General features: G+C 67.3%; 48 protein-coding genes (2 of these 48 running past the window's edge). 33 read left to right on the top strand and 15 right to left on the bottom strand.

Annotated features, from left to right (window positions below; translation table 11 throughout):
- Positions 1 to 795: the 3' portion of an OpgC domain-containing protein gene (locus BBJ41_RS27505; RefSeq protein WP_069749361.1), read on the top strand. The gene continues 330 nt to the left of window position 1, outside the view; only the last 795 of its 1,125 coding nucleotides appear in the window; its start codon lies off the left edge, out of view; it ends in the stop codon at positions 793 to 795.
- A gap of 46 nt (positions 796 to 841) precedes the next feature.
- Here the strand turns inward: BBJ41_RS27505 and BBJ41_RS27500 are convergent, their stop codons facing one another.
- Positions 842 to 1,048 carry a hypothetical protein gene (locus tag BBJ41_RS27500; protein ID WP_069749360.1) on the bottom strand — a complete coding sequence of 69 codons (207 nt, stop codon included), beginning with the start codon at positions 1,046 to 1,048 and terminating at the stop codon, positions 842 to 844.
- Positions 1,049 to 1,165: 117 nt separating this feature from the next.
- Positions 1,166 to 2,689, bottom strand: coding sequence for a peptide MFS transporter (locus BBJ41_RS27495; RefSeq protein WP_069749359.1), 1,524 nt, complete (start codon positions 2,687 to 2,689; stop codon positions 1,166 to 1,168).
- Positions 2,690 to 3,246: 557 nt separating this feature from the next.
- Here BBJ41_RS27495 and BBJ41_RS27490 point away from each other — a divergent pair.
- From BBJ41_RS27490 to BBJ41_RS27460, 7 genes are all read left to right on the top strand, one after another.
- Positions 3,247 to 3,768, top strand: a complete 522-nt coding sequence (locus BBJ41_RS27490) for a cupin domain-containing protein (protein WP_236872150.1) — start codon at positions 3,247 to 3,249, stop codon at positions 3,766 to 3,768.
- A 179-nt stretch (positions 3,769 to 3,947) separates the two neighbouring features.
- Positions 3,948 to 5,561: a peptide ABC transporter substrate-binding protein gene (locus tag BBJ41_RS27485; protein WP_069749357.1), complete on the top strand. Its 1,614-nt coding sequence runs from the start codon at positions 3,948 to 3,950 to the stop codon at positions 5,559 to 5,561.
- A gap of 11 nt (positions 5,562 to 5,572) precedes the next feature.
- The gene (locus BBJ41_RS27480) at positions 5,573 to 6,511 is read left to right on the top strand and encodes an ABC transporter permease subunit (protein WP_069749356.1); all 939 of its coding nucleotides are present in this window, start codon (positions 5,573 to 5,575) and stop codon (positions 6,509 to 6,511) included.
- Positions 6,512 to 6,524: 13 nt separating this feature from the next.
- Positions 6,525 to 7,427 (top strand): ABC transporter permease, encoded by a 903-nt coding sequence (locus tag BBJ41_RS27475; protein WP_069749355.1) that lies wholly within the window; start codon positions 6,525 to 6,527, stop codon positions 7,425 to 7,427.
- A gap of 1 nt (position 7,428) precedes the next feature.
- On the top strand, positions 7,429 to 8,421 hold the full coding sequence (locus tag BBJ41_RS27470; RefSeq protein ID WP_069749354.1) for an ABC transporter ATP-binding protein: 993 nt from the start codon (positions 7,429 to 7,431) through the stop codon (positions 8,419 to 8,421).
- Positions 8,418 to 9,437, top strand: a complete 1,020-nt coding sequence (locus tag BBJ41_RS27465) for an ABC transporter ATP-binding protein (RefSeq protein ID WP_069749353.1) — start codon at positions 8,418 to 8,420, stop codon at positions 9,435 to 9,437. Before BBJ41_RS27470 ends, BBJ41_RS27465 begins: the two co-directional genes overlap by 4 nt.
- Before the next feature lie 164 nt (positions 9,438 to 9,601).
- Positions 9,602 to 11,074, top strand: coding sequence for an OprD family porin (locus tag BBJ41_RS27460; RefSeq protein WP_069749352.1), 1,473 nt, complete (start codon positions 9,602 to 9,604; stop codon positions 11,072 to 11,074).
- A gap of 50 nt (positions 11,075 to 11,124) precedes the next feature.
- On the opposite strand, the gene BBJ41_RS27455 is transcribed toward BBJ41_RS27460, so the two are convergent.
- From BBJ41_RS27455 to BBJ41_RS27445, 3 genes are all read right to left on the bottom strand, one after another.
- A complete protein-coding gene (locus tag BBJ41_RS27455; protein WP_069749351.1) occupies positions 11,125 to 12,120 on the bottom strand; it encodes a DedA family protein/thiosulfate sulfurtransferase GlpE in 996 nt (331 codons plus the stop codon).
- Positions 12,121 to 12,274: 154 nt separating this feature from the next.
- Positions 12,275 to 12,544 carry a hypothetical protein gene (locus tag BBJ41_RS27450; protein ID WP_040138862.1) on the bottom strand — a complete coding sequence of 90 codons (270 nt, stop codon included), beginning with the start codon at positions 12,542 to 12,544 and terminating at the stop codon, positions 12,275 to 12,277.
- Positions 12,545 to 12,825: 281 nt separating this feature from the next.
- Complete coding sequence (locus tag BBJ41_RS27445) at positions 12,826 to 15,153, bottom strand: phosphocholine-specific phospholipase C (protein ID WP_069749350.1); 2,328 nt, start codon at positions 15,151 to 15,153, stop codon at positions 12,826 to 12,828.
- Positions 15,154 to 15,740: 587 nt separating this feature from the next.
- Between BBJ41_RS27445 and BBJ41_RS27440 the strand changes: the two genes are divergently transcribed.
- A complete protein-coding gene (locus BBJ41_RS27440; protein ID WP_069749349.1) occupies positions 15,741 to 16,241 on the top strand; it encodes a GNAT family N-acetyltransferase in 501 nt (166 codons plus the stop codon).
- Positions 16,242 to 16,633: 392 nt separating this feature from the next.
- Complete coding sequence (locus BBJ41_RS27435) at positions 16,634 to 18,232, top strand: thioredoxin family protein (RefSeq protein ID WP_069749348.1); 1,599 nt, start codon at positions 16,634 to 16,636, stop codon at positions 18,230 to 18,232.
- A 39-nt stretch (positions 18,233 to 18,271) separates the two neighbouring features.
- Here BBJ41_RS27435 and BBJ41_RS27430 read toward each other — a convergent pair whose 3' ends face one another.
- Positions 18,272 to 18,523 carry a DUF4148 domain-containing protein gene (locus tag BBJ41_RS27430; RefSeq protein ID WP_069750400.1) on the bottom strand — a complete coding sequence of 84 codons (252 nt, stop codon included), beginning with the start codon at positions 18,521 to 18,523 and terminating at the stop codon, positions 18,272 to 18,274.
- Between the two features lie 383 nt (positions 18,524 to 18,906).
- On the bottom strand, positions 18,907 to 20,310 hold the full coding sequence (locus BBJ41_RS27425; RefSeq protein WP_069749347.1) for a GntP family permease: 1,404 nt from the start codon (positions 20,308 to 20,310) through the stop codon (positions 18,907 to 18,909).
- A gap of 316 nt (positions 20,311 to 20,626) precedes the next feature.
- Between BBJ41_RS27425 and BBJ41_RS27420 the strand changes: the two genes are divergently transcribed.
- The 4 genes from BBJ41_RS27420 (at position 20,627) to BBJ41_RS27405 (ending at position 23,418) form a co-directional block, all read left to right on the top strand.
- Positions 20,627 to 22,105, top strand: a complete 1,479-nt coding sequence (locus BBJ41_RS27420) for a sigma-54 interaction domain-containing protein (RefSeq protein ID WP_069749346.1) — start codon at positions 20,627 to 20,629, stop codon at positions 22,103 to 22,105.
- Between the two features lie 54 nt (positions 22,106 to 22,159).
- Positions 22,160 to 22,687 carry a BON domain-containing protein gene (locus BBJ41_RS27415; protein WP_069749345.1) on the top strand — a complete coding sequence of 176 codons (528 nt, stop codon included), beginning with the start codon at positions 22,160 to 22,162 and terminating at the stop codon, positions 22,685 to 22,687.
- A gap of 61 nt (positions 22,688 to 22,748) precedes the next feature.
- The gene (locus BBJ41_RS27410) at positions 22,749 to 23,018 is read left to right on the top strand and encodes a hypothetical protein (protein ID WP_083281992.1); all 270 of its coding nucleotides are present in this window, start codon (positions 22,749 to 22,751) and stop codon (positions 23,016 to 23,018) included.
- Positions 23,019 to 23,121: 103 nt separating this feature from the next.
- Positions 23,122 to 23,418 (top strand): H-NS histone family protein, encoded by a 297-nt coding sequence (locus tag BBJ41_RS27405; protein WP_069749344.1) that lies wholly within the window; start codon positions 23,122 to 23,124, stop codon positions 23,416 to 23,418.
- A 136-nt stretch (positions 23,419 to 23,554) separates the two neighbouring features.
- On the opposite strand, the gene BBJ41_RS40680 is transcribed toward BBJ41_RS27405, so the two are convergent.
- On the bottom strand, positions 23,555 to 23,902 hold the full coding sequence (locus BBJ41_RS40680) for a hypothetical protein (protein ID WP_156814876.1): 348 nt from the start codon (positions 23,900 to 23,902) through the stop codon (positions 23,555 to 23,557).
- 109 nt (positions 23,903 to 24,011) lie between these two features.
- Here BBJ41_RS40680 and BBJ41_RS27400 point away from each other — a divergent pair, with 109 nt between their 5' ends.
- On the top strand, positions 24,012 to 26,369 hold the full coding sequence (locus tag BBJ41_RS27400) for a GNAT family N-acetyltransferase (RefSeq protein ID WP_069749343.1): 2,358 nt from the start codon (positions 24,012 to 24,014) through the stop codon (positions 26,367 to 26,369).
- Positions 26,370 to 27,035: 666 nt separating this feature from the next.
- Here BBJ41_RS27400 and BBJ41_RS27395 read toward each other — a convergent pair.
- The gene (locus tag BBJ41_RS27395) at positions 27,036 to 27,587 is read right to left on the bottom strand and encodes a hypothetical protein (protein WP_069749342.1); all 552 of its coding nucleotides are present in this window, start codon (positions 27,585 to 27,587) and stop codon (positions 27,036 to 27,038) included.
- A 173-nt stretch (positions 27,588 to 27,760) separates the two neighbouring features.
- Positions 27,761 to 28,582 carry an IclR family transcriptional regulator gene (locus BBJ41_RS27390; protein WP_069749341.1) on the bottom strand — a complete coding sequence of 274 codons (822 nt, stop codon included), beginning with the start codon at positions 28,580 to 28,582 and terminating at the stop codon, positions 27,761 to 27,763.
- Positions 28,583 to 29,245: 663 nt separating this feature from the next.
- Between BBJ41_RS27390 and BBJ41_RS27380 the strand changes: the two genes are divergently transcribed.
- A complete protein-coding gene (locus BBJ41_RS27380; protein ID WP_069749340.1) occupies positions 29,246 to 30,094 on the top strand; it encodes an ureidoglycolate lyase in 849 nt (282 codons plus the stop codon).
- Between the two features lie 132 nt (positions 30,095 to 30,226).
- Here the strand turns inward: BBJ41_RS27380 and BBJ41_RS27375 are convergent, their stop codons facing one another.
- Complete coding sequence (locus tag BBJ41_RS27375) at positions 30,227 to 30,610, bottom strand: VOC family protein (protein ID WP_069749339.1); 384 nt, start codon at positions 30,608 to 30,610, stop codon at positions 30,227 to 30,229.
- 100 nt (positions 30,611 to 30,710) lie between these two features.
- On the opposite strand from BBJ41_RS27375, the gene BBJ41_RS27370 reads away from it, so the two are divergent.
- On the top strand, positions 30,711 to 31,355 hold the full coding sequence (locus BBJ41_RS27370; protein ID WP_069749338.1) for a CGNR zinc finger domain-containing protein: 645 nt from the start codon (positions 30,711 to 30,713) through the stop codon (positions 31,353 to 31,355).
- Positions 31,356 to 31,415: 60 nt separating this feature from the next.
- Here the strand turns inward: BBJ41_RS27370 and prpR are convergent, their stop codons facing one another.
- Complete coding sequence (gene prpR, locus BBJ41_RS27365) at positions 31,416 to 33,404, bottom strand: propionate catabolism operon regulatory protein PrpR (protein WP_069749337.1); 1,989 nt, start codon at positions 33,402 to 33,404, stop codon at positions 31,416 to 31,418.
- 170 nt (positions 33,405 to 33,574) lie between these two features.
- Here prpR and prpB point away from each other — a divergent pair, with 170 nt between their 5' ends.
- The 9 genes from prpB (at position 33,575) to BBJ41_RS27320 (ending at position 43,924) form a co-directional block, all read left to right on the top strand.
- Positions 33,575 to 34,468: a methylisocitrate lyase gene (gene prpB, locus BBJ41_RS27360; protein ID WP_069749336.1), complete on the top strand. Its 894-nt coding sequence runs from the start codon at positions 33,575 to 33,577 to the stop codon at positions 34,466 to 34,468.
- 305 nt (positions 34,469 to 34,773) lie between these two features.
- Positions 34,774 to 35,946, top strand: a complete 1,173-nt coding sequence (gene prpC / locus BBJ41_RS27355) for a bifunctional 2-methylcitrate synthase/citrate synthase (protein WP_069749335.1) — start codon at positions 34,774 to 34,776, stop codon at positions 35,944 to 35,946.
- Between the two features lie 81 nt (positions 35,947 to 36,027).
- Positions 36,028 to 38,622 (top strand): Fe/S-dependent 2-methylisocitrate dehydratase AcnD, encoded by a 2,595-nt coding sequence (acnD, locus tag BBJ41_RS27350; protein WP_069749334.1) that lies wholly within the window; start codon positions 36,028 to 36,030, stop codon positions 38,620 to 38,622.
- 24 nt (positions 38,623 to 38,646) lie between these two features.
- Complete coding sequence (gene prpF, locus BBJ41_RS27345; RefSeq protein ID WP_069749333.1) at positions 38,647 to 39,837, top strand: 2-methylaconitate cis-trans isomerase PrpF; 1,191 nt, start codon at positions 38,647 to 38,649, stop codon at positions 39,835 to 39,837.
- Between the two features lie 612 nt (positions 39,838 to 40,449).
- Complete coding sequence (locus BBJ41_RS39675; protein ID WP_083281991.1) at positions 40,450 to 40,899, top strand: response regulator transcription factor; 450 nt, start codon at positions 40,450 to 40,452, stop codon at positions 40,897 to 40,899.
- Positions 40,900 to 41,168: 269 nt separating this feature from the next.
- Entirely contained in the window at positions 41,169 to 41,972 is an 804-nt protein-coding gene (locus BBJ41_RS27335) for a hypothetical protein (protein ID WP_236872072.1), read from the top strand.
- 261 nt (positions 41,973 to 42,233) lie between these two features.
- Entirely contained in the window at positions 42,234 to 43,286 is a 1,053-nt protein-coding gene (locus BBJ41_RS27330) for a CaiB/BaiF CoA transferase family protein (RefSeq protein WP_069749330.1), read from the top strand.
- Between the two features lie 118 nt (positions 43,287 to 43,404).
- Complete coding sequence (locus BBJ41_RS27325; RefSeq protein ID WP_048023838.1) at positions 43,405 to 43,653, top strand: type II toxin-antitoxin system Phd/YefM family antitoxin; 249 nt, start codon at positions 43,405 to 43,407, stop codon at positions 43,651 to 43,653.
- Complete coding sequence (locus tag BBJ41_RS27320) at positions 43,643 to 43,924, top strand: type II toxin-antitoxin system RelE family toxin (protein ID WP_069749329.1); 282 nt, start codon at positions 43,643 to 43,645, stop codon at positions 43,922 to 43,924. The genes BBJ41_RS27325 and BBJ41_RS27320 overlap by 11 nt, the downstream gene beginning before the upstream one ends.
- 67 nt (positions 43,925 to 43,991) lie before the next feature.
- On the opposite strand, the gene BBJ41_RS27315 is transcribed toward BBJ41_RS27320, so the two are convergent.
- On the bottom strand, positions 43,992 to 44,435 hold the full coding sequence (locus BBJ41_RS27315; protein WP_069749328.1) for a PaaI family thioesterase: 444 nt from the start codon (positions 44,433 to 44,435) through the stop codon (positions 43,992 to 43,994).
- A gap of 304 nt (positions 44,436 to 44,739) precedes the next feature.
- Here BBJ41_RS27315 and BBJ41_RS27310 point away from each other — a divergent pair, with 304 nt between their 5' ends.
- Entirely contained in the window at positions 44,740 to 46,359 is a 1,620-nt protein-coding gene (locus tag BBJ41_RS27310) for a methyl-accepting chemotaxis protein (RefSeq protein ID WP_069749327.1), read from the top strand.
- On the opposite strand, the gene BBJ41_RS27305 is transcribed toward BBJ41_RS27310, so the two are convergent.
- The gene (locus BBJ41_RS27305) at positions 46,332 to 47,441 is read right to left on the bottom strand and encodes an AGE family epimerase/isomerase (RefSeq protein WP_069749326.1); all 1,110 of its coding nucleotides are present in this window, start codon (positions 47,439 to 47,441) and stop codon (positions 46,332 to 46,334) included. The genes BBJ41_RS27310 and BBJ41_RS27305 overlap by 28 nt on opposite strands.
- 115 nt (positions 47,442 to 47,556) lie before the next feature.
- Between BBJ41_RS27305 and BBJ41_RS27300 the strand changes: the two genes are divergently transcribed.
- From BBJ41_RS27300 to BBJ41_RS27290, 4 genes are all read left to right on the top strand, one after another.
- Entirely contained in the window at positions 47,557 to 48,255 is a 699-nt protein-coding gene (locus BBJ41_RS27300; RefSeq protein ID WP_069749325.1) for an MgtC/SapB family protein, read from the top strand.
- 101 nt (positions 48,256 to 48,356) lie between these two features.
- Positions 48,357 to 49,880: a flagellar hook-length control protein FliK gene (locus BBJ41_RS27295; protein ID WP_069749324.1), complete on the top strand. Its 1,524-nt coding sequence runs from the start codon at positions 48,357 to 48,359 to the stop codon at positions 49,878 to 49,880.
- Between the two features lie 175 nt (positions 49,881 to 50,055).
- Positions 50,056 to 50,211 (top strand): hypothetical protein, encoded by a 156-nt coding sequence (locus BBJ41_RS41285; RefSeq protein ID WP_006481665.1) that lies wholly within the window; start codon positions 50,056 to 50,058, stop codon positions 50,209 to 50,211.
- A gap of 151 nt (positions 50,212 to 50,362) precedes the next feature.
- Positions 50,363 to 50,842, top strand: a complete 480-nt coding sequence (locus tag BBJ41_RS27290) for a GNAT family N-acetyltransferase (RefSeq protein ID WP_069749323.1) — start codon at positions 50,363 to 50,365, stop codon at positions 50,840 to 50,842.
- A gap of 153 nt (positions 50,843 to 50,995) precedes the next feature.
- On the opposite strand, the gene BBJ41_RS27285 is transcribed toward BBJ41_RS27290, so the two are convergent.
- Positions 50,996 to 54,067, bottom strand: coding sequence for a heavy metal translocating P-type ATPase (locus BBJ41_RS27285; RefSeq protein WP_083281990.1), 3,072 nt, complete (start codon positions 54,065 to 54,067; stop codon positions 50,996 to 50,998).
- A gap of 468 nt (positions 54,068 to 54,535) precedes the next feature.
- Between BBJ41_RS27285 and BBJ41_RS27280 the strand changes: the two genes are divergently transcribed.
- Together BBJ41_RS27280 and BBJ41_RS27275 are read left to right on the top strand one after the other, a co-directional pair.
- Positions 54,536 to 55,972, top strand: coding sequence for a DUF1254 domain-containing protein (locus tag BBJ41_RS27280; RefSeq protein WP_069749322.1), 1,437 nt, complete (start codon positions 54,536 to 54,538; stop codon positions 55,970 to 55,972).
- A 151-nt stretch (positions 55,973 to 56,123) separates the two neighbouring features.
- Positions 56,124 to 57,536, top strand: partial view of a DUF748 domain-containing protein gene (locus BBJ41_RS27275; protein ID WP_069749321.1) — the beginning only. 2,361 nt of this gene lie beyond the right edge of the window; the window shows 1,413 of its 3,774 coding nt (coding positions 1–1,413); its start codon is at positions 56,124 to 56,126; its stop codon lies off the right edge, out of view.

Raw genomic sequence — 57,536 nt, 5'->3', positions numbered from 1 at the left:
GTGGTGCTCGACCACTACGGGATCGATGCGCCGAACCTCGCGCTCGACGACGTCAGCGTGATGCTCGCATCGCCGCTCACGGGCGCAGCCGAGCTGCTGACGTTCCAGCGCCAGCCGTATCTCGCGTCGGTGCTGCCGATGTACGTGCTGTTCGCGCTCGCGTCGCCGGTGCTCGTGCCGTTCGCGCGCCGCCATCCGTGGCTGCTCGTCGCGCTCGGCGTCGCGTCGTGGCTGGCGGCAGGCTGGCTCGGCCCCGAACTGCTGGACACCGACGGCTTCCGCTGGAGCTTCAACCCGTTCGCGTGGCAACTGATGTTCGTCGCCGGCGTGCTCGCGCGCTGCCAGCCGTTCTACCGGCGCATCGCCCTCGGGCGCTGGGGCGCCGCGGCGACTGGCATCGCGTGCGCGGTCGTGCTCGGCTGCGCGAGCTACAAGCTGTTCTCGGGGCTGCCGATGCCCGAAGGCGTGCTCAAGCGCGACCTCGCGCTGCCGCGCATCGTGAGCTTCGCGGCCGTTGCGTGGCTGATGGCCGATTGCGTGCGCTACGGCTGGATCGGGCGGATTGCGCAGGGCGTGCGGCCGGTCGTTGCGGTCGGCCAGCGCGGGCTGATCTGCTTCGTCGCGGGCGCGGCGATTTCGCTCGTCATCGATTCGCTGCTGCATCCGGTCGCGCACAGCGCCGATCTGCGGCACGTCGGCGTAGGCCTCGCAGCCGACGCCTGCGCGCTCGGGCTGATGATGGCCGTGGCCGGTTCGGGAACGTGGATCGCGCGGTGGCGCGGCGCGGCCGCGTGAGCGGTGCGGGAAGTGGCGCGTGCGGCACGGAGCGTGCCGCGCGGCGTCAGTGAGGTGAGCCGATACGGGAGCGGGGGACGGTCGTTGCGTCGTCGGATTCGGCTTCGTCGCGTTCGTCCGCTGCCGGATCGTCGTGTTCCGCGAGTACCGCGTCGGCTTCGGCTGCGGCCCGGGCGGCGCGCATTGCGGTACAGCGCTGCGCGTGCCGGATGTCCGAGAGGATTCTCAGGAGCCGCGTGGTCTTGCTTTTCATCGTATTCCCCTGCCTGTCGCGCGTCTCGAGTGAAGCGCTTCCTGCAACCAGTGTAGGACGCGATTGCGCGACCGACAGGAGAATGTGGCGTGCATGCCGCACGCCGAGGGATATTACTTACTGGGCCGCGGCGACGGCCTGCGCCTGCAGCGCTTCTTCCTCGCGGCGCTCTTCCGTGCAGCGCTGATGCTGGCGCGACAGGCGGTTCATCAGCGGCAGCAGCAGCAGCGCGAGCAGCATGCCGATCGCGGCGAGCCAGCCGAGCTTCTCGAACAGCGACAGGTAGAGCGGCAGCGATTCGGTGGCCGGCAGTTCGTGCGACGGCATCTGCGCGAAGTTCGCGACGACGCTGCCGAGATACTGCGACACGCCCGTCGCGACGAAATACGCGCCCATCATGAAGCCGCTCATGCGCGCCGGCACGTAGCGGGCGATCATCGCGAGGCCGAGGCCGCTCACCAGCAGTTCGCCGAGCGAGTAGAGGCCGTAGCCCCACACCATGAACCACGACGACACGCGGCCGTCCACCGCGTAGCGGCCGCTGATCGTGAACACCAGGTAGCCCGCGGCGACCGCGCCGAAGCCGAGCGCGTACTTCGCGGCGACTGGCAGGTCGCGGCCGCTTTTCGCGACGGCGTTGTAGACCCACACGAGCACCGGGCTCAGCATCATGATCCAGATCGGGTTCAGCGCCTGGAACTGCGCGGCGCTCCACGTGAACAGCGTCGTGCCGAACAGGATGAAGCGCGGATCGACGTTGCGCAGCGCGAACAGCGTCAGCGATGTCGACATCTGCACGTAGAAGATGAAGAACAGGATCACCTGGCCGATCAGCACGAGCGCCGCGATCAGGCCCGCGCGCTCCGAGCGCTCCGACTTCGCGATCATGTACGCGAAGATCGCGAGGATCGCGAACGCCGCCACCCACACGCTGGCGACCGCGAGCTGCTTGTGCTGCAGCACGTACAGCGTGATCAGCGCCAGCGCGACGCCGCCCGCGGCCACCGCGCCGAGGCGCTTCCAGCGGATCGGTTCGTCATCGGGCTTCGAGCCGACGTGCGCGAGCGTGCGATGCATCAGCATGAAGTTGAGGATCGCGAGCAGCATGCCGCCGCAGCAGACCGCGAACGCGGTGTGCCAGCCCCAGTGATCCTTGATCCACGGCGTCGCGAGCATCGACACGGTCGAGCCGATGTTGACCGCCATGTAATAGATCGTGAACGCGCTGTCGATGCGCGCATCGTCGCCTTCATAGATGCGGCGCACGAGGTTCGCCGCGTTGGCCTTGAACAGGCCGTTGCCGACGACGATCACGCCGAGTGACGCATACATGTACGTCAGGTGGTCGTTCGGCACCGCGAGCATCAGGTAGCCGGCGCACAGCACGGACGCGCCGATGATCATAGTGCGGCGGGCGCCGAGCACCTTGTCGCCGATCCAGCCGCCGATCGACGGCGCCGCATAGACGAGTGCGGTGAACGCACCCCAGGTCAGGTTCGCATGGCTGTCGGTGAAACCGAGCCGGTCGACCATGAAGAGGACCAGAAGCGCGGCCATACCGTAGTAGCCGAAACGCTCCCACATTTCGATGAGGAAGACCGTCGTGAACGATCGGGTTTGTGAAACAGGTGAATGCATCATCAATCTCGTTTGAAACGGACGGCACGGATCACGCGTCGTCTTGGGGGTCGAACTGGCGCCGGTGCGCAACGGGCCGGATAGGACATGCGCTGGCGATGGAACAGTCGGGCTGGTTAGCCCGAGCCGGGGTCGGACACCGCCTGGTGAGGCGGGGAGGGACCTCGACCGGCGCGCGAATGGTAACGTTCGCCGGTCCGGTGCGTCAGGTATGCGCCACCTAGGGAAACTCCCGATGTGGCAGCATCTTTCAGGAACATTCGTCTCATCATCTATTTGTAAGCTTTGATGCCGGCCCTCCGCAGATTCCCGGAGAGCCGCTTGCAGCTTGCCTGTGAAGCCGGCGAGTCTGGCAAGATAGCGCGTCGTTTCGCTCGCTTCGTGCCCTGTTTAGTGCACCGGGCTTTACACCGAAGACGTGCGAGAACCCGAAGACTAAGCTATATCGTTCTAACTTAGTTATTTTCCATCAAACATTTTTTGACGATCACTTTTCGGCCTGCTATGGTTCCCCCACTGAAAACTCGCGGGCTGCAGATGCCGCCGCACTGGGCAGCAAGATTCGCGCGTTGCGCCAACGACTCAAGCGCACGCTCGATGAAACTGCCACTGCCGCGGGGATTTCGAAGCCGTTTCTGTCTCAAGTCGAACGCGGGCTCGCGTCGCCGTCGCTGACGTCGCTGGCCGGTATTGCGCACGCGCTCGGTGTGACGGTGCAGTACTTCGTGGATACGCCGAGCGAGGAACGCTCGGTCTGCCGAGGCGAGCAGCTGCGCTTCTTCGGGTTTGCCGATTCGGCGAACCTGTTCGCGAGGCTGACGAACGTATCCGAAGGGCGTCAGCTCGAAGCGATCCTCGTGCGGATGCCGCCGGGGCAGAAACGGTCGGAGGTGACGACCCATGCAGGAGAGGAATTCCTGTATGTGATTGAAGGGGAAGTGTCGCTGACGCTGGAAGGCAAGACGTTCGTCCTGCAGGCCGGCGACAGTTCGCACTATCAGTCGACGGTCCCGCACAGCTGGGTCAACACCGCGAAGATCGAGTCGGTGGTGGTCTGGGTCGGTACACCGAGGCTGTTCTAACGCACAGGTATTCCTTCGTTTCGGAGACGGGATACCTGTCGAAAGAAACGTAAGGAATACTAAGATGCAATACGAGAACCACGGGCCTCCTCAATCGCTGCCCCCGTCAGCGTCTCACGCGTAAGCCGCGGCATTCGCCGCGCGACGCTCACCGAACACACTTTCTCAAGACTGCCACGATGAAATCCTTGCATGCCATGTCGGCCGTGCTGGCCGCGCTCGCCCTGACGACGCCCGCTGCCCACGCCGTTACCGTTCCTTCGAACGTCGCACTCGCTCCCCAACAGGACCTGACGCGACAGGTGCCCGCCGAAGTCGAGTCGCTCGACCCCGCGCACATCGAATCGTGGACCGGCAACACGATCGGCCTCGATCTGTTCGAAGGGCTGGCCCGCATCGATGCAGCCGGCCAGGTCGTGCCGGGCGTCGCGCTGTCGTGGGAACGCAAGACGCCGCAGACGTGGATCTTCAAGCTTCGCCACGACGCGAAGTGGAGCAATGGCCAGCCGGTGACGGCCGCCGATTTCGTCTATTCGTGGCAGCGCCTCGTCGATCCGAAGACGGGCTCGAAGTACACGATCCTCGTCGAGTTCGTGAAGAACTCGAAGGACATCATCGCGGGCAAGGCCGCGCCGTCGACGCTCGGCGTGCGCGCCGTCGATCCGTACACGCTCGAAGTGACGACCGACGTTCCCGTCGCGTTCTTCCCCGAGCTGACCGCCATGGCGCCGCTCGTGCCGGTGAACAAGGACGTCGTCGCGAAGTTCGGCGACGCGTGGACGCGCCCGGGCAACATCGTCAGCAACGGCGCGTACCAGCTCGTCGACTGGCAGCCGAACAACCGCATCGTCGCGTCGAAGGATCCGAAGTACTGGAACGCGCCGAAGGTCGTGATCAACAAGGTCACGTACCTGCCGATCGAAAGCGACGAAACCGCGATGCGCATGTACCAGGCCGGCCAGATCGACTACAGCTACTCGATCCCGTCGGGCATTTTCCAGCAGGTCAGCAAGCAGTTCGGCGGCGAACTGCGCCCGGGCCTGCAGCTCGCGACGTACTACTACTACCTGAACAACAGCGACGCGGCGCTGAAGGACAAGCGCGTGCGCCAGGCGCTGTCGATGGTGATCGATCGCGAGGTGCTCACGTCGAAGCTCACGCAGGCCGGCGAGAAGCCGATGTACGGGCTGATGCCGAACGGCACGAAGGGCGTGCAGCCGTTCACGCCGGAATGGGCGTCGTGGCCGATGGCCAAGCGCGTCGAGACCGCGAAGAACCTGCTGAAGCAGGCCGGCTACTCGGACGCGAAGCCGCTGTCGTTCACGCTCACGTACAACACCAACGACCTGCACAAGAAGGTCGCGCTGTTTACCGCATCGGAATGGCGCACGAAGCTGGGCATCAACACGAAGCTCGAGAACGTCGAGTTCAAGGTGCTGATGAAGGAGCGGCATGACGGCAAGGTACAGATCGCTCGCGACGGCTGGTTCGCCGACTACAACGACGCGATGACCTTCTTCGACCTGATCCGCTGCGGCAGCTCGCAGAACACCGTCGGCTACTGCAACAAGCAGGTCGACACGTTCGTCGACGACGGCAACCAGAAGCTCGACGACAAGGCGCGCGCCACGCTGCTCACGCAGGCGCACGACACGGCGATGAACGACACGCCGATGGTGCCGCTGTTCCAGTATTCGGCCGACCGTCTCGTGAAGCCCTATGTGGGCGGCTATTCGCTGAAGAACGTGATCGACATGCGTGCTTCGCAGGACATGTACCTGATCAAGCACTGAGCGGAGCGATCATGCTGGCTTACGCTTTGAGGCGCACGTTGTGGGCGGTGCCGACGATCCTCGCGGTCATCACCGTCTGCTACCTGCTGCTGCATTTCACGCCCGGCGGCCCGTTCGATACGGAGAAGCAGCTGTCCGCGGCGACGCTCGCGAACCTGAACGCGAAGTACCACCTCGACGAGCCGCTGTGGAAGCAGTACCTGCTGTATCTCGGTTCGCTGCTGCACGGTGATCTCGGCCCGTCGTTCCGCTACGTCGACTGGTCCGTGAACGATCTCGTGAAGAAGGCGCTGCCCGTGAGCCTTGGTGTGGGCGGCGTGTCGATCCCGGTCTCTATCGTGCTCGGCGTGCTGCTCGGCACCGTCGCGGCCGTGCGCCGCGACAGCGCGATCGACCGCTTCGTGATGCTGCTCGGCAACTTCGGCAACGTCGTGCCGCCGTTCGTGCTCGGCCCCGTGCTCGTGTGGATCTTCGCGATCCTGCTGAAGACGTCGGCCGGCAATGGCTGGCTGCCGGCGGGCGGCTGGGGCGACGGCGGCTGGCAGTACCGGCTGCTGCCGATCGTGCTGCTGACCTTCATCAACGTGTCGCTGCTCGCACGCGTGATGCGCGGCTCGATGATCGAGACGCTGTCGAGCAACTTCATCCGCACTGCGCGCGCGAAGGGCCTGCCGGGCTCGACGATCGTGCTGCGCCACGCGCTGAAGCCCGCGCTGATGCCGGTCGTGTCGCTGTTCGGCACGGTCTGCATCACGTCGATCACGGCGGCCGTCGTCACCGAATCGGTGTTCGCGCTGCCGGGCCTCGGGCAGCTCGTCGTGAACGGTGCGATCAACCGCGACTACACGCTGGTGCTCGGCCTCGTCGTACTGACGACCGTCTGCGCGGTGCTGTTCAACCTGCTGGTCGACCTCGCATACGCGTGGCTCGATCCGCGCATCCGTTACTGAGCGAGGCACTGCGATGACCCCGACTACTCCCGTCGTCGGCCTGCCCGTGCAGACCGACTCGCCGCCGCGTTCGCGCTCGCCTCTTGCGCTCGCGTTCGCGCGCTTCCTTCACAACCGTGCGGCGCTGTTCAGCCTCGTGCTGCTCGCGCTGATCACGCTCGCGTGTTTCGTCGGCCCGTGGCTGCTCGCGGCCGATCCCGCCGCGAGCGACTGGGGCTCGATCAGCCTGCCGCCGACCTGGGCGAACCAGCACTGGTTCGGCACCGACGAGCTCGGCCGCGACCTGCTCGTGCGCACGCTGATCGGCGGCCGCGTGTCGATCGAGGTCGGCCTGCTCGGCACGCTCGTGTCGGGCCTGTTCGGCGTCGCGTGGGGCGCGACCGCGGGCTTCGCGGGCGGCCGTGTCGACTCCGTGATGATGCGCATCGTCGACATGATGTACGCGATCCCGTACCTGCTGATCGCGATCCTGATGATGACCCTGTTCGGCCGCTCGTTCATGCTCGTCGTGCTGACCATCAGCGCGTTCTCGTGGATCGACATGGCGCGGGTCGTACGCGGCCAGACGCTGTCGCTGCGCAACCGCGAGTTCGTCGATGCGGCGCGCGCGATCGGCGTGTCGCCGGCGTCGATCGTGCTGCGCCACATCGTGCCGAACCTGCTCGGCGTGGTCGTTGTGTATGCAACGGTGTCGGTGCCGAACATCGTGCTGACCGAATCGGTGCTGTCGTTCCTCGGGCTCGGCGTGCAGGAACCGATGACGAGCTGGGGCGTGCTGATCCAGGACGGCGCGCAGAAACTGGAATCGATGCCGTGGCTGCTGCTGGCCCCGGCCGTCATGCTGTGCGTGACGCTCTATTGCGTGAACTTCGTTGGCGACGGCCTGCGTGACGCGCTCGACCCGAAGGATCGCTGAAATGGCAGCACTACTCGAAGTAGACAACCTCGGCGTGCGCTTCACGCGCAAGGATGCACCGCCGATCGACGCCGTGAGCGGCGTGTCGTTCTCGCTCGAAGCCGGCAAGACGCTCGGCATCGTCGGCGAGTCGGGCTCGGGCAAGAGCCAGACCGTGATGTCGTTGCTCGGCCTGCTGGCCGGCAACGGCACGACGACCGGCACCGCGCGCTACCGCGGCGACAACCTGCTCGACATGAATACGCGCGCGCTGAACGCGGTGCGCGGCGACCGGATCGCGATGATCTTCCAGGATCCGATGACGTCGCTCAATCCGTTCCTGACGATCGAGCGGCAGATGACCGAGACGCTGCAACTGCATCGCAAGCTGTCGCGCAAGGAAGCGACCAAGCGCGCGATCGAGGCGCTCGAATCGGTGCGCATTCCCGACGCGGCGCGGCGCATCCGCATGTATCCGCACGAGTTCTCGGGCGGCATGCGCCAGCGCGTGATGATCGCGATGGCGCTCCTGTCCGAGCCGGAAATCCTGATCGCCGACGAACCGACCACCGCGCTCGACGTGACCGTGCAGGCGCAGATCATCGACCTGCTGCGCGAGTTGAACCGCGAGCGCGGCACCGCGATCGTGCTGATCACGCACGACATGGGCGTGGTTGCCGGCCTCGCGGACGACGTGATGGTCATGTATGCGGGCCGCACCGTCGAATACGCGCCGGCCGAATCGATCTTCGCGGCGCCGTCGCATCCGTACACGATCGGTTTGCTCAACGCGCTGCCGCGCCTGACCGACGCGGACGATGCGCCGCTCGTCGCGATTCCCGGCAATCCGCCGATGCCGGGCACTGCGCCGGCCGGCTGTGCGTTCGCGAAGCGCTGCACGTATGCGGAAGAACGCTGCGGCGCTGCGCGCCCCGCGCTTGAAACCTATGGCGTCGCGGGCGCGGTGCGCGCGTGCCACCGGCCGCTGGCCGATCTGTCGGGAGGACTGCGATGAGCGTCAATGAACGCCGCCATGACGGCGCGACGGGCGACACGCTGTTGTCCGTCGAAGGTTTGAAGGTGCATTTCCGTGTGCCGCTCGGCGGTTATCCGTGGTCGCCGAAGGGTACGCTGCGCGCGGTCGACGGCGTGTCGTTCGACGTGAAGCGCGGCGAGACGGTCGGGCTCGTCGGCGAATCGGGCTGCGGGAAGTCCACGCTCGCGCGCGCACTGATCGGCCTCGTGCCGATGACCGCCGGCACCGTGAAATGGCGCGGCGAAGCCGTCGCGCCCGATCACCTGGGCGGCACCGCGATGCGGCGCGAAGTGCAGATGATCTTCCAGGACCCGCTCGCATCGCTCGATCCGCGCATGACGATCGAGCAGGTCGTCGCGGAGCCGCTCGTCACGCACCAGGCCGGCCTCGGTCGCGCCGAATTACGCCGCCGCGTGGTCACGATGCTCGAACGCGTCGGCCTGAACGCGCATCACCTGCTGCGTTATCCCCATGAATTTTCCGGCGGGCAGTGCCAGCGCGTCGGTATCGCGCGTGCGCTGATCGGCGAGCCGAAGCTCGTGATCTGCGACGAACCCGTTTCGGCGCTCGACGTGTCGATCCAGGCGCAGATCGTGAACCTGCTGCGCGACCTGCAGCGCGAACTGTCGCTGTCCTATCTGTTCGTTGCACACGATCTGGCGGTGGTGAAGGCGATCAGCCAGCGGGTGCTCGTGATGTATCTCGGCCGCGTGATGGAGTTCGGCACGCGGCATGACGTGTATGGCGTGCCGCAGCACCCGTACACGAAGGCGCTGCTCGATGCAGCGCCGACGCCGGAGCCGGCGCGCGAGCGTGCTCGCCGTCCGATGCTGCTGGCGGGCGAGATGCCCTCGCCGCTCAACCCGCCGTCGGGCTGCGCATTCCGTACGCGCTGCCCGGTCGCGATCGACGCGTGCGCGCAGGACGTGCCGCTGCCGGAAGTACGGCAGGGGTCGGCGGCGCGTGTCGCGTGCATCCGCGCGGGCGCGGCGTGACGTGAAGTGACGCAGCAAACATAACCAGGCAGGTCAACAGGGGTAGGTGCGGCGCGAACGATCTTCGCGCCGCGGGTACAGGCGCGTCCTTAGCCGGGCACGCCGGGGGGCCGGGAGCGGATCGCAACCGGCGTGGACGATATCAACACAAGACGAGAATCACGATGAAAAAACAGAAGACGATCGGGACGGCATCGAAGATGCTGCTTGCATGGGGACTGCCGGCACTCGCGGGCGTCTCGCTGACCGGCGTCGCGCACGCCGACGACGCGGCCCCCGCGCCGCTGACGGTCGCGCAGGCCGCACCGGCCGCCGGTACGGGCATGGCCGTTGCGCAGGCATCGACCCCGAACGCCGTCATCAACGCCGAAGCGACCCAGGCCGTCACGCCGCCCGACGAGCCGTCGGCCCAGTCGAAGTCGAAGGGCTTCATCGCCGACAGCCATCTCGACTTCCTGTTCCGCAACTATTCGGACGTGCTCGACAGCAAGGGCGGCCCGCATCGTCACGCGTGGGTGCAGGGCGCGATGGCCAACTTCGAGTCGGGCTATACGACCGGCCTGGTCGGTATCGGTTTCGACGCGTCGCTGTATGCGGCGCTGAAGCTCGACGGCGGCCAGGGCGCCGGCAGCATGGTGCACATCGCGAAGGGCGGCGGCGGCGGCAATCAGCTCGCGTGGGCCTACCCGGGCATCTACGACATCAAGGCGCGCATCTCGAACACGGTGGTCAAGTACGGTCTGCAGGCCGTGGACAACCCGTTCATGGAGCAGCACGACAACCGTGCGCTGCCGCCGACGTTCCTCGGTGCGACGCTCGTCAGCAACGAATTCAAGAACGTGATGCTCGAGGCCGGCAGCTTCACGAAGACCAACGCGCGCGGTCACACGACGCTCACCAACCTGACGACGCAATACGGCGGCACGCGCATCAACCGCCTGTCGTATGTCGGCGGCACGTGGGACTACTCGCCGAACGGCGAAGTCGCGCTGTACGCGAACCAGGCCGACGACGTGTGGCACCAGTACTACGCGTCGGTGAAGCACAGCATCGGCAGCCCGCAGACGATCAAGTGGACGGGCTTCGGCAACGTCTATTCGACGCATGACACGGGCGACGCGCTGCAGGGCAAGATCAACAACAACGCATACAGCCTGTCGGTGGCCGCGCAGCACGGCCCGCACGAGCTGCTGCTCGGCTTCCAGCAGGTGCTCGGCGACCAGTTCTTCGACTACCTGAACGAAACGAACGGCATCTTCCTGACCAACTCGATGGACGTCGACTACAACGCGCCGCACGAAAAGTCGCTGCAGCTGCGTTACACGTTCTACGGCAAGGAAGCGGGCCTGCCGGGCTTCAAGGCGATGGTCTGGGGCGTGACGGGCTGGGGTGCGGACGGCAGCGCGGGCGCGGCGAACGACCCGAGCAAGTCGAGCATCTACTGGAGCAACGGCGCGCCGGTCCAGGGCCGTCACCACGAGTTCGGCTTCATCCCGTCGTACACGTTCCAGAGCGGCAAGCTGAAGGACACGAAGGTCACGTTCATCGCGATGTGGCACGCCGGTTCGGCGCACTACTCGGACGCTTCCAACACGGAATACCGTCTGGTCGTGAACCTGCCGCTGCACGCGTTCTGATCGAAGGGGGCGTCGGCCCCCGTGCATCGCGCGGCCGGCGGGCAGTGTGCTCAGGCCGGCCTGTGCAACCCCGCCACCGGATCGTTCGCGGCGGGCATGTCTTCCACGAGCGACGTGAGCTGGCGGCCCGTATCGCGCCATGCGTCGAGGCCGCCGCGCAGCGCGAGCGCATCGGTGAAGCCTGCGTCGAGCAGGCGCTTCGCCATCAGCGCGGCCGTCACTTCGTTCGGGCACGAGCAGTACACGACGAACTTCTGCGTGAGCGGGTAGCGCGCGACGATGTCGCTGATCTGCCGCTCGTCGGCGAACTGCGCACCGGGGATCGTGAACGGGTCGAGCTTGCGGTGCTCGGGCGAGCGCACGTCGAGCACCACCGGCGCGGCGTTGTCGCGCAGCAGCAGGTCGAGTTCGTCGACGCCGATCCGCGCGCTCGCGAGCTGACGGATCAGCGCACGGCGGCGCACCCAGCGGACCGCCGCATAGATCGCCAGCAGCGCGACGATGACCAGCAGCACCGCGCGGCCGAGGTGGCTCGCGCCGGCGAACAGCCAGTCGATCTGCCGGTAGAACACGAGCCCGGCCACGAGGCCGACGATCGTCCACAGTGCGGCGCCGAGCGCGTCGTAGCCGGCGAACGTGCGATAGCGCGTGCCGAGCGCGCCGGCCATCGGCACCGACACGAGCGACAGCCCGGGAATGAAACGCGCGACGGCGAGCACGCGCACGCCGTAGCGGCCGAAGAAGCGTTCGGTCTTTCGCACGCAGGAATCGCGCGACAGCGACAGCCGGCAGATCGTCTTCAGCGTCGTGCCGCCATAACGCCGCCCGGCGGCGTACCACACCGTGTCGCCGATCAGCGCGCCGAGCACCGACAGCGCCACCACCGTCACCAGTTGCGAGCCGATAATCTCCGGATGCATCGCGGACATCGCGCCGAACAGCACGAGCGTCGGCATCGCGGGCACCGGCAGGCCGATGGCCGCCGCGAGCACGTTGGCGAAGACGAGAAGCGGCCCGTACTGGGCGACGAGGTCACGAAGGAGCATGACGGCTGGCCGAAAAGGGAATGCGTGGGCAGGAAACGCAGATGGGCCGATTATCGGCCATTTTCAAGGCAGCGGCGGGAAAGACGGAAAGCGCCTGACGGCGGCAGGGGGATGCCGGTGAGCCGGCGCGTGGCGCGCGGCTCACCGTTCGAAATCAGGAAGGTGTGCGGGCGAGCGACGCGGCGCCGTGGTTTTCACCGGGCAGCTCGGCGCCGTGCGAGCGGATCGCCGCGATCAGCTCGGCCGGCGTGATCTCGTAGCGGACTTCGCGGTGGATGCCGGGCTTGCGTTCGTCGATCTCGATCAGCAGCACGCTCTTGCCGTCGCCGGTTGACTCGAGCCGGAGCGAGCGCAGTTCGCGGCCGTCGGCCGGGTCGTGTTCGGTGAGCAGGGTCATTGCCCCGGATGAGCCGGTAGTGCGCATCGAACCTATCCTCGTGTCGTGGATGCCGTGATGGCAAAGATGTCTTTGTTGAATACAGCTTGACGAAGTTTAACGCGAACGGGCCGCAACACGGAGCATTTTCGTGGGGGCGAAATGAGGGCTGCACCACCGATCCTTCTGATGTTTGACCCGCGCCAGGCGGGCGTTTCAGCTGGATCGGGGGTGGTCGCGTCCGGCGCCTGACCGGCGTTCGCGGCCGCCGCCCGGGCGGGCGGCGACACGCGGCGACATGCGGCGAAACGCGCGTCGCCGCGACGGCGTCAGAAGCGGTCGGCGAGCCCCATCGCCGGGTCGCTGACCGAGTGGCGACCCGTTTCGACACGGCCGGCCACGCGGCGCGAGAAGCTCGCGTCGCTGTCCGCGGTGACGATGAAGTCGTACCAATGGCCGGTCGAGTCGAGCTTCCAGTGCAGCTCGGACTGGTCGCCGGCGCGCACCGTGACGGTCCACGTGGTGCCCGTGCCGTTGCCGTGATCGTGGCCATGACCATGGCCGCGATCGTCGTTCGCGCCGCGGCCGGGCAGCGGCCCGTAGACCTGGTTCGATTTCACAGTGAAGCGCACCGTGCCGCCGCCGTCGTTGCGCAGCCGCAGATGGAGGTTGCCGCTCGCGCCCGCATAGCCGACGCGCACCTCCGGATGGGGCGCGCGGGCGCCGGCCAGGCGGCTCAGGTCGCCGGTGAAGCGGCGGTGATAGCCGTTCGGCCCGAGCACCCACAGGTCATATTTACCGCCGTTGTCGGCGCGCGCGGCCCAGTCGCCGTGCAGCGTCTTGCCCGGCTCGACGACGTAGCGCTGCGGCAGGCGGTCGAGGTGCAACTTGTCATAGACGTGAAACACGGCGGCGGCGCGGCCCGTGTTCGCGAACTTCAGCCGGAGCGTGCCGCTGCCGGCATCCGCACGCGCGCTCGCATGCAGCTCGTAAGGCAGCGCGCGCGACGGGCGCACGCCGGTGGCCTGCGCGGGCAGCGACGGCGCGGCCGGCGGCACGATCTTCGGCGCGGCCTGCTGCGTGGCGCTCAGCGCGTCGACCTGGCTTTTCGTCGTATGGCCCGCGAGCGTCGGCAGCGGTTCGTTGTTCGGCGAGCGGAAGTTGAACGCGCTCGTCAGGTCGCCGCACACCGCGCGGCGGTACGCGCTGATCTGCGGCTCCGCGACGCCGAAGCGTTTTTCGAGGAAGAGCAGCGTCGACGTATGGTCGAACACCTGCGAGTTGACCCAGCCGCCGCGGCTCCACGGCGACACGATCCACATCGGCACGCGCGGGCCCGGGCCGTACGGCCGGCCGTCGATCGCCGGCTGGCTCGACGTGGCGGGCGTGAAGTCGTGATACTCGGCGGCGACGTCGGCATCGCGCAGCGTATGGCCGCCCGCGAGCGTGCCGTCGGCGTTGCGCGACGGCACGGCCGGCGACGGCATGTGGTCGAAGAAGCCGTCGTTTTCGTCGTAGTTGACCAGCAGCACGGTTTTGCTCCACACCTCGGGGTTCGCCGTCAGCGCATCGAGCACGGCCTGCACGTACCAGCCGCCCTGCGCGGGGCTCGACGGCCCCGGGTGTTCGCTGTACACGGACGGCGGAATGATCCACGACACCTCGGGCAGCGTGCCGTTGCGGATGTCGTCGCGCAACGTTTCGAGAAAGCCGTACGGCATCGTGTTGCCGAAGCCCTTCGCGAGCGGGCTCAGTGGATCGTCGATCGCCGGATCGTAGAACGCGCCGGCCGCCGTCACGGGCTGCGTGATGTCCGTCGACGCGACGTACGCGGGCCGGCGCGCGGCCGGCATCTGCTCGATCGCCGCGCGCCAGTGGCGGAAGCTCATCATCTCGTTGCAGCCGAAGTTGTCGATCAGGCTCTGGTAGACCTTCCAGTTCACGCCGGCCTGCTGCAGCCGGTCGGCATAGGTGGTCCACGTCCAGCCCTGGCTCGACGGGCCGATGTCGTTGCCGCCGTTGAACTGGTTGTTCAGCGCGGCGATCTTCACGCGGCTGCCGTCGGCCGGGCTGATGCCGTTCGGGCCGTTGGTGCCGCTCCAGTAGAACAGGCGGTTCGCGATCGTGCCGGTGTGCATCCCGCAGTGGTAGTGGTCGCACAGCGTGAACGCATCGGCGAGCGCGCGCTGGAACGGCACTTCCGCCGTGTCGTAATAGCCCATCGACAGCGGCGTTTTCGCATCGGGCCAGCGGTTCATCCGGCCGTGGTCCCATGCGGCCTGCGCGTCGGCCCACGTGTGCGGCGTGCCGCCCGCGCGCTGCGCGTTGCCCTGGTTCGCGTCGAGGTGATACGGCGTGCAGGTCGTGGCGGGCGTCGCTTTCGTGTACGTCTGGTAGAACACGTCGCGGCCGTTCGGCGAGGGCACCGCGAAACGGTCGCCGTAGCCGCGCACGCCCTTGAACGTGCCGAAGTAGCTGTCGAAAGCGCGGTTCTCCATCATCAGCAGCACGACGTGCTTGACGTCCTTGATGGTCCCCGTTTCGTGAAACGCGGGGATGGCGAGCGCGCGGCGGATGCTCGGCGGAAACGCGGCGAGCGCGGCGGCGGCGAGGCCGGAAGTGGCGGTCTGCTGAAGGAATGTGCGGCGTGACGTCATGGCGTTCGGATCCTGTGATGGTGGGAGCGTTCGTGACTTCGTCTGGATGCGCCCGTGCGTCGTCCCCCCGGGACGATCCGCGATGCGTGTGCTTTCGAGTGCGACGGCCGCGTGTGGCGGAGGTGCGCGCATCGCGCGACGCGTGGTGTCGAGCGGCGTCGCGCGGAGGCATCGGCCGTCGTCGCGATCCCGTGCGCCGCGCGCTCGTGATGCGCGGGCCGGGACGTCGGCACGCACCGGCCCGGCGAATGCCGGGCTGGGCGGCGCCCAGTCTAGGGAGCCGGCATGACGTCGACGTGATGAAGAAATGACATCGCATGTCGCGCGCGTGACGTTGTGTGTGCAACGATTTGCGCGGGCGCGATGCGCGACGAAAAAGGGTAATGAATTACCGATGGCGGCTGCGGGGTCGCCGTATTTTTCCGATTTCGGCCGGGTGTCGCCATCGCGTGTCGTTGCGGAGGCAACGACATCGCAGACGACGTGACGCCGATGTTTCAAATGCATGAAATCGGATAAGCTCGACATGTTGCTGCGCATGTGCGCAGTCCGCGCCGTCGGCGCGATTTTTCGGAACCGGCCCACCTATGACCGAGATCAAGATCCGGCACAGCGAGACGCACGACGTCGACGCGATCCGGCAGATCGCCGCGCATCCCGCGGTGTACATGAATACGTTGCAGCATCCGTTCCCGTCGCTCGAGAAATGGCAGAAACGGCTCGAGGGCGCGCGCGAGCACGGCGTGAGCCTCGTCGCCGAAATCGGCGGCGCGGTGGTCGGCCATCTCGGCCTGCATCCCGAGCCGAATCCGCGCCGGCGCCATGCGGCGGGACTCGGCATGATGGTCGACGCGGCGCATCACGGGCGCGGCGTCGGCGGGCGGCTGCTCGCGGCCGCGATCGATCTCGCGGAAAACTGGCTGAACGTCACGCGTCTCGAGTTGACCGTATTCACCGACAACCGCGCGGCGATCGCGCTCTACGAGAAGCACGGTTTCCGGATCGAAGGCGAAGCGCCGGGCTATGCGTTGCGCGACGGCGTGCACGCGTCCGTGTATCACATGGCGCGGATCAAGGGACGGCAGTGACGGCGCGCGCCGCGCGATCGGGGCGACCGTCGTTTCGGCTCGATCGGCGTGCGTCGTTCTCGCGATCGCTGCGTGGCGGAGCGTACGGCCCCGACGCCGCCCGTCATATGCATTCGAGAATTCGTTCGTTTCCCGCAGCCTGCGCCAATCGTATCGTCGAACGATTTGCCGATCGCTTCGGCCGGTGTTGGTTCGGCCGTGCCGATGCCGGCGAACGATGCGCGGCCGTATTCCGGCCGGCGGCGCGCTGCACGTCGATGCGCTTCATCGCTTCATCTTCATCCTCGTCGCTTCGCGCGCGAACCCGCCGTCGTACGACGCCAGGGCGCGATGCCGCTCCCCACCGGGCGCGCGCTTTCCCGCAACCGTCTCTTTCAACGGAATCCGCCTAGATGAAAACCACACTCCGGAATCTGACCGCCGCCTGCCTGTTCGCCGCCGCAAGTGCGGCGTTTGCCGCCGCTGCCCCGCAGGGCACGACCGTGTCGAGCGCCTCGCCCGAAGGCGCGCATCTGCCGCCCGGCATCGCGTGGCAGCACGGTGACGTCGACGCCGCGTTCGCGCTGGCGAAGCGCACCGGCAAGCCGCTGCTGCTCTACTGGGGCGCGGTGTGGTGCCCGTCGTGCAACCAGGTGAAGTCGACGATCTTCAGTCAGCAGGCATTCAAGACGCGCTCGTCGTTCTTCGTGCCCGTGTATCTCGACGGCGATACCGAAAGCGCGCAGAAGCTCGGCGAGCGTTTCAAGGTGCACGGCTATCCGACGATGATCCTGTTCCGCCCGGACGGCACCGAAGTGACGCGGCTGCCGGGCGAAGCCGATCTCGACCGCTACATGCAGGCGCTGTCGCTCGGGATGACCGCCGCGCATCCGGTGCGGCAGACGCTCGCGAACGCGCTGAAGAACGGCGCGTCGCTGACGCCGGACGAATGGCGCCTGCTGGCCGATTATTCGTGGGATACCGACGGCGCGTTGCCGGTGCAGGCGGATCGCGTCGCCGAGACGCTGCAGACGCTCGCGCAGCGCGCGCGGGCGGCCGGTGCAAAGGCCGAGGCGGCGCGGTTCGCGCTGAAGTCGGCGGTGGTCGCCGCGTCGGACGATCCGGCGCAGGCCGGCGCGCTCGACAAGGCGGCGCTCGCCGAATCGCTGCGCACGGTGTTGCACGATCCGGCGCTGTCGCGGGCCGATTCGGACGTGCTGGTCGCCGCGCCGGCGCGCGTGGTCGCGTATCTCGGCGGCGGCGACGATGCGCAGCGCGCGAAGTTGCGCGGCGCGTACGACACGGCGCTCGCGCGTCTGTCGACCGATACCACGCTGTCGTCGATCGATCGGCTGATGGCGTTGCATGGCCGCGTGCTGCTCGCGCGCGGCGACGCGCGCAAAGGCGCGCCGCTCGCCGCACCGGCGCTGATCGACACCGCGCGCAAGCAGATCGCCGCGTCGGTGCAGGGCGCGGCGAATGCGTACGAGCGGCAGGCGCTCGTCAGCGAAGGCGCGGACACGCTGACCGACGCGGGGCAGTACGACGAGTCGGATGCGTTGCTGAAGGCCGAGTTGCCGCGTTCATCCACGCCGTACTACTTCATGTCGGGGCTGGCCGCGAATGCGAAAGCGCGCGGCGACAAGGCCGCGGCGCTCGACTGGTATCGCAAGGCGTACGACTCGGCGAGCGGGCCGGCGACGAAGCTGCGCTGGGGCGCGACCTATTTTGCGAATGCGGTCGAGCTGGCGCCGGACGATTCGGCGCGCATCGAAGGGATTGCCGCGAGCGTGCTCGCCCAGGCCGACAAGACCCGCGACGCGTTCTATGGCGCGAACCTGCGCGCGTTGACCAAGGTCGTCACGCAGTTGAACCGCTGGCGCAGCGGCGGCGCGCACGACGCGTCGGTCAGGTCGGTCGTGAAGCAGTTCGACGGCGTATGCGGAAAACTGCCGGCGGGCGATCCGCAGGCAGCGGCGTGCGCGAAACTGATCCAGCCCGTGAAGGCGTAACGACACAGGGACGCATCGTCGGACGGGCCGGACGATCGATTACCGGCCCGATTCCGACGACCCGCCATGATCGCCGCCGTATCCGGCGTTTTGCTGACGGGCAATCTTCGCTTCGGCGGAAACGATGCTGGCCGGATAGAACCAGTCGCTCGACTGGAAGCCGGCCTGCTTGAGCGCCTTGACTTCGGCGCGGACCTGCGCGCGGGTCAGCGGCTGGTTCGACTGCGCTTGTGCGGCGAGCGGGGCCGAGACGGCCAGGGCAATGGCAACGGCATGGATCAGGCGCTTCATGATCGGGACCTCCAGGATTCCGGTGAATCGCGGCGTTTCGTTCGTCGAAGCGCCGGGCGACGGTGGAACCAGTGTAGGCCGGGGCGCGTGCGCGAAAAATGCGATCGCGACCAACGCAGTGTTTTGCTTCGGACAACAATGGGCAGGTGGCGGCAGGCGATGCCGGAGCGGCCTGGCGGCCCGGACGCCACGCCAGCAGCGCGCGGCAGCGTGGCTTCGAGCGAGTCGGCGAGCGGTCAATTGAAATCGGACCGGATGCGAGTTCCGGAATCCATTCCGGTTCGCATGCGGTCCGATCGTGAACGGCGGGCCAGGTTTGACGCGGCTTGCCGTGGTGAGGCGGCAGGCCGGGCGGCGTAAGGAACGCCGCCTTTCGCAGACGCTTACACGAGCCCCGTCGTGTAGTACACGGCGATCACGAAGAACACCGCGAGCGTCTTGATGACGGTGACCGCGAAGATGTCGCGATACGACTCGCGGTGCGTGAGGCCGGTGACTGCAAGCAGCGTGATGACCGCGCCGTTGTGCGGCAGCGTGTCCATGCCGCCGCTCGCCATGGCGACGACCCGGTGCAGCACGTCCATCGGAATGTTGGCTGCCTGCGCGCCCTTGATGAACAGGTCCGACATCGCGGCGAGCGCGATGCTCATGCCGCCCGATGCCGAGCCCGTGATGCCGGCCAGCGAGCTGACCGACACGGCCGCGTTGACGAGCGGGTTCGGGATGCTCTTCAGCGCATCGCTGACGACGAGGAAGCCCGGCAGCGCGGCGATTACGCCGCCGAAGCCGTATTCCGACGCGGTGTTCATCGCGGCGAGCAGCGCGCCGGCGACGGCGGCCTTCGATCCGTCCGCGAAGCGGCTGCTGACGCGCTTGAATGCGGTCAGGATGACCAGCACGATACCGAGCAGCAGCGCGGCCTCGACCGACCAGATCGCGACGACGGTCTTGATCGACGTCGTGACCGGCGCATGCACGCCGGGCAGCACTTCCGGCGCGACCGTGTACGACGCCGCGCCGTACCACTGCGGGATCAGCTTCGTGAACATGAAGTTCGACACGCCGACGAGGATCAGCGGCAGGATCGCCAGCGCGGGATGCGGCAGCGACGTCGCCTCGACGCGCACCGGTTCGTTGACGAGCGACGTGCCGTAGCCTTCGCCCTTCGCCATCGCCGAGCGGCGGCGCCATTCGAGATACGTGAGGCCGACGACGATGATGAACAGCGAGCCGATCGTGCCGAGCGCGGGCGCGGCCCATGCGGTCGTCTTGAAGAACGTGGTCGGGATGATGTTCTGGATCTGCGGCGTGCCGGGCAGCGAATCCATCGTGAACGAGAACGCGCCGAGTGCGATCGCGCCGGGCATCAGCCGTTTCGGAATGTTGCTCTGGCGATAGAGTTCGGCCGCGAACGGATAGACCGCGAACACCACGACGAACAGCGACACGCCGCCATAGGTGAGCAGTGCGCACACCGCGACGATCACCGCATTCGCGCGCGAGCGGCCGATGTAGCGGATGGCCGCATGGACGATCGACTCGGAGAACCCGGACAGCTCGATCACCTTGCCGAACACCGCGCCGAGCATGAATACCGGGAAATACAGTTTGACGAAGCCGACCATCTTCTCCATGAAGATGCCGGAGAAAACCGGTGCGACGGCGGCGGGTTCGGTCAGGAGCACCGCGCCGAGTGCGGCGATCGGCGCGAACAGGATCACGCTGTAGCCGCGATACGCGGCGAACATCAGGAACGCCAGCGCGGCGAGGACGATCACGAAAGACAAGGGAGTCTCCTAATGGCTTTGGTTGTTGTTGGATCGCGCGGCGCGCCGCGGACCAGCTCAGGTTCGTGCAGGTTTCGTGCCATCGGCCGGATTGCGCCGCCGGACATGGGTCCGCCGGAGGCCGGCGGGCCCGCGCCGGCCTATGTCTGACGATTCTACATAAAACGTCTCCATCCGGAGACGAAATGGCCGTCCGGCCAGCCCGTGAAATCGGGCAGGGCTTTCCCGGACAACGCGTTGCGGCATGTCTCCGGGGTGAGATAATCCGTCTCGTTCCGGAGACATCCGGCAGACAATACCCGGAGACGAAGACACGATGATGAACGACTGGGCGCGCCTGCCCGTCAATTACGGCGACGTGCTGCGGCGCGCCGCCGAGTCGCTGTTCCGGACCTTCGAGGATTCGAGTGCGGGCACGGTGGTCGTCGATCGCGATGCGCGCGTCGTGTGGATGAACGAACGTTACGCGGCGCGCTTCGGCTTCGCCGATCCGCAGCAGGCCGTCGGCCTCGACTGTGAGACCGTGATACCGAACAGCCTGATGCGCGAGGTCGTGTCGACCGGGCAGCCGATCCTGCTCGACATCATGGAGACGGGCCGCGAGCCGCTCGTCGTCACGCGCCTGCCGCTGAAGAACGAGGCCGGCGAGACGGTGGGCGCGATCGGCTTCGCGCTGTTCGACCAGTTGAAGACGCTCACGCCGATCTTTTCCCGCTACGCACAGCTTCAGCAGCAATTGATCGCGACGCAGCGTTCGCTCGCGCAGGCGCGCCGCGCGAAATACACGTTCGCGAGCTTCGTCGGCACGAGTGCCGCGAGCCTGGAAACCAAGCGCCAGGCGCGGCGGGCCGCGCAGGTCGATTCGCCGGTGCTGCTGCTCGGCGAGACGGGCACCGGCAAGGAACTGCTCGCGCATGCGATCCACGCGGCATCGGCGCGTGCGCTCCAGCCGCTCGTGACCGTCAACGTCGCCGCGATTCCCGACACGCTGCTCGAAACCGAATTCTTCGGCGCGGCGCCAGGCGCGTACACGGGCGCCGACCGCAAGGGGCGCATCGGCAAGTTCGAGCTGGCCGATCGCGGCACGCTGTTTCTCGACGAGATAGGCGACATGCCGCTGCCGTTGCAGGGCAAGCTGTTGCGCGTGCTGCAGGACAAGGAGTTCGAGCCGGTCGGCTCGAACCGGATCGTGCGCGCGGACGTCCGGATCATCGCCGCGACGTCGGCCGATCTGCCGGCGCTCGTGGAAGCCGGGCGCTTTCGTGCGGATCTCTATTACCGGCTGAACGTGCTGACGATCCACGCACCGCCGTTGCGCGATCGCGCGTCCGACATCGCGGCGCTCGTCTATGCGACGCTCGAGGAGCTGGCTGCCCAGCACGGGCGCGCCGCGCACTGCGAGCTGACCGACGATGCGCTGCGGATGCTGTGCGCGTATCCGTGGCCCGGCAACGTGCGCGAGCTGCGCAATACGCTCGAACGCGCGCTGATGCTGTCGGACCGTTCGGTGATCGATGCGCGCGCGCTCGCGCCGTTCCTCGGGCCGGTGCGTGTATCGCCGGACAGCGCACCGCCGGTGCAGCGGGTTGCCGCATCGCCGGTCGAGCAGCGAGCGGGCGATGCGCTCGGCGCGCCGGTCGCGTCGTATGCCGATGCATTGGCGGCGTGGGAGCGCCAGTTCCTGACCGATGCGCTGGCGGCCTGCGACGGCAAGGTCGTGGAAGCGGCTGCGCGCATCGGGATTGGCCGCGCGACGCTGTACAAGAAGCTGGCGGCGCTGGGCATCGACCGGTAGGTCGACCGGCTGTATTGAAGCGGTCGGGCGTGAAGCATCGAACAGGAGATCACGATGAAGCGGATCGGCGTCGCGGGGTGGCTGACCATGTTGCTGGCGAGCGCCGCGCTCGCGCAGTCCGGCGACACCGACGCGCCGGCGGCGCGGCGCAACTGGTACAACGATCCGTTCATCGCGTTGTCGCAGGACGTCGCCGAATGCCCGTTGCCGCTCGGCCCGTGGATGACCCATGCCGAGATGGAGGACGACGCGCATTACCGCGCGGAACGCGGCACGACGTGCTGGCTTGCCCATCGCTGCACGAAGCCGAACTCGTACATGTATGACGCACCGATCGCCGACGCCGCGAAGGCGCACTTCGCGGGCTCCGATCGCCTGCACGGCACGAGCCTGTGGATCACCGTGCAGCGGCGTTTCATTTACGTCGAAGGATGCGCGGATTCGGCCTTCGATCGGCAGGCGCTGCAGCACGAACTCGAGGCGCTTCCCGACGTCGAGCGGGTTTTCGTTCGCATCACCGACGATCCGCGCAGGCGCTTGCCGTACAAGGCGCGCGGGCAACCCGACCGGACGCCGGACTGACGAAAGGCGGGCTGTGCATGGCATACTCCCGACATTCAAAAAAGGGTTGACGGGAACAACAATGAAACACATGCTTGCGTCGGTCTGTCGGTGGCCTCGGGTGGCCGGATTGTTGGCTCTGGTTGCGGGGCTCGGCGGGTGCGGCGGCGCGCCGCTGTTCACTTCGGATGGGCGTCCGACTACGCAGGTGCAATGCACCGGCAGCGACTGGAGCAATTGCACGGACAATGCCCGGGCGATCTGCAGCGGGGATTTCGAAGTGATCCAGCAATCGACTGATGACGCCGTGCGAAATCTTCTCTTCGCATGCAAGAAGAAAAGCGGGTATTGATCCCGAAATGACCGGCTGAGGAGACCACGATCGGGCGAAGTGCTTTTCTGTTTGCTTGGAGTCATCTATTTTTCACGAATAACACTCACGGAGTCCCATCCATATGGCGACCTACAGGCAACTGAGCGCACAGCTCGAACGGCTTCAGCAAAAGATCGACAAGGAACGCGAAAAGGCGATTGCCGACGCGATTGCCGATATCCGCGCCAAAATCGAGGAATACGACATTACGCCGGAAGAACTCGGTTTTCGTCCTGCGGGAACTGCCGCCGCCGCGAAGCCGAAGCGTGTGTTGCCGCCGAAATACCGGAATCCGAAGACGGGCGAAACCTGGACGGGCCGCGGGCGCTCGCCGACATGGCTCGGCAAGAATCGCGCACGTTTCCTGATCAAGGACTGACTCCCGAAAATCCTCACCTTTCGTGCGCTGACTGACGGTGCGAACGGCCATGCGGCCGTCGCACCGTTTTGTTTTTGCGCAGTCGTCGCGTGATTCCCGCCGATGAATCGAAGTGCAATGCCGCGCAATTGACGGATCATGTTTTGCGAATTTGCCGCGATTCGGCCGTATATCGCGGTGAATTCCGGTAAACAGCCACGCAATGACGCAGTGCATGCGCATGGCCATTCGCAATTTTCGCGGTGCACGCGTGGTGCAGATTTTCTTCACCTTTCGCGTGTTCGCGCGTTGCATCGTGCAATTCCCGAAAATACTCACCATGGCTCCCGTAAATCCTCACCTTTGAAAATTCCTGCGGCGTCGCGGCGCGTTGCTTGCGTTGCGCGAATACGCGCGGCCGGCGTGCGGCGATGTCGGGCCGCGCCCGTGTTGCAGATTCATGGTGCGAGCGTTGACGTTCGTCGGATAGTCGGCCGTTCGGCATATAGGCAGCCGCATGTGCTTCGCCTATGCTTGGGGTTCGCGTCGATCGGCGCACGGCCTGCGCGGCCGGATGCCGATCGGGTCGTCTTTCGTTACCGCAGGGAGCCGCTGTGACCGTCCGCCATCTCGATGCGTTGTTCCAGCCCAAGTCCGTTGCAGTCGTCGGCGCGTCGTCGCGCGTGGGCAGTATCGGCGCGATGGTGTGGTCGCGCGTGCTCGACGGTGCGTTCGAGGGGCCCGTGTGGCCCGTCAACCCGAAATACCGCGAGCTGGACGGGCATACGGTCGTTTCCGATGTCGACAGGCTGCCCGCACCGCCGTCGGTTGCCGTGATCTGTACGCCGCCCGCGACATGGGCCGGCATCGTTCGCAAGCTCGGCGAACTCGGCACGCGCGTCGCGGTGATCGTCGGCGAGGCACGCACGGATGCCGATCGCGCCGCGCTCGATCGCACGCTCAAGACGGCGAAGCCGTTCGTGCTCCGTATCGTCGGGCCCGGCAGCCTCGGCGTGCTGTCGCCCGCACGGCACGCGCATTTCGGCGCGCCGGCCTATACGGCGCGATCGGGCGGCGTTGCGTGGGTATCGCAATCGAATGCGCTGACGAACGCGGTGCTCGGCTGGGCGCATGCGCGAGGCCTCGGCTTTTCGCACGTCGTCGCGCTCGGCAGCGAGTCCGACGTCGATGCGGGCGACGTGCTCGACTATCTGGCGAGCGATCCCGGCACGCGCGCGATCCTGCTCGAACTCGATACCGTGCGTGCGGCGCGCAAGTTCATGTCGGCCGCGCGTGCGGCCGCGCGCAACAAACCGGTGCTCGCGTTGCGTACCGGGCGCGCCGATCCCGGCGACGCGCTCTATACGGCGGCGTTCCAGCGCGCGGGGATGGTGCGCGTCGATGCGCTCGACGATCTGCTCGACGAAATCGAGACGCTCGGCGTCGGCCGCGTGACGGCGCGTGGCGCGGCGACGCTCGTGACGAGCGATGCGGGTGTCGCGAAACTCGCGGTCGATGCGGTCGCCGAGGTGCGCGTCGGGTTGGCCGATTGGTCGCCCGCCGCAACGTCGGCGGTGTCGGCTGCACTGCCGCATCTCGCGGCGCCGGGCAATCCGCTGACGCTGGGCGACGATGCGCACCCCGAACACTTTGCCGCGGCGATCAAGGCGCTCGCGCCGTTCCCGCAAACGGGCACGCTGTTCGTCGTCCATTCGACGTCCCACAGCGCACCGGCCGATTCGGTGGCGCGCACGCTGATCGAATCGCGGCAACACGCGCATCGCGGCATGCTTGCGTGTTTCTTCGGCGCGGTCGATGCGGCGACGCGCGATGCGCTGCACGCGAACGGCATTCCCGTGCACACGACGCCGCAGCGGCTCGCGCGCGCGTATGCGCGTCTCGTCGACTACAACCTCGGGCGGCAGCTGCTGATGCAGACGCCGGAGGGCACGCCGCCGCAGCCGGCCGAGTGCGTCGCATCCGCGCAGGCCGATGCGCGCCGGATGGTCGAAGCCGGTCAGCATGAACTGGCTGGCGAGGCGGCGTTGCGCTGGCTGTCCCATTTCGGCCTGCACGGCGAACGGGCCGACGAGCCGGCCGGTACGAAAGTCGTCGATATCACGGTCGAGATGTACGACGATTCGAACTTCGGTCCGGTGTTTCGCTATGCGGTGCCGCCGGCGGACGGCGTATCGGCGCCCTTCGTCGTCTATGGCTTGCCGCCGTTGAATACCGTGCTCGCCCGCGCGGTGATGGAGCGCTCGCCGTATGCACGTAGCACGCCCGTCGAGCCGACGCTCGACGCGTTGACGGCGCTGTCGCAGGTGGTCTGCGACGTGCGCGAAGTCGTTGCGCTGTCCGTCACGTTGCGCGTGCTGTCCGATCGCGCGCGGGTGATCGCGCCGCGCATCACGCTGGCTACGGGGCGCAGCCGGCTCGCGATCATGCCGTATCCGCGCCACCTCGAACAGACGCTCGAGTGGCACGGCGAGACGGTGACGATTCGTCCGATCCGTCCGGAAGACGAGGCAGCGCACAACGAACTGCTCGGAGCGATGACGCCGGACGATCTGCGGATGCGCTTCTTCGGCGCGGTCCGTAGCTTCGATCATTCGCAGGTGGCGCGCATGACGCAGATCGACTACGACCGCGAGATGGCCTTCATCGTGTCGTTCACCGATGTGTCCGGGCGGGACCACACGCTCGCGGTGGCGCGCGCGGTCGCCGATCCCGACAACGAGACGGCGGAGTTCGCCATCGCGGTGCGGCCCGATCAGAAGGGCAAGGGGCTTGGCCGGCTGATGATGTCCCGCATCATCGACTACGCGCGATCGCGCGGAACCGCGTGGATGATCGGCGAGGCGCTGCGCGAGAACTCGGCGATGATCTCGCTTGCGAAGTCGTGCGGTTTTGAGGTGTCGACGACGGAGGAGCCGGGCGTCGTCGGCTTCAGGATGAAGTTGCAGCCCTAAGGTCGGCCAACTGCCGAATCGCGGAGACTTCGCATGCCGTCGCGAAGCCTCCGCGATTCCTTCGTGTCGCATGGCGTATGCATTCAGGAATACAGAGCACTCGACCCCGTCCCTTGTACGCATGGCACACCGCACCACCGAACGTGGCGAGCCAGTTCGTCACGTCGATATCGACATTCCCGTCGTACCTCGAAGTGAGTGCTGCCTGCCGCGAAATCTGCCCCGTGTGGCCGTTTTACGCGATGTGCCGACGCACATTCGCAATCGTATTTCAGCAGCGCAAATCCGGAATCGTCGCAAAGGTGAGGTTTTTCAGGAGCCGCGAGTGAGCTTTTTCGGGAGGGACTTGGTGAGTCGATACGGGAGCGCTCGGTGAGCCTTCCCGGGAGCAGCCGGTGAGTACCTGCGGGAGACGCTGGTGAGCCTTTCCGGGAAGCTTTGGTGAGGGCTTGCGGGAGGTGTCGGTGAGGACATTCGGGAGACTCCGGTGAGGGTCTCCGGGAGCTTGAGGTGAGCTTTTTCGGGAGGGATGGGTGAGTGCCTGCGGGGCACCAAGGTGAGACTTTTCGGGAGCATGCGAACGCATGATTCCTGCGGGCGCGGCGCCGGCCAATGCCGGCGTCACGCGCGGGTGCAGGCATGCATGAAGCATGCCCGCGGTCACATTCAGGCAGCGAGTTTCGACGCCGCGTCGTTCACCTGATCGCGCGAAATCGCGAGTTCCTCGAGGTGCGGATCGGCATACACCGCGCCGGTTTCGCGCTCGAGGCGGGCGATCGTCAGTGCGCAACGCGCGATGTCCTTGGGCATCGCGATGAAGCGCTTGACCGATTCGCCGGACGTGAACGCGTCGAACAGCGCGCCGCGCACGTCGTCCGGAAGCGTCTTGGTCCACTGGTACGGTTTGCCGTTGAACGTGATCGACGGCGGCAGCGTGCGTTCCTTCTTGGTCGCCGTGATGAGCCCGTAGGTGCGGGCCGCGTCGCCGATCTGCTCGGGCGAGAAGAGTTCGTCGGGCGTGATGTCGAACTGCTCGATGTAGTTCTCGATCGCCTGCATCGCGGTGGCACGATCGTCGCGCTTCTTCTGCGCGCGCGCGACGATATCGCGCAGCTCGTCCGCCTCCTCGGGCGTGATCGTGAAGCTTGCCTGCTTCTGCTGAAGTTCGGAGAAACGCTGGAATTCTTGATCGTTCAGAAGTTTGGCCATGACATCCATCGGACACGACGGCCGCGACAACCGACCGTCGTAGATTTTGAGAGGGCCGCTATTTTAGCGTAGCGCCGCACGCGCACGATATGGCACCACGCATCGCGCCCCGCACGGGCGTCGCGTGCAACCGTGGCCGGCGCAGCTGCGCCGGCCACGGCGCGTTTCGTCGGACCCGCGTATCAGCAGGTCTCGGTGCGGCCCATCGACAGATGGGCCGCCGTGTCGCGCAAACTTTCGACTACCAGGTCGACGGACGGCGCCATGTGCGCATCGATCCGGCGCATGTACGGGCAGGTCAGCACCGCGATCGCATGGCCGGACGGCCCGAGGATCGGCGCGGTCAGGTCGGTCACGCCGTACGCCTGGCGGCTGTCCTGGCGCAGGTAGCCATCCTGGCGGATGGACTGGCACGCATAGGCGAGTTCCTGCTCGTTCAGCGGCGCTTCACCCTTGACCTTGCGATGCTCGGTCAGCATGTGCGCGCGCTGCTCGGGGCCCTGGAACGACAGCATCACGCGTCCCGATGCCGTATCGGCGAGCCCGACGCGCGAGCCGAGCCGGACCGACACGCCCCAGGAGCCGGGGCCGTCGACCTGCGCGATCACGAGCAGGTTGCCGCGATCGTAGACGGACAGGTGGCACGACTGCTCGGAGGCATCGGCGAAGCGCTGCATCGGCGGCAAGGCCTCTGCAATCAGCCGGTTCATCGGCGGATGCCGGTGCGCGAGCGCGAACAGTTTGAGGCTGAGCGTGTAACGGTCGCCGCCGGTCGAGCGCATCACGTAGCGGCGCGCGACGAGGCGTTCGAGCATCCGGTAGATTTCGCTCGCGTTGCGGCCGAGTTCCTTCGTGATTTCGGTGCGGGTGAGTCCTTCCTTCTGTTCCGACAGGAGTTCGAGAATGTCGAGGCCCTTGTCGAGCGCGGGGGCGCGATAGCGGTCGATGGCGGCCATCGATTCCCGAGCGTCGCAGCCGGGAAGCGGGTCGTTGGTTGTCTGCATTGTGGGTGTGGGGTTGGGGGATTACCGTCAATCGGTTGGCGACGCACGCTGGCCGGTTCTGCACGCGCATAAATCGGGCCCGCGGATGGCGGTGAAAGCCATTCGTACGAGCTTAGCAATAAACATACAGTGTGCAATGCAGCGTCTTTTTACCGATCGTTACCGAACAAGAACGGATTGGCAAACGTTCCCGATGACAGGGGCACCCCGAATACCCAGTATTCACGCATTGATGGCAGGCGATGCCGGCACGCGCGATGCAACCGGTTGCGCGAGCACGGTCAATGCTGCGCCGCAGCGTCTGCGGGCGCACCAATAGTCGGTATCCGTCGCGCGTCATTTCACGGCGCGCGGCCGATGGTACAAAGGCTGGCGGGCCAGCGACGGCACGGCCGCGCGTGAAGCCGGCCGGCACCGGCCGGTACGCGTCGCGGTACCGGGCCGTCGTCGCCGATGCGCAGACCGGCGGCCGCCCGTTCGATGCGCGCCGTACATTCGTGCGGCGCCGCGATCGCTGCGCCCGCGCGACCCTCGCGCGTCGACGGCATGCCGGATACGGCGCCGACGCGCGCAATCGACGATCGACAATCAGTCCGGCGCGCGGTCGCGAATGGCCGCGTCGGCCGGTATCCTGTCCCATTCGACAAACAGAGGTTGAGCACGATGAAACTGCTTCGCTATGGCCCGTCCGGCCAGGAAAAGCCCGGTGTCCTCGACGCGGAAGGCCGGATTCGCGACCTGTCCGCGCACGTACCGGATCTCGCCGGCGACGTGCTGTCCGACGCGGGTCTCGCGCGGCTGCGCGCGATCGACCCGGCCACGCTGCCGCTCGTGTCCGGCGAGCCGCGCATCGGCGCGTGCGTCGGGCGCGTCGGCAAGTTCATCGGCATCGGCCTGAACTATGCCGACCACGCGGCCGAAGCCGGCATGCCGGTCCCGAAGGAGCCGGTCGTGTTCGGCAAGTGGACGAGTTCGATTTGCGGTCCGAACGACGGCATCGATATCCCGAAGGGTTCGGTCAAGACGGACTGGGAAGTCGAGCTGGGCGTCGTGATCGGCGCACCGTGCAAGGACGTCGACGAGGCACACGCACTCGATTACGTCGCGGGCTACTGCGTCGTCAACGACGTGTCCGAGCGCGAATGGCAGATCGAGCGCGGCGGCCAGTGGGACAAGGGCAAGGGCTTCGACACGTTCGGCCCGATCGGCCCGTGGCTCGTCACGCGCGACGAGGTGCCCGATCCGCAGCGTCTCGACCTGTGGCTCGAAGTCGACGGCCATCGCTATCAGAACGGCAACACGCGCACGATGGTGTTCACCGTCGCACAACTGATCGCCTATCTGTCGAGCTGCATGAGCCTGCAACCGGGCGACGTGATCACGACCGGCACGCCGCCGGGCGTCGGCATGGGCATCAAGCCGGCGCCGGTTTTCCTGAAGGCCGGCCAGATGGTGCGCCTAGGGATCGAAGGGCTCGGCGAGCAATTGCAGCACACGCGCGGCGCGCAATAACCGCGCGTGCGGTGATCCCGTTGAACGACCGCCGGCGGCGGTCGTCGGAAACCGGATGCCGGTGAGTCAAAAAGCAAGGGCCCGATTCCGCATTGCGCGGAATCGGGCCCTTCGCGTTTGCACGCGGGCCGGTCACACGACGTTGTCCAGCTCGCAATGCGCTTCCAGCCGGTATCCGTCGGGATCGACGACGAACGCCGCGTAATAGCCGGGGCCGTAATGCTCGCGTTTGCCGGGGCCGCCGTTGTCCTGTCCGCCGTGCTCGAGCGCGGCGCGGTAGAACGCGTCGACCTCGACCGGCGACGTGGCCCTGAACGACAGGTGCAGCCCCGAATCGGGATCGGCGGCGACAGGCCGCGCCGCATGCTGCAGCCACAGCACCGGTTCGGCGGTGCCGTAGCCGATGGATCCGTCGTCGCTGTACAGCCGCTTGTAGCCGAGCGCGCCCAGAGCGCTGTCGTAGAACGTGCGGCTGCGGCCGATGTGTGCAACGCCGAGCGAAAGGTGATCGATCATCTGTTGGCTCCTTGAACTGAGGGGGATGCTCGTGCAACAAACTTTGTTTTAACCACCATGCTGGTTATGTTAGAAACCGTCCGCAGGCTTGTCAACCGGCATGGTGGTTAGATACGATCCGGGCATGAGCAATACGCAACCTTCCGTCACGATGGACTGCCTGATTCCGGCGCCGCCTGAAACCCTGAGCATCGATTTCGCGAACACGCTGTACTGGCGTGGCAGCGACCCGCCGACGGAAACCTTCGGAACGATGGACGACCTGCTGGCGTGGTGCCGAGAGCAGGCCGGCGTGCCGGCCGGTCTGGCCGACGCGTGTCGCGTGCACGCAGGGGAGAACGATGCGCCGGCGACGCTGGCGCGTGCACTCGCGTTGCGCGAGGCGTTGTACCGGCTTTTCCATGCGCAGGCCGAGCGGTGCGAGCCGCAGGCTGACGATCTCGCGCTGCTCGGCGGTTTTCTGGCGGAAGCGTCGCCGCGCATTTCGCTGGCGCGAATCGACGGCGGTTATGCGTGGCGGATCGGGGCAGCGGGCGTGACGCTCGCAGGGTTGCTGAGCCCGGTGTTGTGGTCGGCGATCGACCTGCTTGGCGGCGCGAGGCTCGCGAAGGTCAAGCGTTGTGCGAACGATGCATGCCAGTGGCTGTTCATCGACGACAGCAAGAACGGTAGCCGCCGCTGGTGTTCGATGTCGTCGTGCGGCAATCGGGCGAAGGCGTACCGCCACTATCACAAGGCCGACTGACGCGTCCGCCGGGGCGCGCGCACCGGCGCGTCGCCCGCGTCACCTCACCCTCGAACCGGCCTATTTCGCCGACAACTTCCGCCACAGCGTCGTCTTGCTGATGCCGAGCATCGCGCATGCGCGGTCACGGTCGCCGCCGCAGGCGTCGAGCACCGCACGGATCTCGTCGGCTTCCGCGCGGCGTCGGCGCGCGTGCAGCGTCTGCGCGTCGTCGGTGTCGGCGCCGGCCGCGTCGGGCGGCGTCGCGAACAGTTCCGGCGCGATCGCCTGCAGCGCGCCGGGATCGAGCGCACCGCACGCGGCGGCCGGATCGTTTTCGTCGGCTTCCTCGGCCAGTTCCACCGCGATCCGCTCGATCACGTTCTGCAGTTCCCGCACGTTGCCGGGCCACCGGTAGTGCGCGAGCGTCGCTTGTGTCGCGCGGAGGATGCGCGCGGCATCGTCGGCGTCGCGCAGCCGCTCCGCGAGACGCGGCTCGCGCCGCGCGGCCTGCACGAGCAGCGTGGCCGCGAGCGCGGGGATGTCGGTCGCGCGCTCGCGCAGCGGCGGCAGGCCGACGTTCAGGATGTTGAGTCGGTAATAGAGATCCGCACGGAACGTGCCGGCCTCGACGGCCGCGAGCAGCGGGCGGTGTGTCGCCGCGATCACGCGCACGTCGATGCGGATCGGCTCGGTCGAACCGAGACGGATCACCTCGCGCTCCTGCAGCACGCGCAGCAGCCGGCTTTGCAGCGACGGCGGCATCTCGCCGATCTCGTCGAGAAACAGCGTGCCGCGGTGCGCGGCTTCGAACAGGCCCGTCTTGCCGCCGCGCCGCGCGCCGGTGAACGCGCCCTCCTCATAGCCGAACAGCTCGCTCTCGAGCAGCGCTTCCGGAAACGCGCCGCAATTGACCGCGACGAACGGGTAGCTGCGCCGCGCGGACAGTGCGTGCAGGCTCTGCGCGATCATTTCTTTGCCGGTGCCGCTTTCGCCGAGCACGAGCACGGTCGCGTCGGATTTCGCATAACGGCGCACGAGATCGCGCACGCGCGCCATCGGCGCCGATGCGCCGACCACGTCGTCGAGCGCGTAGCGCGCCGCGAACTGCTGTGTGGTCGGCTGCGAACGCAGCGCGCGGTCGAGCCGTTCGACCGCGCGCGATTCCTGGAACGTCAGCACGCTGCCCGACGTGACGCCGCGATCGACGAGCGGCCCGCGATGCACGACGTAGCGCACGCCGCGCACGGTGGCGAGCGCGTCGCCATCTTCGCCGCGCAGCGTGCGCAGCTCGGGCCGAAGATCGACGAGCGCACGGCCGACGGCCGCCGCGGGTTCGACCCCGAGCGCCGATGCGAGCCGCTCGTTGATCGCCTCGACGCGGCCGCGCGCGTCGAGCGCGACCACGCCGTCGCGCAGGTGCTGGAGCAGGTTGTCGAGCCGCTGGCGGCGAAACGCCTCGGCGTGCGTCGCGTACGCGACTTCGAGCGCCGTATCGACGGCCTTTCGCACCGACGCGTGCGAATACAGGAACACCGCGCCCATGCCGGCGCTGGCTGCAAGATCGGTGACGAGGCCGGGGCCGACGATCGTCTCGATGCCGCGGTCGCGCAGGTCGTGCACGCAGGCTTCCGCTTCCTGCGCGGACTGATATGACGCAAACTGCACGTCGAGGCCGTACGCGGCGACGAAGCGGCGCACTTCGGGCGGCGTTTCCCCGGCGCTGACGAGCGCGATCCGCGACGCGTCGCGCCGGGCGCGCGCGAGCGCCTGCATCACGTCGAAGCCGGTCGGCGATACCACCACCACCGGCACTTGCGCACGCGTTTTCAGGAAACCGCCGTTCGAGCCGGCCGCGACGATCACGTCGGGCCGCGCGGTGCCGGCCTCGGCGATCGCGCTGAGCGCATCCTCATAGGCGCGCGTGACGATGCGTACGTCGGCGCGTTCGTCGAATTCGCCGGCGATCTCGCGAAACAGGTCGCGCAGGCGGCTGATGCCCATCGCCCAGATGCGCGGGCGCGCCGCGCGATCGGCCGGGCCGACGGGCTTGGTCGAGGAGAGGTCCATGGCGATCGATTATGCGCGTGCGATTTCATTTTTGAAACATGAAATTGCTGAATTGAAATTCCCGGGTGCTGCTTCGCCTGCGCCGGGTGCTTAAGAATCAGTGGGTTAGCGCTGTTTCGCGAGCTGGCCCGGTCCTTGCTGTTATCGGGCATTCCATCAGGAGGCCGTTCATGAGCAACACGCATCTTCAGAGCGCCGGCGCGAAATTCCGCGCGGCAGTCGCGGCAGAGCAGCCGCTGCAGGTAGTTGGCGCGATCACCGCTTACGCGGCCAAGATGGCGCAGGCCGTCGGCTTCAAGGCCGTCTATCTGTCGGGCGGCGGCGTCGCCGCGAATTCGCTCGGCATTCCCGACCTCGGCATCAGCACGATGGAAGACGTGCTGATCGACGCGAACCGGATCACCAACGCGACCGACCTGCCGCTGCTCGTCGACATCGATACGGGCTGGGGCGGCGCGTTCAACATCGCGCGCACGGTCCGTTCGTTCATCAAGGCCGGCGTCGCGGCCGTGCACCTCGAGGACCAGGTCGGCCAGAAGCGCTGCGGCCACCGTCCGGGCAAGGAAGTCGTGCCGCTCGAGGAAATGGTCGATCGCGTCAAGGCTGCGGTCGACGCGCGCACCGACGACCAGTTCGTGATCATGGCGCGTACCGACGCAGCCGCGGCCGAAGGGATCGACGCGGCGATCGAGCGCGCGATTGCGTACGTCGAAGCCGGCGCGGACATGATCTTCCCGGAAGCGATGAAGACGCTCGACGACTACCGCCGTTTCAAGGCGGCCGTGAAGGTGCCGATCCTCGCGAACCTGACCGAGTTCGGCTCGACGCCGCTGTTCACGCTCGACGAACTGCGCGAGGCGAACGTCGACATCGCGCTGTACTGCTGCGGCGCGTATCGCGCGATGAACAAGGCCGCGCTGAACTTCTACGAGACGCTGCGCCGCGACGGCACGCAGAAGGCGGCCGTGCCGACGATGCAGACCCGCGCCGAACTGTATGACTTCCTCGGCTATCACGAATACGAGCGCAAGCTCGACGAACTGTTCGCGCAGGGCAAGAAGTAACGCGGCCCGCGCGCCGGGATGCGCTTCCCGGGAAGCTTTGTATTGGGCCGCACTAAGCGCTGAAAGCGCCAAGTGCGGCCGACCGCGAAGCATGGGGCCGGACTAAGCGCTAAAGCGCCAAGTGCGGCCGACCGCGAAGCATGGGGCCGGACTAAGCGCTAAAGCGCCAAGTGCGGCCGACCGCGAAGCATGGGGCCGGCCTAAGCGCTAAAGCGCCAAGTCCAGCCGACCGCGAAGCATGGGGCCGCACTAAGCGCTAAAGCGCTAAGTGCGGCCGACACAGACACACATTGGAGAACGGAAACATGAGCGAGACGAAAGACGCAGCAGCACCGGCCGCCGCAGGCGCATTCAAGCCGAAGAAATCGGTGGCGCTGTCGGGCGTGACGGCCGGCAACACGGCGCTGTGCACGGTCGGCAAGACCGGCAACGACCTGCACTATCGCGGCTACGACATTCTCGACGTGGCCGAGTCGTGCGAGTTCGAGGAAATCGCGCACCTGCTCGTCCACGGCACGCTGCCGAACCTGACCGAACTGGCCGCCTACAAGACGAAGCTGCGCGCGCTGCGCGGCCTGCCGAGCGCGCTGAAGACGGCGCTCGAGCAGATCCCGGCGTCCGCGCACCCGATGGACGTGATGCGCACCGGCGTGTCGGTGCTCGGCACCGTGCTGCCGGAGAAGGACGACCACAACCTGCCGGGCGCGCGCGATATCGCCGACCGCCTGATGGCGTCGCTCGGTTCGATGCTGCTGTACTGGTATCACTTCTCGCACAACGGCAAGCGCATCGAGACGGAAACCGACGACGATTCGATCGGCGGCCACTTCCTGCACCTGCTGCACGGCAAGACGCCGTCGAAGTCGTGGGTCGAGGCGATGCACACGTCGCTGATCCTGTACGCGGAGCACGAATTCAACGCATCGACGTTCACGGGCCGCGTGATCGCGGGCACGGGCTCGGACATCTACTCGGCGATCACCGGCGCGATCGGCGCGCTGCGTGGGCCGAAGCACGGCGGCGCGAACGAAGTCGCGTATGAAATCCAGAGCCGCTACAGCTCGCCGGACGACGCCGAAGCCGACATCCGCCGCCGCGTCGAGAACAAGGAAGTCGTGATCGGCTTCGGCCACCCGGTCTACACGATCTCCGATCCGCGCAACAAGGTGATCAAGGGCGTCGCGCACAAGCTGTCGAAGGAAGCGGGCGACGTGAAGCTGTACAACATCGCCGAGCGCCTCGAATCGGTGATGTGGGACGCGAAGAAGATGTTCCCGAACCTCGACTGGTTCAGCGCGGTGTCGTATCACATGATGGGCGTGCCGACCGCGATGTTCACGCCGCTGTTCGTGATCTCGCGCACGTCGGGCTGGAGCGCGCACATCATCGAGCAGCGCATCGACAACAAGATCATCCGCCCGAGCGCGAACTACACCGGTCCGGAAGACCTGCAGTTCGTGCCGATCGAGAAGCGCTGATCGCCCGCCGCGCGCGCCGGCTGCCCGCATGACGGGCGCCGGCGCGCGCGGAATGTCATACCCAGATTCCCGCCCCACATCATGAATACCGCCAACCGCAAACCCCTGCCCGGCACGTCGCTGGACTATTTCGACGCGCGCGCCGCAGTCGAAGCGATCGCGCCCGGCGCCTACGACACGCTGCCGTACACGTCGCGCGTGCTCGCCGAAAACCTCGTGCGCCGCTGCGATCCGGCAACCCTTGATGTATCGCTGAAGCAGATCATCGAGCGCAAGCGCGAAAGCGACTTCCCGTGGTTCCCTGCGCGCGTGGTGTGCCACGACATCCTCGGGCAGACCGCGCTCGTCGATCTCGCCGGCCTGCGCGACGCGATCGCCGACGGCGGCGGCGACCCGGCGAAGGTGAACCCGGTCGTGCCCGTGCAGTTGATCGTCGACCACTCGCTCGCCGTCGAGTGCGGCGGGTTCGATCCGGACGCGTTCGCGAAGAACCGCGCGATCGAGGATCGCCGCAACGAGGATCGCTTCCACTTCATCGAGTGGACGAAGAAGGCGTTCGAGAACGTCGACGTGATCCCGCCGGGCAACGGCATCATGCACCAGATCAACCTCGAGAAGATGTCGCCGGTGATCCAGGCGCAGGACGGCGTCGCGTATCCGGACACCTGCGTCGGCACCGACAGCCACACGCCGCACGTCGATGCGCTCGGCGTGATCGCGATCGGCGTGGGCGGGCTCGAAGCGGAGAACGTGATGCTCGGCCGCGCATCGTGGATGCGCCTGCCCGACATCGTCGGCGTCGAGCTGACCGGCAAGCGCCAGCCCGGCATCACCGCGACCGACGTCGTGCTCGCGCTGACCGAGTTCCTGCGCAAGGAAAAGGTGGTCGGCGCGTATCTGGAATTCCGCGGGGAAGGTGCGGCGAGCCTCACGCTCGGCGATCGCGCGACGATCTCGAACATGGCGCCCGAATACGGCGCGACGGCCGCGATGTTCTTCATCGATGGCCAGACGACCGACTATCTGCGCCTCACGGGCCGCAGCGACGAGCAGGTGAAGCTCGTCGAGACGTACGCGAAGGTGGCGGGCCTGTGGGCCGACACGCTGGATAACGCGCAGTACGAGCGCACGCTGACGTTCGACCTGTCGAGCGTCGTGCGCAACATGGCCGGCCCGTCGAACCCGCACAAGCGGCTGCCGACGTCCGACCTCGCCGCGCGCGGGATCGCGGGCGCGTGGGAAGAGAAGGCGGGCGAGATGCCCGACGGCGCGGTGATCATCGCCGCGATCACGAGCTGCACGAACACCAGCAACCCGCGCAACGTGATCGCGGCCGCCTTGCTCGCGCGCAACGCGAACGCGCGCGGCCTGACGCGCAAGCCGTGGGTGAAGAGCTCGCTTGCGCCGGGCTCGAAGGCGGTCGAGCTGTATCTGGAAGAAGCGAACCTGCTGCCGGAACTCGAGAAGCTCGGCTTCGGCATCGTCGCGTTCGCGTGCACGACCTGCAACGGGATGTCGGGCGCGCTCGACCCGAAGATCCAGCAGGAGATCGTCGATCGCGACCTGTACGCGACCGCCGTGCTGTCCGGCAACCGCAACTTCGACGGCCGCATCCATCCGTATGCGAAGCAGGCGTTCCTCGCGTCGCCGCCGCTGGTCGTCGCGTATGCGATCGCCGGCACGATCCGCTTCGACATCGAGAAGGACGTGCTCGGCCACGACCAGGACGGCAAGCCCGTCACGCTGAAGGACATCTGGCCGACCGACGAGGAGATCGATGCGATCGTCGCGTCGAGCGTGAAGCCCGAGCAGTTCCGCAAGGTCTACGAGCCGATGTTCGCGCGTAGCGCCGATGCGGGCGAGCGCGCGGCGCCGCTGTACGACTGGCGCGCGCAGAGCACGTACATCCGCCGTCCGCCGTACTGGGAAGGCGCGTTGGCCGGCGAGCGCACGCTGCAGGGGATGCGCCCGCTCGCGGTGCTCGGCGACAACATCACGACCGACCACCTGTCGCCGTCGAACGCGATCCTGCTGGACAGCGCGGCCGGCGAATACCTCGCGAAGATGGGCCTGCCGGAAGAAGACTTCAACTCGTACGCGACGCACCGGGGAGACCACCTGACCGCGCAGCGCGCGACGTTCGCGAACCCGACGCTGATCAACGAGATGGCGATCGTCGACGGCGCGGTGAAGAAGGGCTCGCTCGCGCGCGTCGAGCCGGAAGGCAAGGTCATGCGGATGTGGGAAGCGATCGAGACGTACATGAATCGCAAGCAGCCGCTGATCGTCGTCGCCGGGGCCGACTACGGCCAGGGCTCGTCGCGGGACTGGGCCGCGAAGGGCGTGCGGCTCGCGGGCGTCGAGGCGATCGTCGCCGAAGGCTTCGAGCGGATCCACCGCACGAACCTGATCGGGATGGGCGTGCTGCCGCTCGAGTTCAAGCCGGGCACGAACCGGACGACGCTCGGCATCGACGGCACCGAAACCTTCGACGTGATCGGCGCGCGCAAGCCGCGCGCCGACCTGACGCTCGTGATTCACCGCAAGAGCGGCGAGCGTGTCGAGGTGCCGGTGACGTGCCGGCTCGATACGGCCGAGGAAGTGTCGATCTACGACGCGGGCGGCGTGCTGCAGCGCTTCGCACAGGACTTCCTCGAATCGTCGCAGGCGGCCTGACCGGGTCACATCGAGAACACAGACATGGCTCACATTTCTCAAATCAAGGTTCCCGCGACCTATATTCGCGGCGGCACCAGCAAGGGCGTGTTCTTCCGGCTGCAGGACCTGCCCGACGCCGCGCAGGCGCCGGGCGCCGCGCGCGACGCGCTGCTGCTGCGCGTGATCGGCAGCCCCGATCCGTACGGCAAGCAGATCGACGGGATGGGCGGCGCGACGTCGTCCACCAGCAAGACGGTGATCGTGTCGAAGAGCACGCGGCCCGGCCACGACGTCGACTACCTGTTCGGGCAGGTCGCGATCGACAAGGCGTTCGTCGACTGGACCGGCAACTGCGGGAACCTGTCGGCGGCGGTCGGCCCGTTCGCGATCAGCGGCGGGCTCGTCGATCCGGCGCGCGTGCCGCGCGACGGCGTCGCGACCGTGCGGATCTGGCAGGCGAACATCGGCAAGACGATCATTGCCCATGTGCCGATCACGAACGGCGCGGTGCAGGAGACGGGCGACTTCGAGCTGGACGGCGTCACGTTCCCGGCGGCCGAAGTGCAGCTCGAGTTCATGGACCCGGCCGCCGAGGAAGAAGGCGCAGGCGGCTCGATGTTCCCGACCGGCAACCTCGTCGACGATCTCGCAGTGCCGGGCGTCGGCACGCTGAAGGCGACGATGATCAACGCGGGCATCCCGACGATCTTCGTCGAGGCCGAAGCGATCGGTTATACGGGCACCGAGCTGCAGGATGCGATCAACGGCGATGCGAAGGCGCTCGAGAGGTTCGAGACGATTCGCGCGCACGGCGCGCTGCGCATGGGCCTGATTGACACGCTCGACGAAATCGCGACGCGGCAGCACACGCCGAAGATCGCGTTCGTCGCGAAGCCGGCCGACTACGTCGCGTCGAGCGGCAAGCGCGTGAACGCGGGCGACATCGACCTGCTGGTGCGCGCGATGTCGATGGGCAAGCTGCATCACGCGATGATGGGCACGGCGGCGGTCGCGATCGGCACGGCCGCGGCGATCCCCGGCACGCTCGTGAATCTGGCGGCGGGCGGCGGCGAACGCAACGCGGTGCGCTTCGGGCATCCGTCGGGCACGCTGCGCGTCGGCGCGGAAGCGCAGCGGGAGAACGGCGAGTGGACCGTCACGAAGGCGATCATGAGCCGCAGCGCACGCGTGCTGATGGAAGGCTGGGTGCGGGTGCCGGGCGACGCGTTCTGACGCGCGCATCGCCCCGATATGGGGCGATGCGGCAGGCGGCCGGCCCGCTTCACCGGCCTCACGGCCGGCGACCCGCCTGCGAGACGGATGCCGACGTGCCCCGCACATGGGGCGCGTCGTTTTGTTTCCGGCGCGCGATGCGCCTTCTTCGAACCGGTCATGCCGCAAAGCGGGTACGGGCCACGTGCTTTCCCCGCGTTCCCGATGCCCGTATCGCGCCCGTCGTCCGTTTCCCGGTTACCGGATCGGACAGGGTCGCCACCGGCCTGCAAGGATTTCCCTCCAGCCGTACCGATTGCGTGTTGCGCCTCGCGCGACCGCGATATGCCACGACGTTCCGATACAACGGGAATTCCGGTTTTAAATGACCGAAAAATAAAATATTCCCCGGCCAGGAAAAACGATTTCATTCATTAATCGTATGCGCGGTGTAATGTGGGCGCCCGATTTTTCGTCGAATTGATTCGACTCAATATGCACGCCAATTAGCGGCATTGAAGTGTGATATAAGCGACGCTCCTGTCGGAAATTTCGACCATAAATATCGCAGCCGACAGCGTCGCAATCGACTGACCACACCTACCCGGCGGCAAAGACGACAAGACCGGGCCGATGGAGTCGGATCCTGCTCTCACGCCGCGGGAGAAAGAAGTCCTGGATCTGCTGTGCCGCGGATTCAGCAACAAGGCCATTGCCAATCACCTCGGAATCGGGCTCGATACCGCGCGGCGCCATGCGAGCCGGGTCAAGCAGAAGACCGGTGTCCGATCCGTCATCGCGTTGCCCGGCCTCGATCTGCCTGACGGGCCCGAGTGGCTGGAGCGACTCGATCTCGATGGCGTCCGCCTGAGTCCGGCCGAATCCCGCGTGCTGCGGCTGCTGTGCCAGGGGCACGGCAGCAAGCAGATCGCACGCGTCCTTCAAATCAGCCCCCGTACCGTCGACAAGCATCGCGAGCATTTACTCGATAAATGCCGCTTTGAATCGACGCGTCAACTGGTGTCGTGGATCGCCGGTCAATACGCGAAGTGTGGCATGGCCAATTCGTCTGGCGAATCCTAATCTGACTCCACGTACCGCCAATTCGAATCAGTGAATTAAATCAATAACCGTTTTCGGATTCGAAATTGTGCAATTTATCCGTGAATAAACATATTGCCGTTTTGCGCGTGACGCCCGCCGCGCGCAAGACGTTCTTTTCTGCGGGTATTGCTAGGGGACCTGAAATGAGTATTCTGAAAATTTGCCGTTGGCCGAAAGTCGGTGGCAGCTGGGACGCTGTTACGGAGGGCACGGGGGAGCTGAAGAAAAAGCCCGGGGAGAAGTTCACCGTGACCGGGGTGAACAAGGAGCGCCTCCGAACCGAAAACACGTACTACGTGTACCAGGGCACGCATGTCGACCAGGGCCAGAAGGTCGTGTGCAAGAGCCTCAGCCCGACCGGCAACGTCGCGGAGTTCGAGGTTCAGGCGCAGTTGCTCCTGGCCGAGGAGTACGGCGTGCTGGTCGAGTCGTTCCAGAACGCCCTGGCGGCTGCGACCAAGACCGTCGACATCGGGATCGGCAAGAAGGACTTCACGACGCTCAAGCAAGCCGGCTACAACCTGTGCTTCGCGAAGAAGGTCGGGGATGCCGCTTACAACATCGTCTGGCGCGCGTCGTTCGAATATCTCGAGGAAAACGAGTTCTCGTGGACGCCGATCTACCAGATCTTCGGGAGCAACCGGTATCAGGACGGCATCACGGTCAAGGCGTCGACCAAGAAGGTCGCGATCGGCCTCGGCGAGATCATCACGCTCGACAAGTTCGGCCAGTTCGGCTCGCCGTCGACGGGCGGCGACCCGACCGCGATCAACATGGAGAACGACTACGGCGAAATCCATCCGGGCATCTGCCAGTTGAGTACCGGCGTCGACGGCGAGTCCATCAGCACGCCGATCTACGCCGCGCCCGACGTGATGGTGTCGGGGGAGGCGTCGTTCACGCCGATCGAGAAAGTGCTCGTGTGGTTCGAGCAGAGCATCGAGACGTCGACGATCTTCTCGAAGGCGCGGTCGCGGAGCATCGAGATCGACCTCACGAATACCAATTCGACGGGGCGAGTCTACGAAGGCGGGCAATGGAAGACCCCGTAACCCGCCCGGGAGCGGACGGGTAACCAGCCGTTACGTCGAGATCGATCACTCCGGTGTGTCCACGGCGGCCCGGGTGTATCAGAACCAGACCTGGGTCATACCCTGACGGCAGGGGCCGGCATCGTTTTGCCGGCCCTTTCGCCGTTGCGTGCGGATTGCCTTCGCGGTGCGAAAGCGCGTCAGAATAGGCGCTTCCTGCGGGCATGCCGTGTTTTGGCGACGGCTCGTCCCCCGCTTCGATTGCATCCCCACGAGGTCGCCATGTCATTGAACGCGCCGCTTTCCGGCATCCACATCGTCGAATTCGAAGGCCTCGGCCCCGGCCCGCTCGCGGGCTGGATGCTCGCCGGGATGGGCGCGCGGATCACGCTGATCGCGCGCCCGTCCGGCCGCACCAGCGCGCCGGACGCGCTGCGGAGCCGCGACGGCGACCTGCTGCGCGAAGGCAAGACGATCGTCGAACTCGACCTGAAGGCGCCGGCCGGCCGTGAGGCCGCGCTCGACCTGATCGCGCAGGCCGACGTGCTGGTCGAGGGGCTGCGGCCCGGCGTGATGGAGCGGCTCGGCCTCGGGCCCGACGATTGCGCGCGCCGCAACCCGACGCTCGTGTACGGGCGGATGACGGGCTGGGGCCAGCACGGCTCGCTCGCGGCCGCGGCCGGGCACGACCTGAACTACGTCGCGTTGACGGGGCTGCTGTCGCTGTCGGCACCGAACGACGGCCGGCCGGGTTTGCCGCCGACCGTCGTCGGCGATGCGGGCGGCGCGCTCGGGCTCGCGTTCGGGATCGTCTGCGCGCTGTTCGACGTGCGCGGCGGCGGGCCGGGGCGCGTGGTCGACGGCGCGATCGTCGACATCGTGTCGATGCTCGGCTCGCTCGCGCTGTGGGCGCGCGCGAACGGGCAGCTCGACGGCGCGCAGCCGAGCCTCTTTCACGACGCGCCGTTCTACGACGTGTATCGCTGCGCGGACGGCGAATGCGTGACGATCGGCGCGCTCGAGCCGCCGTTCTATGCGCTGCTGGTCGAACGGCTCGGGCTGACGGACGTCGATCCCGCTTCGCAGTACGACCGCGCGCGCTGGCCCGCGCTGAAGGCGCGTTTCGCCGACGTGTTCGCCGCGCAGCCGTCCGCGCACTGGCGCGCGCTGCTCGAAGGCACCGACGCGTGTTTCGCGCCGCTGCTGAGCGTGGCCGACGCGGCGCGGCATCCGCACAACGCGGCGCGCGGGATCTACCGCACCGACGAGAATGGAAACGTGCGGGCGCGCGTGGCGCCGCGCTTTCTGCCGCTGAAGGGCGGGGTGGCCGAGTAGACGTGCCGAACTTCACAGCGCCAGAGCGAATCCGGTGTGACCGTCAGGGTATCCAAAATCGTACTAAATTTGGTGCTAAATAAAGTAAAATGGAAGCTCGATCGAAAAAGGAGCGGACATGCCTCACACCATTCTGGCCAGCGTGACGGCTAGCGTCTCGGAGTTGAAGCGGAACCCGATGGGGACCGTGGCGGCCGGCGAGGGTTTCCCGGTCGCGATTCTGAATCACAACGAACCCGCGTTTTACTGCATCCCGGCGAAGACATGGGAAGCGATGGTCGAACGTCTCGAAGATATCGAAGACAACGCACTGGCCGATTCGCGCGCCAAGGAGAAAGTCGTCAAGGTCAAGCTGAATGACCTTTGAGCTTGCGTTTCTCGAACCTGCGTTGAAGGAATGGAAGAAGCTCGATCGCACCGTTCGCGATCAGTTCAAGGCCAGACTTGCCGAGCGGCTCGAGAAGCCTCGCATTCCTTCGGCCAAGCTGCACGGCCATCCGGATCGCTACAAGATCAAGCTGCGCAGCGTCGGCTATCGTCTCGTGTACGAAGTACGCGATGCGGAAGTCGTCGTGCTGGTGGTCGCTGTCGGGCGGCGCGAGCGCGACGCCGTTTATCTTGCTGCCATGAAACGCTAGCGCGACACGCGCTGCGTGTCCGGTGTTCCTCAGGTGGTCTTATCGAGCCCGGCCCGGGAAATTCGCTTCAGGCCGTTTCTTCAGGCGCATCCGGCATCTTGCCGTCGCCGACGCGGTTGATCGTGCCTTGCGCGATCGCGACGAGCCGCTCGTGATCGGCGTCGATGACGAACACGTGACATTGGCAGGTCGCCTGGTGCCGACCCGCGTAGACGAGCTTCGCGCGCGCGACGAGCGTGCCGTTCACCGCCGGCCGCAGGTAGTTGATCTTGTATTCGGCGGTGATCACGCGCGGACCGAGCACGAGCGCGCCGGCGAACGTCAGCGCGTTGTCGGCGAGATAGCTGATGACGCCGCCATGCACGAAACCGTGCTGCTGCCGCAATTCTTCGCGCACGGGCAGGCACAGCGACACTTCGTTGTCGCCGATATGCATCAGCTCCGCGCCCAGCAGCATGCTGAACGGTTGCGCACGCAATGCACCGCGTGCGTGGTCCGTGATATCGGTCATCGACTTTCCTCGAAATGAGTGCGCGCTTGCGCTGAACTCTAGGAAGGGGGCTGCGGATAAGCAAGGAAATTCGTCCGCGTTTCCTGCAGTTTCCGGCGGAATGCGATGCGATTGTTGTGTCGAATGCGTTCGTCGTCCTTGTTTGCGGGCGATTCGACGAGAGGGCATGCGCGCGACGTACCACCGCCCTGCCTTGTCAGGCCTGCCTTGCCGGGCACCCGCACCGGCCGCACCTAAAGTCCGACGCGGAAATGCCGCTAATGCCGGGGCATTGCCTCCTCGTCCGCTCTCCAGGAATCTCCCCATGTTCGGAAAAATCAAGCTCGCGTCGGGTCTGCTCGGCGTGTTGACCGTGTTTTGCCTCTTTCTGTTCGCGATCGAGGCGCTCGGCTTCTGGGCGCTCACGTCGACGCGCAGCGGCGTCGACGATCTGTCGAACGTCGCGATCGCGCAGGTCGACGCGGTCAACCAGGCGACCGAGAAACTGCTCGACGCGCGCATCAACCTGTCGCGCGCCGGCACGCGGATGGTGCGCGGCGGCCCGAAGCCGGAGGACATCATCCGTCACGCCGGCGCTTCGCTTGCCGAAGCGGACAAGGCGTTCGCCGTGCTGACGGCCGCGCAGCCGGTCGACGAGACGAACCGCGCGCGCGTCGCGGCGCTCGCCGAGCGTTATCGCGCATTGCGCGGCGCGCTGGCCGAACTCGTGCAGTTCCTCGACGCCGACAACATCCAGGCCTTCCTCGACCAGCCGACGCAAGGCATCCAGGACGCCTACCTCGCCGAACTGCATCGCTTCGCCGACTACGGCAGCGCATCGAGCCGCACCGCGATCGACACGATCGACGGCGGCATGCTCTGGTTCAAGTCGGTCGGCATCGTGCTGCTGGTGGCGATGCTGGCGGCAAGCGCGGCCATCTACGCGGCCGCGCGGCGCGCGGTCGTCGCGCCGCTGGAGGAAGCCGGCCGCCATTTCGAGCGGATCGCGCAGGGCCGGCTCGACGAAGCCGTGCGGGCGGGCGGCGTGTTCGAGATCGACCGGATGCTGCGCGGCCTCGCGACGATGCAGGCGAGCATCGCGGGCACCGTGCGCACGGTGCGCCACGCGTCCGACGCGATCCACCTCGGCGCGGGCGAGATCGCCGGCGGCAACGCCGACCTGTCGGCGCGTACCGGTACGCAGGCCGCGTCGCTCGAGGAAACGGCCGCGAGCATGGAGGAATTGACCGCGACCGTCCGCCAGAACACCGACAGCGCCCGCGCGGCCAGCGCGCTGGCCGACGCGGCGCTCGAAGCGACGAGCCACGGCGGCGGCGTGGTCGACAGCGTGATCGACCGGATGCGCGGCATCGCGCAGAGCTCGGGGCGGATCGCGGAGATCATCTCGGTGATCGACGGCATCGCGTTCCAGACCAACATCCTCGCGCTGAACGCGGCGGTCGAGGCCGCGCGGGCCGGCGAGCAGGGGCGCGGCTTCGCGGTCGTCGCGGGCGAAGTGCGCTCGCTCGCGCAGCGCAGCGCGCAATCGGCGAAGGAGATCAAGGCGCTGATCGAGGATTCGGTCGCGCAGATCAACGGCGGCGCGGAGCTCGTGGAGCGCGCCGGCGAAGCGATGCGGACGGTGTCGGCGTCGATCACGCGCGTCGTGCAGACGATGTCCGAGATCACGGCCGCATCGGTCGAGCAGAGCGTCGGGATCGAGCAGGTGAACCAGGCGGTCACGCAGATGGATCAGCTGACGCAGCAGAACGCGGCGCTGGTGGAGGAAGTCGCGGCGGCAGCCGCGTCGTTGAACGACCAGACCGCGCACCTGATGCAGGCGGTGTCGGTGTTCGAACTGGGCGATGCGCGCGCCGCACGCGGCGAGCGCGCGGCGCCGTCGTTCGCCGACGCGGGTTACGCGCCGGCCGGCAGCGCCGCGTAGGCGGTCGCGAGATGGTAGGGCGTCGTCGACGGCATGTCGGCGCGCGACACCTGCCCGTCCGCCGTCTTGCACTCGAACCAGCCGCGCGGATGCAGGAAGCGCGCGGCGAAGCGCTCGATCTGCGTCGCGAGCGGTGCGGAGGCCGGCGTGCCGCCGTGCGTCGCGAGCGCGCGCAGGTACTCGGTCTGTGCCCAGATCCGCTGCGTGCCGTCGAGGCACGCGCCTTGCGCGTCGAGCGCCGCGCAGACGCCGCCCGTCTGGGTATCCACGCCGTATTGCTCCGCGAATACGAACGCGCGCGACAGCGCGCCGGGGAGCGCCGTTTGCGCGAGCCGCGCGCCGGCCGCATCGACCAGATAGAACCATTCGAACTGATGGCCGGGCTCGAAACGGTTGTCGGCCGCGCCGAGCGGCAGCTCGGCGACGCAGCCGGTCGCCGTGTCGACGAAGGTGCGCTCGACGGCCTGCGCGGTATGCGCGAGCGCATCGTCGAATGCCGTGTCGTCGAAAGCGTCGGCCGCGGCGAGCCAGGCTTCGGTCAGGTGCATCAGCGGATTCTGCAGCGCGCCGCTGCCGGAGGACGAGAAATCGACGTGACGCGCCGCATCGAGCAGCGCGTCGCCGCGGCGCGGTGCGAAGCGGTCCTGGATCAGCGCAGCGGTTTCCTCGGCCACCTTGCGCGCGGCGGCGTCGCCCGACGCCGCATGCCACGCGGCGCACGCGAACACGATGAATGCGTGCGTATAGAGATCCTTGGTCGTATCGAGCGGTGCGCCCTGCGCGTCGACGCTGTAGAACCAGCCGCCGTGGCGCGTATCGCGGAAATGGCGGCACAGCGCGTCGAACAGCGTGGCCGCATGCGCCGTGTCGCCGGCTTGCGCGAACACGAACAGTTGCCGCGCGCACGCCATTGCGCGATAACGGGTGACGGGCAGCGGCGCATGGGTGGCCGGATCGACGGCCTCGAACGGCAGCTGCAATGTTTGGTCGAACCCTGAACCTCGCCAGATCGGCAAGACGACGTGTGCGAAATGGTGGCGAAGCTGGGCGGCCTGGGCGGAAGCGGAGTCGGAAACGGACATGACGGGGTTGAGCGCTTGGTTCGAATCGTGTCGGCGCGGCCCGGAGGATCGGCGCGGCCGGGGCCAAGGATAAAACATTCCGCGCGGCCGGCACCAAAAAAAGGAGATAAATCGGATGCTCAGCAACCTGGAACTCGTGATGCGGCTCGTTCTGGCGGCGGCGCTCGGCAGCGTGATCGGCTTCGAGCGCGAACGCCTGTCGTGGGCGGCGGGCCTGCGTACGCACATGCTCGTATGCGTTGGCTCGACGCTGATCATGATCGTATCGGCGTTCGGTTTTGCCGACGTGCTCGGCACCAGCGACCACATCGTGCTCGATCCGTCGCGGATCGCCGCACAGGTCGTGTCGGGCATCGGCTTTCTCGGTGCGGGCTCGATCCTGCTGCGCGGCGAGATCGTGCGCGGGCTGACGACGGCCGCGAGCCTGTGGTCGGTCGCGGCGATCGGGCTCGCGGTGGGCGGCGGGCTCTACGTCGCGTCGATTTCGGCGACGATCATCATCCTGATCATCCTGGCCGGCATCAAGCCGCTGGAGCGGCGCTACTTCACGGTGCGCCAGCGGCGCCAGCTCGCGCTGACGGTCGTGAGCGGCGCGCTGACGTTCGATTCGCTGCACGCGGCGCTCGGCCCGGACAGCGCGCGCGTGAAGCAGTTCATCGTGCAGCGCGCCGACGATACCGGCGAGCACGACGAGGTGCGCATCGCGCTCGCGCGGGTGTCGGAGCTCGAGTACCGGGCGATCTGCGACAAGCTGCGCGCGCTGCGGGGCGTCACGCGTTTCGAAGAAGGGCGCGGGCTGTCGGGCGACGAATAGGCTGAATCGGCTGAATCGGCGACAGAGCGTGCGACAATGGCCGGCCACCGATTCCGTTCGACATCCGGTTCCGCGCTCGCGGGCCCCGCTACTCGATTTCCATGACCGAATCCGTTTCCACGCCTCGCTCCCGTTCCCGTTCCACTCGTTCGTCGGCCCGTTCGCGCCAGCGTTCGGCCGCTGCCGCAGGCAGCACGTCCGCAAGGGCGGCCGCGCGGCCCGGCAGCGCGCCGGCCGGCGATGCGTCGCGCGACGAGCGGACGCTCGACCTGTTCGGCGATCCGGTGCTCGAGCCGGGTGAGCGGTCGCCGGCCGCGGTACGAAGTGACGTGGTGCTGGAAGCCGATGTCGCCGACGATGTGTCCGCCGGGCGGCAACCCGCGCTGGACGGGTTCGGCGCACCGGCCGTTGATGGCGCGGTAGCGCATGACGAGACGGGCAGCGCGGTGAAGCCGCGTGTCGCGGTGGTGGCCGAGGGTGTTTCGGCGACCGAAGGCGATGATGCCGCGAACGTCGGCGTTGGGCCGGTGGTGGATGGCGTTGCAATGAACGAAGCCGATGCGCCGGCTGGCGATGACGCTGCGGTGAAGGCAACCGAGATGCCGACGGCCGATGGTGCTGCGATAGAGGCGATCGGGCTGCAATCGAGCGACGACGCTGCGCTGAGGGTGCCCGGGCTGCAAGTGGCCGATGGCGCTGCGGCGAAGGCAATCGAGCTGCCGGCGGCCGATGGTGCTGTGATAAAGGCGATCGGGCTGCAATCGAGCGACGATGCTGCGCCGAAGGCCTCCGGGCTGCACGCGGCCGATAGCGCTGCGGCGAAGGCAACCGAACTTCAAGTCGCTGATGGCGAAGTTGCGAAGCCTGTCGTCGAAGCCGCTGCCGTCAAATCCCGCGAAGGGCGACCCGCCGGCGATGCCGTGAAGGAGCGCCGCTCGTCGTCGGGCGGCAAACGCCGGGCGACTGCCGGCACAAGCGAAGCGCCGGCGGTGCAATCCGCGACGGTTGCGGCGAGCGTCGACGCAGCGCTGGAAGCAACCGGATCGAATCCGGCACCGGACGCCGTTTCGAAGGTCGAGCCGCAAACGCTGGCACAGCCGGCCGCGCCGGCAATCGCTGCAACGACCGCAACGACCCGAGACGCCACACTGCAGGCCGACGCTTCGCCGTCCCCCGTCCCGCAGCCGGTGGCTTCCGCCGCGTCCTTCGTGACGAAACCGTCGTCGGAACGCACACAGGCGGCTGCGCCGGCCTTCGATCCCGACACGCACCTGCGTCCGCTGACCGACCGGCTCGCTGCGCTGCAGGCCGATGTGGACGGTTTGACGCGCGCGGCCGATCGCGAGATGCGTCGCGTCAACCGCCTGCTGCTGGCGCTGGCTGTCGTCGTGCTGGCGGGGCTCGTCGCGCTGATTCTGCAAACGCGGCAGATCGCGAACCTGAAGCAGGACGCGGCAACCAAGCAGCAGCGGATCGATCGCCTCGCGGCGGATCTTTCGACGCAGCAGGCGACGCTGATGACGCTCGAGGAGCACCACGAAGCGCTGCTGTCGCAAGTCGATCGGCTTCAGCGCAGTGCGAACCGCGAGGCGGCTGTCGCCAAGCGTGCTCGTCGGACCCGTTGATCGTTTCGACCCTATCCTGAGAGCCAAGCCGGGCAAGGATCGCCGTTCCAGGTCGGCGATCGGCGGTCGCGCACGTGCAGCAAACTGTTGCGGCGCACTGGCGGAGTTAGGGGAAAACCCTTAGAATGACGCATATCTACGGGAAAACCCTAGTCACCTCTGTCAGGAGTCTCACATGAGCTTCATCCTTGCCCTGCTGCAAAAGATCGACGACCTGTTCGTCTCGCCGCACCTGCCGCTCGACGCGGAATACTCGTATGCTGCGCGTCGCGCCGAAGCCGAGCGCGTGCGCCGTGCACACCTCGTGCCGATCGTCCTGTACCGTCGCTGATTCGCTGATTCGCTGATTCGCTGATTCGCTGATTCGCTGATTCGGCGCGGCGTTCGCCGCACCTGCCTGTCTGCTTTCCGCCGCCGCATTGCGCGCTGGCGCGACCGTCCCGCTACACTGGAAGTCCGATTCCCTTCACGGCGACCGGGCCATGTTGCAGATGCGGCCGATGACGGCCGGCGAATTCCACGCGTACCGCACGCGAGCCATCGACGGCTACGCGCTTGATCTCGTTTCATCCGGGCAGAACGCTGTCGAAGACGCGGCCGATCGTGCGCGCGCCTGTTTCGATACGCTGCTGCCTGACGGCCTGCGGACATCCGGCCAGACACTCGTCGTGCTCATCGACGGCGCCAGCGGCGACGCGGTGGGCGACCTCTGGTACGCGATCGTGCCCGAAGGGCCGAACCGCACACTATTCATCTACGACCTCGACATCGTCCCGTCCCGGCGGCGCCAGGGTTGGGCCACGCGCGCGCTCGATGCGCTCGACGCCGAGGCGCGCCGGCATGGCGTCACCGAAATCGGGCTGTCGGTGTTCAATCACAACACGGCCGCCCGCGCGCTCTATCGTGCGTGCGGCTTCGCGCCGATCACGACGACGTTGATCAAGCCGGTTATCGTGGGTTGAACCGCCAGCCGGCGTTGCGCCGCCACCAGTGGCCGACTCCACTACACGGCTGACGTCGGCCACTCTCCCGATCCTTCCTGTTGGCCAAGCGCCAAGCGCCAAACGCCAAACGCCAAACGCCAAACGCCAAACGCCCAGCGTCACCGGCGCGTATCAACGCGCGCGGCCCTTCCATCTCCGCAACAGCAGCGCGTTGGTCACGACGCTGACGCTGGAAAGCGCCATCGCCGCGCCCGCGATCACCGGGTTCAGCCAGCCGAGGGCCGCGAGCGGCACGCCGACCAGGTTGTAGACGAACGCCCAGAACAGGTTCTGCTGGATCTTCCGGTACGTGCGTTTCGAGATGTCGATCGCGTCGGCGACGAGCGCAGGATCGCCGCGCATCAACGTGATGCCGGCCGTATGCATCGCGACGTCCGTGCCGGTCGCCATCGCGATGCCGACATCGGCCGCGGCGAGCGCGGGTGCATCGTTGATCCCGTCGCCGACCATCGCGACGATCCCGCCGTGCGTGCGCTTCAACTCGGCGACGACGCGCGCCTTGTCGTCGGGCAGCACCTGCGCATGCACTTCGCCGATGCCGAGTGACGCCGCGACGGCTGCCGCGCTGCCGCGGTTGTCGCCGGTCACGAGCACGCTTGCGACGCCGCGCGCCGACAGCGCCGCGATTGCATCGCGCGCGCCCGGCTTCACGGTGTCGCCGAACGCGATCAGCGCGAGCAACGCGCGCGGTGCGTCGGCGCGCATCAGCCACGAGATCGTGTTGCCCGCGCGTTCGAGTTCCGCCGCGCGTGCGTCGAGCGCGGGCGGCACCACGATGCCGAGCTCGTCGCGCCAGCGCGTGCTGCCAAGCGCGAGCAATTGTCCGCCGACGCGCGCTTCCACGCCGCGCCCGGCCACCGCGCGGGCGTCGGTTGCCGCGCCCGCAGCGGCCGACGGCGCCGTGTCGCCGTGCGCGGCAACGTCCTTGTCGTACGCGGCGACCACCGCGCGCGCGAGCGGATGGTCGCTCTGGCGCTGCACGGCCGCCGCGAGCGCGAGCGCTTCGGCACGCGGCACATCGACGGCTTCGAATGCCGTGACGGACGGCTTGCCTTCGGTCAGCGTGCCGGTCTTGTCGAATGCGATCACGGTCGCGCGCTGCGCGAGTTCGAGCGCCTGCGCGTCCTTGATCAGTACGCCGTGCCGCGCGGCGACGCCGGTGCCGGCCATGATCGCGGCGGGTGTCGCGAGACCGAGCGCGCACGGGCACGCGATGACGAGCACCGCGACCGCGTTGAGGATCGCGGTTTCCATGCCGGCGCCGGCGATCAGCCAACCGACCAGCGTCAGCACGGCGATGCCGAGGATCGCCGGCACGAACACCTCGCTCACGCGATCGACGAGCCGCTGGATCGGCGCCTTCTCCGCCTGCGCGGATTCGACGAGGCGGATGATGCGCGCGAGCGTCGTCTCCGCGCCGATCGCGGTGGTTTCGACGACGAGCGCGCCTTCGCCGTTGATCGAGCCGGCCGTGACGGGGTCGCCGCCATCCTTCGGCACGGGCAGGCTTTCGCCGGTGATCAGCGATTCGTCGATGTGCGAACGGCCCGACACGATCCGGCCGTCGACGGGCACGCGCTCGCCGGGACGGATGCTGACGGCCGTGCCGACGCGCACCTGCGACAGCGGCACGTCGCGTTCGACGCCGTGCTCGACGACGCGCGCACGATCGGGACGCAGCGCGTTCAGCGCGCGGATCGCCTCGGTGGTCTGGCGCTTCGCGCGCGATTCGAGCCATTTGCCGAAGCGCACGAGCGTGACGATGACGGCCGACGCCTCGAAATACAGGTGGCCGGGATGCGCGGGATCGCGCAACAGCATCCACAGGCTCAGCCCGTACGCAGCCGACGTGCCGAGCGCGACGAGCAGATCCATGTTGCCGGCACGCGCCTTCACCGCGTGCCAGGCCGCGCGGTAGAAGCGCGCGCCGAAGCCGAACTGGACGATCGACGCGAGCACGAGCTGAAGCCAGCCGGGCAGCATCAGGTCGACGCCGAACGGCGCGGCCAGCATCGGCGCGACGAGCGGCGCGCTCAGCACCGCCGCTCCGATCACGAGATTGCGTTCGCGAACCGCTTCGCGGCGCTTGCGGGCGTCGGGATCCTGCGCGGGGCTGGACAGTTGTGTTTCGGCGCCGGCCCTCGGTGCGGCAGCGAGCGAGGCGCGGTAGCCGGCCGTCGTGACGGCCGCGATCAGCGTGGCGGCGTCGAGTGCACCGGCGCCGTGCACCGACGCGCGTTCGGTCGCGAGATTGACCGATGCGCGTGCGACGCCCGGCACGGCGGCGAGCGCCTTCTCGACGCGGCCGGCACAGGACGCGCAGGTCATGCCGCCGATGTCGAGTTCGAGATCGGCGGAGGTGGGGGCGGCAGATTCTGCCGGCCGGGCGTCAGCGACGGGCGTCGCGCCATAGCCGGCTTGCTTCACGGCATCTGCCAGTTGCGACGCGGAAACCTCGGTTGTCACGTCGACCGTGGCGCGCTCGGTCGCCAGATTGACCGACGCGCGCGTGACGCCCGGCACCTTCGCGAGCGCCTTCTCGACACGCGACACGCAGGACGCGCAGGTCATCCCGTCGATGTCGAGTTCGATGCTGGCGGACGCGGCAGGCATCGCGGCGGCGACGGCGCTGGTCGCGACGGGCGCATCCTGCGCGGTCGGCGTCGCGCCATAACCGGCTTGCTTCACGGCATCTGCAAGTTGCGATGCGGAAACGTTGGCTGCAGCGTCGACCGTGGCGCGCTCGGTCGCCAGATTGACCGACGCGCGCGTGACGCCCGGCACCTTCGCAAGCGCCTTCTCGACACGCGACACGCAGGATGCGCAGGTCATCCCGTCGATGTCGAGTTCGATCGTGGCCGCCGGCAGCGCTGCCGCCGTCGTGGGCGGTGCTTCGGCGTGTGACGCGTGAGCCGCATGCGTGGCAGCCACGGCCTCGACCGCCGTTTCACGCACGGCCGCGCGGTAGCCGGCCTCGGCGACCGCGTCGACGAGCCGGCCGGGCTCGACCGTTTCCTGCGCGGTCACCGTCGCCGCGTGCGTGTCGAGGTCGACCGTCGCGTCGACGACGCCCGGCACGGCGGCCAGCGCGCGCTGCACGCGGCCCGTGCAGCCGCCGCAATGCATGCCGTCGACGCTCAGTTCGATCGTTTGCAGCGCTGCGGAGGCAAGTGGTTCAGTCATGTCGGATTCCCCAAAGGCGCGGTTCATGCCGCGAATGGTTCCAGTATCAACATTCCCATGATGGTAAGGTCAAGCGATGACGATGTGATCGATGCACACAGATTGTCACAGCCCGGAAAAAGCAAACGCCCGGCTTCCAGACGGACAGCCGGGCGGTCGTACCTCTGCGCTCGTCGAGGGCTGACCGTCGCTCAATCCCCCGGATTGTTCTCTCGCGCACCCATGTCGTTTCGAGATCGCCGGTTTTGTGACGAATCGTCCGAACTATTTCGAATTCGTCAGTAGTGCAACGGCCGTTCACCCGCTATTCGGCATATTAGGGATTGCCCCGAGGCGCTATGATACCGGCCTGACATCAGCGCCCACCGTAGCGAAACGGTCATCCGGGCAGGCTGGGGTGCCTTGTTTTCGCCGTTCGCGAGTCGAACAAGGCGTTGACTGAAAAGAACGATATTCGGCCAGTAATCGATGATTGAAAACCAGCAGGAATCAGTTTCTCTGCGGCGCGCGTGCGCGTCGCTGGCCATTGCGGCGTTGCTAGCGGGATGCGCGTCGCAGCCCGACGCGATCCAGCGGAAAACCGGCTGGATGCGCGCGGAAGTCGCCGACTCCTATATCTATGCGTATCCGCTCGTGCTGATGGACGTCGCGAAGGAAGCGGCGACCGGCGGCGACGGCGCGCAACCGGGGCAGGCGCCGCTGAACACGCTGCGCCACGCGCAGGCGTTGCCGCCCGTCGGCGCGGTCAATCCGCCGCTGCCCGGCGTCGACACGCTCGACTCGACCGGCTGGCTCGACGTCGCCGCCGAACCCGTCGTCGTCACGCTGCCCGACACGCGCGGCCGCTACTGGGATGCGCGCGCGCTCGACATGTGGACGAACGTGCTGTGGTCGTCGTCGAGCGTGGCGTCGCGCGGGTCTCGCGGCGGCGCGCGATCGCAAACGATTGCCTTCGCCGCGAAGGACTGGCAGGGCACGCTGCCGAAGGGCGCGCTGCGCGTCGACGTGCCGTCGGGCAATGCGTGGCTCGAAGTGCGGTTGCAAACGAGCGGCGGGCGCGACCTCACGAACGTGAAGAAGCTGCAGCGCGCGATCCGCGTGGTGCCGTTGTCCGTCTACACGGGCGCGGCGCGTGGCGCGTCGGTCGCGGTCCATGCGGGCAGCGCGCCGTCGGAAGCGCTGAGCGGCGGCACGCCGGCCGAGCAGGTGGCCGCGCTCGACCCGAAGGCGTTCTTCGCGCGCTTCGCGCAGGCGCTGCAGGACAACCCGGCGCCGGCCGACGACGCGCACGCGCAGGAGTCGCTCGCCGACATCGGCGTATCGGCCGGTTACCCGGTGCTGTGGACGGGCGACCGCCTCACGGCTGCGACGGCCGGCGTCGCCGAGGCGCGCGCACGGCTCGCGGCGCCGCCGTCGAACCTGCTGAACGCGAACGGCTGGAGCTGGATCGGCGACGCAGCCGGCAAGTACGGTCAGGACTACACGCTGCGTGCGTACGCGGCCTACACGCAGTTCGGCACCGCGACGCGCGACGACGAGACGCTCGCGGTCGTGCGCGTCGACAGCGACGGCCATTCGCTGAATGGCGCGAACCGCTACGTGCTGCATTTCGCGCCGGGCGCGCTGCCGCCGGTGCGCGCGTTCTGGTCGCTCACGCCCTACACGACGAACGGCGCGCTGCCCGACGTCGGATCGGCGCGCCGCTCGCTCGGCGATCGCGACCGCCTGCGCCGCAACCACGACGGCTCGATCGACATCGTCGTGTCGGCGTCGCCGGGCGGCACGAATGCGGCCAACTGGCTGCCGGCGCCGCGCGCCGATTTCGCGCTCGCGTTGCGCCTGTACGCGCCGAAGCCGCAGGCGAGCGACGGCTCGTGGATGCCGCCCGTCGTCGTGCGGAAGTGAACGGATGACCGCCGCCGTTGTCCGACCGGCGGGCGCGGCAGCGGCGCCCGACCCCCGTTCCGTCACCTCCTGAGCCTATACTTTCGGGATAGCGTGCGAGGCCGCCCGGTTGACCGGTGCGGCCCGGCATCCATTCCCGAGGCATTCCAGCATGGCAAGCGCAGACAAAAAAACCGTATCCTCGACCCTCGATGCCCTCGGCGGCGTTGCACGCTCGCGCCGGACCCGGCGTATCGGCATCGGCGTGCTGATCTTCCTCGTTTTGTTCGGATTGCTCGGATTCTTCGCGGCGCCGCCGCTGATCCGCCATGTTGCCGAGCAGCAACTGAGCAAGCAGCTCGACCGGCCGGCCACGATCCAGCGCATCGCGCTGAACCCGTACACGCTGAATCTCGAAGCCGACGGCATCCACATCGGCGAGCGCGGCGGGCAGGGCGATTTCATTGACATCGGCAAGCTCGTCGTGAGGCCGTCGTGGTCGTCGCTGTTCCGCGGCGCGCCGATCGTCAATGAAATCCGTCTCGATTCGCCGCGCTTTCACATCGTCCGCTACGACGCGCAGCGCTTCAACTTCACCGACCTGATCGAGAAGTTTTCCACGCCGTCCAAGCCGGAGAGCAAGCCGACGCAATTCTCGGTGTCGAACATCCAGGTCAACGACGGCCGGATCGATTTCGACGACCGCCTGCTGAACGAAAAGCACGTGGTCGACAACTGGATGCTCGGCATCCCTTATATCGCGACGCTCGCGTCGAAGACCGACATCTTCGTGCAGCCGAAGCTGCGCATGCGTTTCGACGGCAGCCCGATCGCGATCGACGGCAAGACCAAGCCGTTCGCGCAGTCGCGCGAATCGGAGATCGAGCTGAAATTCGATCGCCTCGACGTGCCGAAGCTGATCTCGTACGCGCCGACCAAGCTGCCGGTGGCCGTCGCGAGCGGCCTGCTGAGCAGCAACCTCACGGTCAATTTCGCGATGAACGGCGAGACGCCCGCGCTGCGCGTGTCCGGCACCGTCGACCTGAACGACGCGAAGGTCACGAGCCCGGCGTCCGAGCCGCTGTTCGCCGCGCGCGGCGTGCACGTCGCGGCGGCCAGCCTCGAGCCGCTGCGCAACGCGCTGCATTTCGACGAGATCCGGATCGATCAGCCCGTCGTCGACCTGTCGCGCGACAAGCAGGGCGTGCTGAACGTCGAGAAGCTCGTCGCGCAGCCGGCCGCCGCACCGAAGGCCGCCGCGGGCAAGCCGGCGGCATCGGGCACAGCGGCGTCTTCGGCCGAAGCGGCGAGCGGCGCGAAGGCCGAGACCGAGGCCAGCGCGAAGGAAACGCCGCCGCTCGACCTGACGATCCGTCATTTCGCGATCGACGGCGGCACGATCAACGTCGACGACCGCGTGCCGGCCACGCCGACCGCGCTGTCGCTCACGAAGCTCGCCGCGACGCTCGACGGTTTCTCGCTGCAGGGCAAGACGCCCGCGAAATACACGCTGTCGACGTCGCTGTCGCGCGGCGGCGACGTGCGCGCCGAAGGCGCGTTCACGCTCGCTGAGAAGCAGGCCGAC

This window comes from Burkholderia stabilis (genome assembly GCF_001742165.1).
Taxonomy (GTDB): domain Bacteria; phylum Pseudomonadota; class Gammaproteobacteria; order Burkholderiales; family Burkholderiaceae; genus Burkholderia; species Burkholderia stabilis.
The sequence above is the reverse complement of the archived record's forward strand: the minus strand, read 5'-3'. Positions and strand labels throughout refer to the sequence as shown.

Excerpts from the sequence above, each read along its gene's own strand:
- BBJ41_RS27500 (WP_069749360.1), bottom strand. The coding sequence starts at position 1,048 with ATGAAAAGCAAGACCACGCGGCTCCTGAGAATCCTCTCGGACATCCGG.
- BBJ41_RS27495 (WP_069749359.1), bottom strand. The coding sequence starts at position 2,689 with ATGATGCATTCACCTGTTTCACAAACCCGATCGTTCACGACGGTCTTC.
- BBJ41_RS27485 (WP_069749357.1), top strand. The coding sequence starts at position 3,948 with ATGAAATCCTTGCATGCCATGTCGGCCGTGCTGGCCGCGCTCGCCCTG.
- BBJ41_RS27480 (WP_069749356.1), top strand. The coding sequence starts at position 5,573 with ATGCTGGCTTACGCTTTGAGGCGCACGTTGTGGGCGGTGCCGACGATC.
- BBJ41_RS27475 (WP_069749355.1), top strand. The coding sequence starts at position 6,525 with ATGACCCCGACTACTCCCGTCGTCGGCCTGCCCGTGCAGACCGACTCG.
- BBJ41_RS27470 (WP_069749354.1), top strand. The coding sequence starts at position 7,429 with ATGGCAGCACTACTCGAAGTAGACAACCTCGGCGTGCGCTTCACGCGC.
- BBJ41_RS27465 (WP_069749353.1), top strand. The coding sequence starts at position 8,418 with ATGAGCGTCAATGAACGCCGCCATGACGGCGCGACGGGCGACACGCTG.
- BBJ41_RS27460 (WP_069749352.1), top strand. The coding sequence starts at position 9,602 with ATGAAAAAACAGAAGACGATCGGGACGGCATCGAAGATGCTGCTTGCA.
- BBJ41_RS27455 (WP_069749351.1), bottom strand. The coding sequence starts at position 12,120 with ATGCTCCTTCGTGACCTCGTCGCCCAGTACGGGCCGCTTCTCGTCTTC.
- BBJ41_RS27450 (WP_040138862.1), bottom strand. The coding sequence starts at position 12,544 with ATGCGCACTACCGGCTCATCCGGGGCAATGACCCTGCTCACCGAACAC.
- BBJ41_RS27445 (WP_069749350.1), bottom strand. The coding sequence starts at position 15,153 with ATGACGTCACGCCGCACATTCCTTCAGCAGACCGCCACTTCCGGCCTC.
- BBJ41_RS27440 (WP_069749349.1), top strand. The coding sequence starts at position 15,741 with ATGACCGAGATCAAGATCCGGCACAGCGAGACGCACGACGTCGACGCG.
- BBJ41_RS27435 (WP_069749348.1), top strand. The coding sequence starts at position 16,634 with ATGAAAACCACACTCCGGAATCTGACCGCCGCCTGCCTGTTCGCCGCC.
- BBJ41_RS27430 (WP_069750400.1), bottom strand. The coding sequence starts at position 18,523 with ATGAAGCGCCTGATCCATGCCGTTGCCATTGCCCTGGCCGTCTCGGCC.
- BBJ41_RS27420 (WP_069749346.1), top strand. The coding sequence starts at position 20,627 with ATGATGAACGACTGGGCGCGCCTGCCCGTCAATTACGGCGACGTGCTG.
- BBJ41_RS27415 (WP_069749345.1), top strand. The coding sequence starts at position 22,160 with ATGAAGCGGATCGGCGTCGCGGGGTGGCTGACCATGTTGCTGGCGAGC.
- BBJ41_RS27410 (WP_083281992.1), top strand. The coding sequence starts at position 22,749 with ATGAAACACATGCTTGCGTCGGTCTGTCGGTGGCCTCGGGTGGCCGGA.
- BBJ41_RS27405 (WP_069749344.1), top strand. The coding sequence starts at position 23,122 with ATGGCGACCTACAGGCAACTGAGCGCACAGCTCGAACGGCTTCAGCAA.
- BBJ41_RS40680 (WP_156814876.1), bottom strand. The coding sequence starts at position 23,902 with ATGCCGAACGGCCGACTATCCGACGAACGTCAACGCTCGCACCATGAA.
- BBJ41_RS27395 (WP_069749342.1), bottom strand. The coding sequence starts at position 27,587 with ATGGATGTCATGGCCAAACTTCTGAACGATCAAGAATTCCAGCGTTTC.
- BBJ41_RS27390 (WP_069749341.1), bottom strand. The coding sequence starts at position 28,582 with ATGCAGACAACCAACGACCCGCTTCCCGGCTGCGACGCTCGGGAATCG.
- BBJ41_RS27380 (WP_069749340.1), top strand. The coding sequence starts at position 29,246 with ATGAAACTGCTTCGCTATGGCCCGTCCGGCCAGGAAAAGCCCGGTGTC.
- BBJ41_RS27375 (WP_069749339.1), bottom strand. The coding sequence starts at position 30,610 with ATGATCGATCACCTTTCGCTCGGCGTTGCACACATCGGCCGCAGCCGC.
- BBJ41_RS27370 (WP_069749338.1), top strand. The coding sequence starts at position 30,711 with ATGGTGGTTAGATACGATCCGGGCATGAGCAATACGCAACCTTCCGTC.
- prpR (WP_069749337.1), bottom strand. The coding sequence starts at position 33,404 with ATGGACCTCTCCTCGACCAAGCCCGTCGGCCCGGCCGATCGCGCGGCG.
- prpB (WP_069749336.1), top strand. The coding sequence starts at position 33,575 with ATGAGCAACACGCATCTTCAGAGCGCCGGCGCGAAATTCCGCGCGGCA.
- prpC (WP_069749335.1), top strand. The coding sequence starts at position 34,774 with ATGAGCGAGACGAAAGACGCAGCAGCACCGGCCGCCGCAGGCGCATTC.
- acnD (WP_069749334.1), top strand. The coding sequence starts at position 36,028 with ATGAATACCGCCAACCGCAAACCCCTGCCCGGCACGTCGCTGGACTAT.
- prpF (WP_069749333.1), top strand. The coding sequence starts at position 38,647 with ATGGCTCACATTTCTCAAATCAAGGTTCCCGCGACCTATATTCGCGGC.
- BBJ41_RS39675 (WP_083281991.1), top strand. The coding sequence starts at position 40,450 with ATGGAGTCGGATCCTGCTCTCACGCCGCGGGAGAAAGAAGTCCTGGAT.
- BBJ41_RS27330 (WP_069749330.1), top strand. The coding sequence starts at position 42,234 with ATGTCATTGAACGCGCCGCTTTCCGGCATCCACATCGTCGAATTCGAA.
- BBJ41_RS27325 (WP_048023838.1), top strand. The coding sequence starts at position 43,405 with ATGCCTCACACCATTCTGGCCAGCGTGACGGCTAGCGTCTCGGAGTTG.
- BBJ41_RS27320 (WP_069749329.1), top strand. The coding sequence starts at position 43,643 with ATGACCTTTGAGCTTGCGTTTCTCGAACCTGCGTTGAAGGAATGGAAG.
- BBJ41_RS27315 (WP_069749328.1), bottom strand. The coding sequence starts at position 44,435 with ATGACCGATATCACGGACCACGCACGCGGTGCATTGCGTGCGCAACCG.
- BBJ41_RS27310 (WP_069749327.1), top strand. The coding sequence starts at position 44,740 with ATGTTCGGAAAAATCAAGCTCGCGTCGGGTCTGCTCGGCGTGTTGACC.
- BBJ41_RS27305 (WP_069749326.1), bottom strand. The coding sequence starts at position 47,441 with ATGTCCGTTTCCGACTCCGCTTCCGCCCAGGCCGCCCAGCTTCGCCAC.
- BBJ41_RS27300 (WP_069749325.1), top strand. The coding sequence starts at position 47,557 with ATGCTCAGCAACCTGGAACTCGTGATGCGGCTCGTTCTGGCGGCGGCG.
- BBJ41_RS27295 (WP_069749324.1), top strand. The coding sequence starts at position 48,357 with ATGACCGAATCCGTTTCCACGCCTCGCTCCCGTTCCCGTTCCACTCGT.
- BBJ41_RS41285 (WP_006481665.1), top strand. The coding sequence starts at position 50,056 with ATGAGCTTCATCCTTGCCCTGCTGCAAAAGATCGACGACCTGTTCGTC.
- BBJ41_RS27290 (WP_069749323.1), top strand. The coding sequence starts at position 50,363 with ATGTTGCAGATGCGGCCGATGACGGCCGGCGAATTCCACGCGTACCGC.
- BBJ41_RS27285 (WP_083281990.1), bottom strand. The coding sequence starts at position 54,067 with ATGACTGAACCACTTGCCTCCGCAGCGCTGCAAACGATCGAACTGAGC.
- BBJ41_RS27280 (WP_069749322.1), top strand. The coding sequence starts at position 54,536 with ATGATTGAAAACCAGCAGGAATCAGTTTCTCTGCGGCGCGCGTGCGCG.